The 54755-nt window shown below is 72.3% G+C and carries 60 protein-coding genes (2 of these 60 only partly in view); 28 read left to right on the forward strand and 32 right to left on the reverse strand.

Annotated elements, in window-relative coordinates; translation table 11 throughout:
- The 7 genes from B079_RS0124285 to B079_RS0124315 all read right to left on the reverse strand — a co-directional run.
- Positions 1-462: the 5' portion of an HAD domain-containing protein gene (locus B079_RS0124285; RefSeq protein WP_018548447.1), read on the reverse strand. It extends 30 nt beyond the left edge of the window; only the first 462 of its 492 coding nucleotides appear in the window; the start codon lies at positions 460-462; its stop codon lies beyond the left edge, outside the window.
- Between the two features lie 12 nt (positions 463-474).
- A complete protein-coding gene (locus B079_RS0124290; protein ID WP_018548448.1) occupies positions 475-1485 on the reverse strand; it encodes a phosphotransferase family protein in 1011 nt (336 codons plus the stop codon).
- Positions 1486-1697: 212 nt separating this feature from the next.
- Entirely contained in the window at positions 1698-2423 is a 726-nt protein-coding gene (locus tag B079_RS0124295) for an HAD-IA family hydrolase (RefSeq protein ID WP_018548449.1), read from the reverse strand.
- 29 nt (positions 2424-2452) lie between these two features.
- Complete coding sequence (locus tag B079_RS0124300; RefSeq protein ID WP_026249035.1) at positions 2453-3412, reverse strand: FadR/GntR family transcriptional regulator; 960 nt, start codon at positions 3410-3412, stop codon at positions 2453-2455.
- Between the two features lie 111 nt (positions 3413-3523).
- A complete protein-coding gene (locus B079_RS0124305) occupies positions 3524-4249 on the reverse strand; it encodes a hypothetical protein (protein WP_026249036.1) in 726 nt (241 codons plus the stop codon).
- A gap of 337 nt (positions 4250-4586) precedes the next feature.
- A complete protein-coding gene (locus tag B079_RS0124310; protein WP_018548452.1) occupies positions 4587-5828 on the reverse strand; it encodes a GNAT family N-acetyltransferase in 1242 nt (413 codons plus the stop codon).
- 71 nt (positions 5829-5899) lie between these two features.
- The gene (locus B079_RS0124315; protein WP_018548453.1) at positions 5900-6493 is read right to left on the reverse strand and encodes a hypothetical protein; all 594 of its coding nucleotides are present in this window, start codon (positions 6491-6493) and stop codon (positions 5900-5902) included.
- A gap of 158 nt (positions 6494-6651) precedes the next feature.
- Here B079_RS0124315 and dtd point away from each other — a divergent pair, with 158 nt between their 5' ends.
- Complete coding sequence (gene dtd / locus B079_RS0124320) at positions 6652-7077, forward strand: D-aminoacyl-tRNA deacylase (RefSeq protein WP_026249037.1); 426 nt, start codon at positions 6652-6654, stop codon at positions 7075-7077.
- Between the two features lie 272 nt (positions 7078-7349).
- On the opposite strand, the gene B079_RS0124325 is transcribed toward dtd, so the two are convergent.
- From B079_RS0124325 to B079_RS0124355, 6 genes are all read right to left on the reverse strand, one after another.
- Positions 7350-8315, reverse strand: a complete 966-nt coding sequence (locus B079_RS0124325; RefSeq protein WP_018548455.1) for a YgfZ/GcvT domain-containing protein — start codon at positions 8313-8315, stop codon at positions 7350-7352.
- 10 nt (positions 8316-8325) lie between these two features.
- On the reverse strand, positions 8326-8763 hold the full coding sequence (locus B079_RS0124330; protein WP_018548456.1) for a Fur family transcriptional regulator: 438 nt from the start codon (positions 8761-8763) through the stop codon (positions 8326-8328).
- 90 nt (positions 8764-8853) lie between these two features.
- Positions 8854-9429 carry an FABP family protein gene (locus tag B079_RS0124335; protein WP_018548457.1) on the reverse strand — a complete coding sequence of 192 codons (576 nt, stop codon included), beginning with the start codon at positions 9427-9429 and terminating at the stop codon, positions 8854-8856.
- A gap of 223 nt (positions 9430-9652) precedes the next feature.
- On the reverse strand, positions 9653-10486 hold the full coding sequence (locus B079_RS0124345) for a hypothetical protein (protein WP_018548459.1): 834 nt from the start codon (positions 10484-10486) through the stop codon (positions 9653-9655).
- Positions 10483-11304 (reverse strand): hypothetical protein, encoded by an 822-nt coding sequence (locus tag B079_RS0124350; RefSeq protein WP_018548460.1) that lies wholly within the window; start codon positions 11302-11304, stop codon positions 10483-10485. The genes B079_RS0124345 and B079_RS0124350 overlap by 4 nt, the downstream gene beginning before the upstream one ends.
- On the reverse strand, positions 11301-12008 hold the full coding sequence (locus B079_RS0124355; protein ID WP_106432378.1) for a hypothetical protein: 708 nt from the start codon (positions 12006-12008) through the stop codon (positions 11301-11303). Before B079_RS0124355 ends, B079_RS0124350 begins: the two co-directional genes overlap by 4 nt.
- A 162-nt stretch (positions 12009-12170) precedes the next feature.
- Between B079_RS0124355 and B079_RS0124360 the strand changes: the two genes are divergently transcribed.
- Complete coding sequence (locus B079_RS0124360) at positions 12171-12533, forward strand: DsrE family protein (RefSeq protein ID WP_018548462.1); 363 nt, start codon at positions 12171-12173, stop codon at positions 12531-12533.
- A 24-nt stretch (positions 12534-12557) separates the two neighbouring features.
- Positions 12558-12938: a VOC family protein gene (locus B079_RS0124365; protein ID WP_018548463.1), complete on the forward strand. Its 381-nt coding sequence runs from the start codon at positions 12558-12560 to the stop codon at positions 12936-12938.
- A 70-nt stretch (positions 12939-13008) separates the two neighbouring features.
- Here the strand turns inward: B079_RS0124365 and B079_RS0124370 are convergent, their stop codons facing one another.
- From B079_RS0124370 to B079_RS0124390, 6 genes are all read right to left on the reverse strand, one after another.
- Positions 13009-13974: an alpha/beta hydrolase gene (locus B079_RS0124370; RefSeq protein ID WP_018548464.1), complete on the reverse strand. Its 966-nt coding sequence runs from the start codon at positions 13972-13974 to the stop codon at positions 13009-13011.
- Positions 13975-14011: 37 nt separating this feature from the next.
- A complete protein-coding gene (locus B079_RS0124375; RefSeq protein WP_018548465.1) occupies positions 14012-14278 on the reverse strand; it encodes a DUF3099 domain-containing protein in 267 nt (88 codons plus the stop codon).
- Positions 14279-14388: 110 nt separating this feature from the next.
- Positions 14389-14676 carry a DUF1416 domain-containing protein gene (locus tag B079_RS0124380; RefSeq protein WP_018548466.1) on the reverse strand — a complete coding sequence of 96 codons (288 nt, stop codon included), beginning with the start codon at positions 14674-14676 and terminating at the stop codon, positions 14389-14391.
- Positions 14677-14742: 66 nt separating this feature from the next.
- Positions 14743-15588 (reverse strand): sulfurtransferase, encoded by an 846-nt coding sequence (locus tag B079_RS0124385; protein WP_018548467.1) that lies wholly within the window; start codon positions 15586-15588, stop codon positions 14743-14745.
- 129 nt (positions 15589-15717) lie between these two features.
- A complete protein-coding gene (locus tag B079_RS36630; RefSeq protein ID WP_350751515.1) occupies positions 15718-15798 on the reverse strand; it encodes an Ms5788A family Cys-rich leader peptide in 81 nt (26 codons plus the stop codon).
- A gap of 252 nt (positions 15799-16050) precedes the next feature.
- Positions 16051-16788, reverse strand: a complete 738-nt coding sequence (locus B079_RS0124390; protein WP_026249040.1) for a DUF2993 domain-containing protein — start codon at positions 16786-16788, stop codon at positions 16051-16053.
- 369 nt (positions 16789-17157) lie between these two features.
- Here B079_RS0124390 and B079_RS0124395 point away from each other — a divergent pair, with 369 nt between their 5' ends.
- Positions 17158-18069: a hypothetical protein gene (locus tag B079_RS0124395; RefSeq protein ID WP_018548469.1), complete on the forward strand. Its 912-nt coding sequence runs from the start codon at positions 17158-17160 to the stop codon at positions 18067-18069.
- A 53-nt stretch (positions 18070-18122) separates the two neighbouring features.
- Here B079_RS0124395 and B079_RS0124400 read toward each other — a convergent pair whose 3' ends face one another.
- The 3 genes from B079_RS0124400 to B079_RS0124410 are packed head-to-tail and all read right to left on the reverse strand — an operon-like array spanning position 18123 to position 20457.
- Positions 18123-19274: a hypothetical protein gene (locus tag B079_RS0124400; protein ID WP_018548470.1), complete on the reverse strand. Its 1152-nt coding sequence runs from the start codon at positions 19272-19274 to the stop codon at positions 18123-18125.
- Positions 19275-19278: 4 nt separating this feature from the next.
- Positions 19279-19533, reverse strand: coding sequence for a MoaD/ThiS family protein (locus B079_RS0124405; RefSeq protein WP_018548471.1), 255 nt, complete (start codon positions 19531-19533; stop codon positions 19279-19281).
- Positions 19534-19587: 54 nt separating this feature from the next.
- Positions 19588-20457: an alpha/beta hydrolase gene (locus B079_RS0124410; RefSeq protein ID WP_026249041.1), complete on the reverse strand. Its 870-nt coding sequence runs from the start codon at positions 20455-20457 to the stop codon at positions 19588-19590.
- Positions 20458-20628: 171 nt separating this feature from the next.
- On the opposite strand from B079_RS0124410, the gene B079_RS0124415 reads away from it, so the two are divergent.
- The 14 genes from B079_RS0124415 to B079_RS0124480 all read left to right on the forward strand — a co-directional run bounded on the left by B079_RS0124415 (position 20629) and on the right by B079_RS0124480 (position 35774).
- A complete protein-coding gene (locus B079_RS0124415; protein WP_018548473.1) occupies positions 20629-21411 on the forward strand; it encodes a response regulator transcription factor in 783 nt (260 codons plus the stop codon).
- 456 nt (positions 21412-21867) lie between these two features.
- Positions 21868-21993, forward strand: a complete 126-nt coding sequence (locus B079_RS36365; RefSeq protein WP_267880477.1) for a hypothetical protein — start codon at positions 21868-21870, stop codon at positions 21991-21993.
- Positions 21994-22746: 753 nt separating this feature from the next.
- Positions 22747-23781 carry a LacI family DNA-binding transcriptional regulator gene (locus B079_RS0124425; protein ID WP_078496075.1) on the forward strand — a complete coding sequence of 345 codons (1035 nt, stop codon included), beginning with the start codon at positions 22747-22749 and terminating at the stop codon, positions 23779-23781.
- A gap of 163 nt (positions 23782-23944) precedes the next feature.
- The gene (locus tag B079_RS0124430) at positions 23945-25015 is read left to right on the forward strand and encodes a S1C family serine protease (RefSeq protein ID WP_018548476.1); all 1071 of its coding nucleotides are present in this window, start codon (positions 23945-23947) and stop codon (positions 25013-25015) included.
- A 64-nt stretch (positions 25016-25079) separates the two neighbouring features.
- Entirely contained in the window at positions 25080-25313 is a 234-nt protein-coding gene (locus B079_RS32675) for a hypothetical protein (protein ID WP_018548477.1), read from the forward strand.
- An 85-nt stretch (positions 25314-25398) separates the two neighbouring features.
- Positions 25399-26133 (forward strand): response regulator transcription factor, encoded by a 735-nt coding sequence (locus B079_RS0124440; RefSeq protein WP_018548478.1) that lies wholly within the window; start codon positions 25399-25401, stop codon positions 26131-26133.
- A 50-nt stretch (positions 26134-26183) separates the two neighbouring features.
- Positions 26184-27578 (forward strand): sensor histidine kinase, encoded by a 1395-nt coding sequence (locus tag B079_RS0124445; RefSeq protein ID WP_420705789.1) that lies wholly within the window; start codon positions 26184-26186, stop codon positions 27576-27578.
- 927 nt (positions 27579-28505) lie between these two features.
- The gene (gene mshD, locus B079_RS0124450) at positions 28506-29432 is read left to right on the forward strand and encodes a mycothiol synthase (RefSeq protein WP_018548480.1); all 927 of its coding nucleotides are present in this window, start codon (positions 28506-28508) and stop codon (positions 29430-29432) included.
- A gap of 104 nt (positions 29433-29536) precedes the next feature.
- Positions 29537-29923, forward strand: coding sequence for a GntR family transcriptional regulator (locus B079_RS0124455; protein WP_018548481.1), 387 nt, complete (start codon positions 29537-29539; stop codon positions 29921-29923).
- The gene (locus B079_RS0124460; RefSeq protein ID WP_018548482.1) at positions 29920-30807 is read left to right on the forward strand and encodes an ABC transporter ATP-binding protein; all 888 of its coding nucleotides are present in this window, start codon (positions 29920-29922) and stop codon (positions 30805-30807) included. Before B079_RS0124455 ends, B079_RS0124460 begins: the two co-directional genes overlap by 4 nt.
- On the forward strand, positions 30804-31781 hold the full coding sequence (locus B079_RS35310) for a hypothetical protein (protein ID WP_018548483.1): 978 nt from the start codon (positions 30804-30806) through the stop codon (positions 31779-31781). The genes B079_RS0124460 and B079_RS35310 overlap by 4 nt, the downstream gene beginning before the upstream one ends.
- 231 nt (positions 31782-32012) lie before the next feature.
- On the forward strand, positions 32013-34304 hold the full coding sequence (locus tag B079_RS0124470) for an RNA degradosome polyphosphate kinase (protein ID WP_234016858.1): 2292 nt from the start codon (positions 32013-32015) through the stop codon (positions 34302-34304).
- Positions 34285-35328, forward strand: a complete 1044-nt coding sequence (locus tag B079_RS0124475; RefSeq protein WP_018548485.1) for a CHAD domain-containing protein — start codon at positions 34285-34287, stop codon at positions 35326-35328. The genes B079_RS0124470 and B079_RS0124475 overlap by 20 nt, the downstream gene beginning before the upstream one ends.
- A 17-nt stretch (positions 35329-35345) precedes the next feature.
- Positions 35346-35774, forward strand: a complete 429-nt coding sequence (locus B079_RS0124480) for an NUDIX hydrolase (protein ID WP_018548486.1) — start codon at positions 35346-35348, stop codon at positions 35772-35774.
- A 64-nt stretch (positions 35775-35838) separates the two neighbouring features.
- On the opposite strand, the gene B079_RS0124485 is transcribed toward B079_RS0124480, so the two are convergent.
- On the reverse strand, positions 35839-36012 hold the full coding sequence (locus B079_RS0124485; RefSeq protein WP_199779965.1) for a hypothetical protein: 174 nt from the start codon (positions 36010-36012) through the stop codon (positions 35839-35841).
- A gap of 180 nt (positions 36013-36192) precedes the next feature.
- Between B079_RS0124485 and B079_RS0124490 the strand changes: the two genes are divergently transcribed.
- Together B079_RS0124490 and B079_RS35590 are read left to right on the forward strand one after the other, a co-directional pair.
- Positions 36193-37062, forward strand: a complete 870-nt coding sequence (locus tag B079_RS0124490) for a hypothetical protein (RefSeq protein ID WP_026249044.1) — start codon at positions 36193-36195, stop codon at positions 37060-37062.
- Between the two features lie 135 nt (positions 37063-37197).
- The gene (locus B079_RS35590) at positions 37198-37365 is read left to right on the forward strand and encodes a hypothetical protein (protein ID WP_199586844.1); all 168 of its coding nucleotides are present in this window, start codon (positions 37198-37200) and stop codon (positions 37363-37365) included.
- A gap of 15 nt (positions 37366-37380) precedes the next feature.
- On the opposite strand, the gene B079_RS0124500 is transcribed toward B079_RS35590, so the two are convergent.
- Positions 37381-37686, reverse strand: a complete 306-nt coding sequence (locus tag B079_RS0124500) for a metal-sensitive transcriptional regulator (protein WP_018548490.1) — start codon at positions 37684-37686, stop codon at positions 37381-37383.
- 243 nt (positions 37687-37929) lie between these two features.
- Between B079_RS0124500 and B079_RS0124505 the strand changes: the two genes are divergently transcribed.
- On the forward strand, positions 37930-38550 hold the full coding sequence (locus tag B079_RS0124505; protein WP_026249045.1) for a DUF47 domain-containing protein: 621 nt from the start codon (positions 37930-37932) through the stop codon (positions 38548-38550).
- A 7-nt stretch (positions 38551-38557) separates the two neighbouring features.
- Positions 38558-39556: an inorganic phosphate transporter gene (locus tag B079_RS0124510; RefSeq protein ID WP_018548492.1), complete on the forward strand. Its 999-nt coding sequence runs from the start codon at positions 38558-38560 to the stop codon at positions 39554-39556.
- 115 nt (positions 39557-39671) lie between these two features.
- Here the strand turns inward: B079_RS0124510 and pstB are convergent, their stop codons facing one another.
- The 4 genes from pstB to pstS all read right to left on the reverse strand — a co-directional run bounded on the left by pstB (position 39672) and on the right by pstS (position 43787).
- Positions 39672-40448 carry a phosphate ABC transporter ATP-binding protein PstB gene (gene pstB / locus B079_RS0124515; protein ID WP_018548493.1) on the reverse strand — a complete coding sequence of 259 codons (777 nt, stop codon included), beginning with the start codon at positions 40446-40448 and terminating at the stop codon, positions 39672-39674.
- A 33-nt stretch (positions 40449-40481) separates the two neighbouring features.
- Positions 40482-41534, reverse strand: a complete 1053-nt coding sequence (gene pstA / locus B079_RS0124520) for a phosphate ABC transporter permease PstA (RefSeq protein ID WP_018548494.1) — start codon at positions 41532-41534, stop codon at positions 40482-40484.
- Positions 41531-42529, reverse strand: coding sequence for a phosphate ABC transporter permease subunit PstC (pstC, locus tag B079_RS0124525; RefSeq protein WP_018548495.1), 999 nt, complete (start codon positions 42527-42529; stop codon positions 41531-41533). Before pstC ends, pstA begins: the two co-directional genes overlap by 4 nt.
- Positions 42530-42662: 133 nt before the next feature.
- Positions 42663-43787 (reverse strand): phosphate ABC transporter substrate-binding protein PstS, encoded by a 1125-nt coding sequence (gene pstS / locus B079_RS0124530; protein WP_018548496.1) that lies wholly within the window; start codon positions 43785-43787, stop codon positions 42663-42665.
- A gap of 340 nt (positions 43788-44127) precedes the next feature.
- Here pstS and B079_RS0124535 point away from each other — a divergent pair, with 340 nt between their 5' ends.
- A complete protein-coding gene (locus B079_RS0124535; RefSeq protein ID WP_018548497.1) occupies positions 44128-45702 on the forward strand; it encodes an FAD-binding oxidoreductase in 1575 nt (524 codons plus the stop codon).
- Positions 45703-46559: 857 nt separating this feature from the next.
- Here B079_RS0124535 and B079_RS0124540 read toward each other — a convergent pair.
- The 4 genes from B079_RS0124540 to B079_RS0124555 all read right to left on the reverse strand — a co-directional run bounded on the left by B079_RS0124540 (position 46560) and on the right by B079_RS0124555 (position 50491).
- Positions 46560-47288 carry a phosphatase PAP2 family protein gene (locus B079_RS0124540; RefSeq protein WP_018548498.1) on the reverse strand — a complete coding sequence of 243 codons (729 nt, stop codon included), beginning with the start codon at positions 47286-47288 and terminating at the stop codon, positions 46560-46562.
- Positions 47289-47515: 227 nt separating this feature from the next.
- Positions 47516-48535: an NlpC/P60 family protein gene (locus tag B079_RS0124545; protein WP_037801842.1), complete on the reverse strand. Its 1020-nt coding sequence runs from the start codon at positions 48533-48535 to the stop codon at positions 47516-47518.
- A gap of 131 nt (positions 48536-48666) precedes the next feature.
- Positions 48667-49422, reverse strand: a complete 756-nt coding sequence (locus tag B079_RS0124550; RefSeq protein WP_018548500.1) for a trypsin-like serine peptidase — start codon at positions 49420-49422, stop codon at positions 48667-48669.
- A 121-nt stretch (positions 49423-49543) separates the two neighbouring features.
- The gene (locus B079_RS0124555; RefSeq protein ID WP_018548501.1) at positions 49544-50491 is read right to left on the reverse strand and encodes an oxidoreductase; all 948 of its coding nucleotides are present in this window, start codon (positions 50489-50491) and stop codon (positions 49544-49546) included.
- Positions 50492-50607: 116 nt separating this feature from the next.
- On the opposite strand from B079_RS0124555, the gene B079_RS0124560 reads away from it, so the two are divergent.
- The 5 genes from B079_RS0124560 to B079_RS0124580 form a co-directional block, all read left to right on the forward strand.
- On the forward strand, positions 50608-51216 hold the full coding sequence (locus B079_RS0124560) for a TetR/AcrR family transcriptional regulator (RefSeq protein ID WP_018548502.1): 609 nt from the start codon (positions 50608-50610) through the stop codon (positions 51214-51216).
- A gap of 296 nt (positions 51217-51512) precedes the next feature.
- Positions 51513-51821, forward strand: coding sequence for a hypothetical protein (locus B079_RS0124565; RefSeq protein WP_018548503.1), 309 nt, complete (start codon positions 51513-51515; stop codon positions 51819-51821).
- Positions 51822-51966: 145 nt separating this feature from the next.
- Positions 51967-52788, forward strand: coding sequence for a hypothetical protein (locus B079_RS0124570; protein ID WP_018548504.1), 822 nt, complete (start codon positions 51967-51969; stop codon positions 52786-52788).
- Positions 52778-54100, forward strand: a complete 1323-nt coding sequence (locus B079_RS0124575) for a hypothetical protein (protein WP_018548505.1) — start codon at positions 52778-52780, stop codon at positions 54098-54100. The genes B079_RS0124570 and B079_RS0124575 overlap by 11 nt, the downstream gene beginning before the upstream one ends.
- Positions 54097-54755, forward strand: partial view of an SCO6880 family protein gene (locus B079_RS0124580; RefSeq protein WP_018548506.1) — the start only. It continues 898 nt past the right edge of the window; 659 of the gene's 1557 nt are visible here — the first part of the coding sequence; it begins with the start codon at positions 54097-54099; its stop codon lies beyond the right edge, outside the window. The genes B079_RS0124575 and B079_RS0124580 overlap by 4 nt, the downstream gene beginning before the upstream one ends.

Below are 54755 nucleotides of genomic sequence, written 5' to 3' on the forward strand. Positions count from 1 at the left end.
CCCCCGCACCGCCCCGAAGTCCGCCTCCGTCAGCCCGTCCACATGGTTCACCCGGTGCAGCAGCGCAGGCCCCCGGTGATGCCCGGCGACCCACGCGCGGTCGGCCTCCGTCAGCTCGTCGTCGATCCAGACGAACGGCCGCCCCGCCGCCCAGGCCACCAGTGGCCGGGTCTTCCAGTGGAGCGGCCCCGGCGGCTCGTCCTCGTCCGGCCACTCGACGACCGGCAGCGGGGGCAGCCCGAGCCAGGGGGCGATGATCGCGTTGGCCTCGTCCATCCAGGTGGAGGCCCACACCAGTTCGCAGCCCAGCGCGGCCAGGCGGGCGCCCAGACCGGGGTCGACCCGCCGGAGCAGCGGGTGCCCGTCGGACGGCCCGGACGCGCCCCGCTCGTACACCGGATAGGCGTCGTCCGGCGCCCCGTAGGGGAGGAGGGTGCCGTCGACGTCGAGGAAGAGCAGCATGTCCCGCTCCTCCTACCCCCGCCACCGCCGCAACGCCTCCGCGACCGTACGGGCGTCCGGCGGGGTGAGGCCCAGCGGGCCCGCGGCCTCGGTCAGGACGGCGACGAGCTTGCGGGCCGCCCCGGTCACAGGGGCCGGGGCGGGCGGCAGGGAGAGGGCCGTACGGATCACGTCGGTGAAGACGGACTGCGCGCGCTTGTAGGCGAGCAGCCGCTCCAGATCGTGCCGCCAGCCGCGCGTGGCCCCGGGCCGCTCCGCCTCGACCACCGCGCTCCACCGCTCGGCCATGTCCCGCGCCTGCGGGGCCGGGTAGCGCATGAGGTGGAGGTGGGTCGCGAGGTCGTAGAGGGGGTCGCCGACCATCGCCAGCTCCCAGTCGATGACCCAGAGGACGCCGTGCGGGTCGACGATCAGGTTCTCCCGGTGCAGATCCGCGTGGAGCAGCCGGAAGGGGCGGCGGGCCAGGCCCGAGACCTGCTTGCGCAGGTACGTGAACGCCTCCTCCTCCAGGCCCAGCTCCCCGAACAGCTCCCCGAACCCGTCGAGATTGGCCCGGTACACCTGGTGCTCGGTGAAGTGCACGAGCCGTTCCAGGAAGCCGTCGGTGTCGCCGTCGGCCGGGCGGTCCTCCTCCTGGCAGCGCCGCTCGACCGTGAGCCCCCAGGGGTCGACCCGGGCCAGCCGCCCGAACAGCCCGGCGATCTGGTGGCCGAGCAGCTCCGGGACCTGGGTGCCGGAGGGGTGGAGCGAGCCGAGCGTACGGCCCTCCACGAACCGCATCAGCCGCAGGTCACCGACCGCGACGATCTCCGGGACGCCCGGGATCTCGCCGCCGAGGGCCGCCAGCAGCCGCTCCTCCGAGGCGAAGCAGCGCCGGTCGAACCAGAGCAGCCCCTCCCTCGGCTCGCGGCACTTCCACCGCCCCGGCCGGTCCTGGCCCGCCTCGCCCGGCAGCGGGAACACATAGGTCTCGTGGTGGTAGCCGTGGAGCGGACCTTCGATCACGCTCGCGTCGCCGCTCATCTCGGCAGCGCGCTGCCGAGCGGGGGAAGTCGTTCCGTGGGACATTGCGCCCGCATCTCTCGCCGTGCGCGCCCTGCCCGGCGGGCGCGAAGTGGCAGCAAGGTACCGGTTTTCCGGCCGGGTGGCGGCCGTTACGGCCGCGCCGCTCCGTACCCGGTCGCCCTGAGCGGCGAGCGGACGTACACACGTACCAGCGGCGCGGCCGACAGGCCCTAGCTGCGCAGCGCCACCAGGAGGGGTTCCAGGGAGGGCAGGACCAGGCCCGCGCCCGAGTCGCCCAGGAGTTTGGCGCGGCGCTCGTCGCGGGCGTAGCCGACGAAGCGGACGCCCGCGTGGCGGGCGGCGACGACGTCGGCCGGGGAGTCGCCGATCATCAGGGCGGCGGAGGGCTGCGCGCCCAGGGCGTCCAGGGCGCGGTTGAGGCAGTCCGGGTCGGGCTTGAGGCGGTGCAGATCGGGGGTGCGGCCGTAGACGTGCGGGCCGAAACAGCCGGTCAGGCCCCGGCCTGCCAGATAGGCGTGGACCACGAGCGGGGAGTTGTTGGTGGTGATGGCGAGGCGGGAGCCCACGGCCGTCCAGGTGCGGATCAGCGGGTCGGCGTAGGCGGTGGGCATCGCGGAGGCGGCGGCCCGCAGCTCCTCCTCGGTGAGCAGGCGCTCCAGCTCCGCCACCAGCTCGCTGCCGGGATGGGCGCGGTCCACCGCGCGCAGCACCACCTGCGGGTCCAGGGTGCCGCGCTCGGCGGGGGTGAGCAGGCCGGTCAGCCCGCGCTCCGCGAGCCAGTCCACCAGCCCGACGGCCACGCTCTCCGCCGTGTGCCCGGCGAACAGCCGGCAGATCGGCCCGTCGAAGTCCCAGAGCACGATCCGGGTGCCGATCAGTTCCCGTAGCTTCTCGATCTCGTACGCGGTCGGTTTCTCAGCCGATTCGGTCGCCACCGGTTCAGTCTGCGTCGTCGTCTCAGAAGTCACCAGGAGAGTGTCAGGTCCGATGCGATGGTTTCCCAGAGGGCGTCGAACCAGTTCTGCGACTGTTCCACGAAGGCGGCGTCCCTGCGCCCGGCCCGCTGGTCGAAGGAGAACAGCAGGGATTCGGAGCCGAGGGTGTCGTACATCTCCAGGGTGCCGCTGTCGGTGGGCTCCTCGCGGCGCGTGACCATGTAGTACGCGTACAGCGCCTCGGTGCCGTTGAGCAGGTAGAGCTTGGCGGGCGGGGTGAAGGGCAGGGCGCGGAAGCTGACGTTCACCTCGATGCCGTGGGTGGAGCGCAGGGCCTCCAGGTTGTACTGGAGGACCTGGCCCTGGGCGTTGCGCATGGCCAGCCAGCGCCGGTGCACGGGGTCGTCGTCGCGGTGGGGGGCGGGGGCGTCGTCCTGTTCGCGCGGGGCGGTCCGGTCGCGCGGGGCGGTCCGGTCGCGCGGAGCGGTCTGGTCGCGCGGGGCGGCCGAGACCGGGAAGGCGAGGTCGATGTCCCGGGAGGGCAGCAGCACGCGGGCGTCGATCCGCTCGGGGCGGACCTTGCCCTCGTGGATCAGGCGCAGCGGCTCGCCGAGGGCCGGGGTCAGGCTCTGGGCGGTCAGGCACACCGCGTCGACGCGGACGTGGGGCGCGGTGAACGCCTCGGCCAGGCGGGGGGCGAGGCCCACCATCGTGGGCTGCGGCTCGTCCAGGGCGGGGGCGGGCTCCGCGATCCTCGGCGGGCTGCCCTTGCTGACCCCGCTGAGCAGCCCGGCCCCGTGCAGCACCCGCAGCGCCTGCCGTACGGCACCGCGCTCCACGCCGAACTCCTCGGCCAACTCGGCCTGAGTGGGCAGGCGTTGGCCCACTCTGAGGTCGCCGCTGCGAATGCGTTCCCGGAGGGTGTCGGCGATCTCCTGCGCGGTACGCCGCCCGCCGTTCACGGCCACGTTCTCCTGGGTCACGACCAAACGGTACAACTTACCGTCATCTTCCGGGAGTTGTTCCGAGAAGGAACCAAGTGGGAGCCATGGCCAGAGGAGTTGGCTGCCAACTCGGGCCGTTCGCGCATCGACCCGGGCCTACGACGTCAGCACCAGCTCCGAGCTGATCGTCCCCCACAGCGCCTCGAACCACTTCCTGGACTGGTCCACGAACGCGGTGTCGCGCGGCCCGGCCCCCCGCTCGAAGGCGAACAGCATCGCCCGGGTGCCCTCCGCGTCGTACACCACCAGATGCTCGTCACCGACCTCGCGCTCCAGCCGGGTGAGCGTGTAGTACGCGAACAGCGCCTCGGAGCGGCCCAGCAGATAGAGCTGGACGGGCGGGGTGAACGGCAGGGCGCGGAACCGGACATGGACGTCCACACCGTGTGTGGTGCGCAGGGCCAGCAGGTTCTCGCGCAGCACCTGGGCCTGGGCGTTGCGCAGCGCCAGCCAGCGGCGGCGCAGCACCGGGGCGTCGTGACCGGCGGCGCGGTCGTCGGCCGGGGCCGGGAAGGCGAGGTCGATGTCGCGGGAGGGCAGCAGCACCCGTACGTCGATCTTGGCCGGTTCGAGCCGCCCCGCGTGGATCTGCCGCAGGGGCTCGCCGACGGCCAGGGTGAGGGAGACGGAGGTGAGACAGAGCGCGTCGATCTCGACGTGCGGTGCGGCGAAGGCCGCCGCGACGCGCGGCACGAGGGCCGCCATGGCGGGCTGCGGGGGCGCGGGGGTGGCAGGGCCGGTGGCCACATCGGGGTGTGACCGCCGTGACCTCTTCCGGCCAGTGGTCGAGGCGTGTTCCGGGTCCACGATAAAACGGTACAACTTCCCGCCATCTTGCGGCAGTTCACCGAAAGGTGGTTATGGGCCGCGTCCAGACGGCTATAAGAAGAGGGAGTTGGTAGCCAACTCGGCCAACATGGCCCATGTTTCGAGTGGTTGGCCGCCGGGCTCCCTTCCGGAGGGGAGCCGGGAGTCCGGACAGGGGACGGCCACCGGAGCGCACAGCCACAACTGAATCGGCACAGCCACAACAGAACACGACAGCGCACAGCCACAACCGAAGAGCGCGTGGCGGGTCGGGATCAGGTCCCGGCCGCGCCCACGCGCACCGTTCGTTCGCTACGGATCTCCAGTCAACGTCATTGCGAGAAGGGACCGTTCAGAAGACGTCCGGGCACCACGGCCGCCCGGACGTACGGAACAGGGCGTCGGCCTCCCGGGCGGCGCCCGTTCGCTCTTCCCGGACCCGGCCGAGCCCGGCGAGCCGCGCCAGCGAGCCGTCGCCGAGCCACACGGTCGCCAACTCCGAGGCAGGCAGCGTGAGATCGGCGCTCGCGCCCGGCGCCAAAGTGCAGGACGCCCCCTCGGGGGACACGTCGAGCCGGTAACGGCCCCCGGCCGGACCGCCCTCGTCCAGCACGTCCAGGACCAGCGTGCCGGTCCGCTCGTACGTCCGCGCCTCCAGGGCCGCTGCGACGTCCAGGAACCGCACCCACAGCCAGTCGGAGTGCTGCTCGATCGACGCCGCGCGCGGGTCGGGCAGCAGGTGGGGCAGCACGTCGTCCGGGGAGCGGCGGCCGGACCTCACCCGGGTCACCCAGTCGATCGAGCACAGGAACCGCCACAGGTCCGCCTCGGCCGCCGGGGTGGCACCGAGCAGCCCGTCCACGACCACGGCGTACCGGGACAGCTCGCCGTCGCGCCCGTCGGCCTCGCAGCGGTACGTCGCCAGGCCCTCGACCTCGCCGGAGGCCGAGCGCAGCACCGCGTGGTACGGCTCGGTCCAGTCGCGGGTGAAGCGGGCGGCGCCGGTGCGGGCCTCCCACCACAGCTCGCTCCGGTTCAGCGAGCCGGACAGGGCGGGGCGCAGCCGCTCGTAGAAGGCGGGGCCCAGCTTGCGCACCTCGGCGCCGTCCACCAGGTCGATCCGGGCGCCCTCGGGCAGGACGGGCGGGCGCGCGCGGAGCCCGGAGCGGGTGACGTCCACGCTCCAGGCGGTGGCGCAGGTCGCGGGGCCGAAGCCGTAGCGGCCGTAGATCGGGTACTCGGCGGCGATCAGCGTCGCGACGGCGTCACCGCGTTCCTCGGCCGCCGCGAGGTCGCGGCGCATCATCTCGGTGAGCAGGCCGCGGCGGCGGTGGGTGGGGCTGACACTGACGTTGGTGACGGCGTTCGACCGGACCGGTGCCCCGCCGACCGCCGTGACCTCCTGGAAGAACGAACGGAAGGTGCCCACGCAACGGCCGCCTTCGAAGGCGCCGAGCGTGCGGCTGCCCGTGAACTGCCTTCTGTTCGCCTCCCGTTGGTCAGGAGTGGGGACCGGCTCCATCAGGAAGCCGGTGTACAGGGCGCGCAGCCATTCCTCGAACTCGTCCTCTTCGACAGGCCGGATCTCGATCATGGGGTCACGGTAGGCGCGGGAGCGGGGGCATGTCGCCCGCATTTCCGCCGCCGGGGTCCGGCCGGTCCGGCTCAGGTCAGCAGGTCGTCCACCTGCGCCTCGCCCACCCGGTAGCGGCGGGCGATCTCGGCGCTGCAGCCGTCGGCGGTGCGCTGGAGGTGCTGGCGGCGGCGCGAGATCTCCTGCTCGTACCCCGTCAACCGGGCCATCGCCGCGGTGAGTTCGGCGTCCGTGCGGGCGGTGAGGTCGGACAGTTCGACCTCGCCCAGCATCTCGGCGGCCAGCTTCCCGTACTCCTCGTTGTGCGGGGTGCCGAGCGTGACGTGGCGGGCGGAGGAGCGGTGCCGGGCCGGGGCGTCGGTCAGGATCTCCGGCAGCCGCGCGACCACGGAGGCGTCCGGCGGCGCGGGCACGGACGAGCCGCCGCGCCGGGCCGACTCCGCGCGCAGGATGTCGATACGGCCCTGCAGCAGGCGCCGTACATAGCTGAGGTCCGCCTCGTCGCGCTGGGCGTCGCGCCACAGGGCGCGCAGCTCCGGCAGGCTGAGCCGGGCCAGGTCGTGCTCCGGCGGCTCCACGGGCAGCGACGGGCCGGGCGGGCTGTCCGCGCGCTGCGCGGGCGGGCGGCGCGTCTCCAGCCTGCCGCTGGTGCTCGGTGTGCTCATGTGGTGGTGACCGTCCCCTCGACCGGCGTGTGGGAAGCATCGTGCCACCCCGCGTGGCCGCTATGTGACCGACTGCCCCCGAACGGCCCTGGATGGGCGGTAATGACGGGTGCTGGGCACCCGGGCGGCGCATTTTTCCACCGGGCATGATGGGTGTCATGCGAGCTGTGGTGCAGCGGGTGGACGGGGCGAGTGTCGTCGTGGACGGCGAGACGGTGGGGGCTCTCGACGGGGAGGGGTTGTGTGTCCTCGTGGGGGTCACCCATGAGGACACCAAGGAGAAGGCGGCTCAGCTGGCCCGGAAGCTGTGGTCTCTTCGGATGCTGTCGGACGAGAAGTCGTGCAGTGATGTGGGCGCGCCGTTGCTGGTGATCAGTCAGTTCACGTTGTACGGGGATGCGCGGAAGGGGCGGCGGCCTACGTGGAATGCGGCGGCGCCGGGTTCTGTGGCGGAGCCGTTGGTGGATGAGGTGGTTGCTCAGTTGCGGGGGTTGGGGGCGACGGTGGCTACGGGGCGGTTCGGTGCCCAGATGCGGGTGTCTCTGACCAACGACGGGCCGTTCACGGTGCTGCTCGAAATCTAGGTGCACCTCGGCTGCGGCTGAGCAAGGGGGTTCGCTCGCCGCGCTTGCGGGGTGCCGCTGCGCCCACCCGTGCCGCCCCAAGCGGCACGACTGCCCGCAGCTGGGTGGGGTGGGGCGGAACACGGGGGCGCGGCTGGGCCGCAGCTGGGTGGGGTGGGGGGATACGGGGCGCGGCTGCTCGCAGCTAGCGCGGGAGGGTGGGTGGCGGCGCGGCTGCTCGCAGCTAGCGCGGGCGGGTGGCCGCACCGTGCTCGTCGTCCAGTTGCGCTGGCTTACGGTTCGACGATTGGTTCCTGGGAGGCTGCTGTGTCTCCGGCCAGGAGGGGGGCGTCGACCGGGGTGTTGCGCTTGACCAGGGCCAGGGCCACGGGGCCCAGTTCGTGGTGGCGGACGGAGGTGGTCACCGTGCCGAGTTTGCGGCCCTCGGGGCCGTCGGCGGCCAGGCGGATCTCCGTACCGGGCGGCGGCAGGTGGACGTCGCTGCCGTCGAGGTGGAGGAAGACGAGGCGGCGCGGGGGCTTGCCGAGGTTCTGGACCCGGGCGACGGTTTCCTGGCCCCGGTAGCACCCCTTCTGGAGGTGGACCGCGGTGCCGATCCAGCCCAGTTCGTGCGGGATGGTGCGGTGGTCGGTCTCGAAGCCGAGGCGGGGGCGGTGCTGTTCGACGCGGAGCGCCTCGTGGGCGAGGAGACCGGCGGCGGGTCCTGAGCGGGCGGCGAAGTCCTCCAGCGCGGCACGCGGGAGGAAGAGGTCACGGCCGTAGGGGGTCTCGCGGACCACCGCGTCCCCCGGGACCTCGGTGATGGAACCGGCGGGGAGGTGGACCACCGCGTAGTCGGCGGTGCGGTCGGCGACCTCGACGCGGTAGAAGAACTTCATCGACTCCAGGTAGGCGATCAGCGCCTCCTCGGTGCCCGGCTCGACGTGCGCCCAGACGGTCGTCCCGTCGTCCACCAGGTACAGCGCGTGCTCGATGTGCCCGTTGGCGGAGAGGATCAGCGCCTCGGTGGCCTCACCGGCGGGGAGGTCGCTGACGTGCTGGGTGAGCAGCAGATGCAGCCAGCTCAGCCGGTCCTCGCCGGTGACGGTGACGACGCCCCGGTGGGAGAGGTCGACGAAACCGGTGCCGTCGGCGAGGGCACGCTGCTCGCGGAACAGGTCGCCGTAGTGGGCGGCGACGCCTTCGTCCACGCCCTCGGCGGGAACGGCGCCGGGCAGGGACAGCAGGGGGCTCTTCATACGGGCCAGCCTACGACGGGGTGGTGGAACTCTTCAGGGCACAGTCCCGGCAGCGGCCGAAGATCGCGAAGTGCTTCATGTCGGTGTCGAACCCGAACTGCTGCCGCAGCTTGGCCGTGAAGTCGGCGGCCACGTCCACGTCCGCCTCGATCACGTTCTCGCAGTCCCGGCACACCAGATGGAGATGGTGATGACGGTCGGCGAGGTGGTACGTGGGCGCCCCGTGCCCGAGATGGGCATGGCTGACCAGGCCCAGCTCCTCCAGCAGCTCCAGGGTGCGGTACACGGTGGAGATGTTGACCCCGGAGGCGGTCTTGCGGACCTCGACGAGGATGTCGTCCGGGGTCGCGTGCTCCAGGGTGTCCACGGCTTCGAGCACGAGTTGCCGTTGCGGCGTCAGCCGGTAGCCGCGCTGCCTGAGGTCGCTCTTCCAGTCGGTGCTCACCACAACGGGAAGTCTAGAGCCTGCGGGCCGGGGCGCCCCGGTATAAACAGGGGCGCCCTGCGGCCGTGCGGGCCCGCGTGACAGCGGTCGGGCCTACTTGAAGAACGCGATCCCGTCGTCCGGCATGTCGTCCGGCAGGGCCTTCGCCCAGCGCTCGACCTCTTCCGGGGTGACGGCCTTCTTGAGCTGGGCGGACATGTAGGGGCGCAGCTCGACCTCGGGGGTCTGCTTCTCGCCGACCCACATGAGGTCGCTCTTGACGTAGCCGTACAGCCGCTTGCCGCCGGAGTACGGCGGGGCCTCGGGGGTGCGGGCCACGGCGTCGGTGGCCAGCTCGATCTGGGGCTTCTTGTCGGCCATCTCGCCGTACCAGATCTCGACCACGCCGTCGTCACGGGTCATCGTGACGGTGACCTTGCGCTCGGCGTCGATGCGCCAGAAACCGGCCTCGGACTCCAGCGGGCGGACCTTGTTGCCCTCCTTGTCGAGGACCCAGGTGCGGGACTGGTACTCCAGGAAGTCCCGGCCGTCGTGGGTGAAGCTCACCTCCTGGCCGAAGTTGCACTTCTCCGAACCGGGGAAGTCGTGGACACCGGCGCCCACCCAGTTGCCCAGCAGAAAGGCGAGGGGGACGAGGTCCTTGTGCAGGTCAGACGGGATCTCGATCATGAGGGCCGTTCCTGGTCGATTCCTTGCGGTGGGTCAGCGCTGGCCCTGGTACAGCTTCTTCACGGTCAGCCCGGCGAAGGCGAGAACGCCGACGCAGACCAGGACCAGCAGCAGTTCGAAGAAGATCTCCACGGAATGTGCTCCTTGAAGCGGAAGTGGGCGTACGACAGAGCCGGGGCCAGCTTACGCGGCCGGGCCCCGGCTCTCCTGGCGAGGTGGCCTCTCAGCCCAGCAGCTCGCTCTGGAGCGTCAGGGTCTGCCAGAACGGCACGGTCCCGACGCCCCCCGCACGGGTCTGCGTGATCATCGCGACGGTGTCCCCGGCGCCGAGGTACGCCATCCGCAGCTGCTCCTTGCCGTACGGCCTGGCCTCGTTGAAGTCGACGACCGAGACGCCCTTCACCCGGGCCGCCGGGTAGGGCTCCTCCAGCTGGTAGGTACCGGCGGCGGCGACCGGGTACCGGGGCTCCGCGTACCCGGTGAACTGCTTGCCCAGCACGTCCTCGGCCACGGCGGCCGTGTCGAACTGGAGCAGGTAGATCCGGGTGCGGGTGCCGTCGGGGGTGGTCCAGCCGCGGGCCGCGATGTGCCGCAGGCCGTTGTCGACGAGCATCTGGCGGACGTCCGGGCGGCCGGACGCGGCGTACGGCGCCAGGAAGTCCTTCATCGTCACCCAGCCGTCGTCGCCCTTGAGCGCCGGGTCGAGGGTGGCGCCGTGCGGCGCGGGCAGCACCAGGGCGCGCAGGTCGGCGTAGTGCGCGCCCGCCTTGTTCGCGGCGGCGAGCGGGCCGGGGCTGCCCGCGGGCAGCGGGGGCCGCACCAGCTCCGGGTAGTCCCAGCGGCCGTCGGAGCGGGTGGCGAGGCCGGGTACGTCGGTGCGGTCCATCAGGGTGATCCCGTACGCCGTGCCGGTTCCGGCCACCGCGAACACGGCGACGGCGGCGGCCCAGCGCAGGGCCGCGCGCAGCCGGGGGCGACGGGTGGCCGCCCCGACGGGGAGAAGCGGCTGCCGCTCGGCCTGCTCCTCGGGGGTCGGCAGGGTCTGCTGGTCGGTCATACGGCCTCACCCGGGTCCTTGATGCGGTCGAACTGGGCGCGGATCATCTCCGCCGCCGCCTTGCGGTCCAGCGGGGCCGCGCCACGGGCCCAGGCGCTGACGTCGACGTCACCGACGTGGCCGGTGCACAGCATCGAGTCGATGGCGCCGCGCAGCCCGGCCGGGGGCAGGAAGCACGCGGCCTCGCGCTCGTGGCCCTTGATCGCCGGGCCCTTCCGGAAGATCTTCAGGGCGTCGGCCGGGGCGGTGGCCGAGCGGGACGGGTGCGCCCGCTGGGTGAGCACGACCTGCACGGTGAAGACGGCGTCGCCGCCGTCCGGGTCCGCGCCGCTCACATAGGTGCGCATCGCCATGCCCTTGAGCGGGTCCTTCGCGTACCGCTCCTCGATCAGCCGCCGCTCCGAGCGGGGCAGGTCCTGGTACGACCGCTTCCGCAGCTCCTCGGCCTGCCGCCCGGACAGCGCCACGTCCGAGCCGAACTCGTCCATGTCCGGCCCCCTGCCGTACGTCCTCCCGTACGGCAGCAGCATCCCCTGCAGCCCGTCCGGCTGCGCCAGAGCCTGTTCCTCGACGGCCTCGGGCAGCCGCCACACGGGCTTCCCGGCCTCGCGGTCCGCTCCGGCGACGACGACGGCGGTGACGGCCACGCCCGCGACGGTGACCAGGGCGAGGGCGGTGCCGCCGAGGACGCGGCCGAGGCGGCGACGGGACGGGGTCCGCCCCGCGCCCTCCGGGACGGCCACCGGCTCCGCGCTCTGCGCGTCGTTCCGTGCCTCGTTCCGCGCCTCGTGCTGCGTCTCGTTCTGCTCCTCGTTCACAGCCGCTCCATCTGCCGCTCGGCCAGGTCCCGGATCGCGCTCGCGGGGATCGGCTTCGTGTCGTAGATCCAGATCTCCATGGCGATGTCGCCGCGCCAGGCGTGCGCCTCGGCCTCGTAGAGCGAGACGCCGTACTTGGCCGTGGGGCGGTCGTGGACGTAGGAGACGCCGTCGCCCGTGCCGGGGACGGGCCAGCTGCGGGTGCGGGCCTGCCGCTCGGCCCAGTAGTGGCCCTCTTCGGCCGAGGCGGCGGCGCTCTTGTCCTCCTCCTGGCGGTACTGGACCAGGCGGATCACCGACGAGCGCTGTCCCTGGAGCCAGCCGGTGGTGGCGGCGCGGCGGAACTGGCCCTGGACCAGCAGGCCGAAGGCCACCTTCGGCCTGGTGAAGTCCTGCGCGTAGGCGGGCAGGCTCAGCCAGCCGTCGGTGCCCTCGTCCTCCGTGCTGTCGCGGGCGCCCGCCGGTTTGCGCAGCAGCAGGCGGCGCAGATCGCCGTTCACCTTGACCTGCCGGTCCCGCGCGGCGGACAGCGGCTCGGGCGCCTTCCCCCGCGCCTGCGCGAGCCTCGGCTGCGACAGCGACGGCAGCTTTCCGGGCTCCCGGGCGGCCTGCACCAGATAGCCCGCACAGGTCCCGGCGATCACCCCGAGCACGACAGCCGAGGTCAGCAGCCGTGCGGTACGCCGCCGAGGCCGGGGCTCCACGGTCTCCGCGGCCCCCTCACCCTCACCCTCACCGACCGGTCTTTCGGATACGTCCAACGTGTCCCCTCCCAGAACAGGAAGCACGGGTTCCGTCCCCCGCGCCGCACAGGAGACTCATGACATGTCCATGGAGTTGTGGGCAACCGGATTACGATGCGATACATGGCGAAGAAGCTCGTGATCAAGGTGACCGCGGGGGTCGATGCTCCCGAACGCTGCTCCCAGGCCTTCACCGTGGCGGCCGTGGCCGTGGCCAGCGGGGTCGAGGTGTCGGTGTGGCTCACCGGGGAGTCGGCGTGGTTCGCGCTGCCGGGGCGGGCCGCCGAGTTCGAACTGCCGCACGCCGCGCCGCTGCCGGACCTGCTGGACGGGATCCTCGCGGGCGGGCGCGTCACGCTGTGCACCCAGTGCGCCGCCCGCCGGGACATCACGGAGCAGGACGTGCTGGAGGGCGTGCGCATCGCGGGCGCGCAGGTCTTCGTGCAGGAGATCATGGCGGAGGACACGCAGGCCCTCGTCTACTGATCACGTTCCTGCCAGAATCGGCGGATGCTGAGACTGGGGACGATCGTGATGGGGGCCGCCGACGTACGGCGGGCCGCGGAGTTCTGGGCGCGGGCCCTGGGATACGTCCCGCGCGACGGTGAGGTGTCCGACGACTGGACGGTCCTGGTCCCGGCGGACGGCGCCCCCGGACCGGGCATCGCGCTCGACCTGAGCACCACCCCCGTGCAGGACCACCCGAGGGTCCACCTCGACCTCTACGCCGCCGACGCCGCCGAACAGCGCTCGGAGATCACCCGCCTGCTCGCCCTCGGCGCCGAGCGCGTCGACTGGGACCTCTACCCCGAGGACGCCGACTTCGTCGTCCTCGCCGACCCGGAGGGCAACCGCTTCTGCGTCATCGACGCGGCTCACGACTCACCGTGACCGGCCCGCCGGTGAGGCGTCGCAGCAGCGCGGCGGCGCTGTGGCGAGAGCCGGTCCGGCGGGGTTCGCCTCACGATCCGAGGGTGCGGGTCACCCAGGCGTTCCGGGTGTCCGTCATGGCGTGCGCGAGGGCGGTGTGGGGTGCGGTCAGGTCGAAGCCGTGGAATCCGCCGGGCCAGACGTGGAGTTCGGCCTGTACGCCCGCGTGCCACAGGGCGGTCGCGTAGGCGACGTCCTCGTCCCGGAAGACCTCGGCCGAGCCGCAGTCGATGAAGGCGGGCGGCAGCCCCGTGAGGTCGCTCGCGCGGGCGGGCGCCGCGTAGACGGACACGTCGTCGGTTCCCCGGCGCTCTCCGAGGAGCGCGGTCCAGCCCATGACGTTGCTGCCGCGGTCCCACACACCGGCCCCGTCGAACTGGGCCGAGGAGACCGTACGGTCCCGGTCGTCGAGCATCGGATAGCTCAGCACCTGCCCGGTCAGGGCCGGTCCCCGCCGGTCGCGGGCCAGCAGCGCCACGCCCGCGGCGAGACCGCCCCCGGCGCTCTGCCCGGCGATGATCAGCCGGTCGGGGTCCATCCCGAGGTCCCGGGCGTGCGCGGCCGTCCAGAGCAGCCCGGCGTAGCAGTCCTCGACCGGGTAGGGGTCGGGGTGCTCGGGGGCGAGCCGGTACTCGACGGTGACCAGCACGGCATCGTGCTCGACGACCCACGGGAGGGCCTGGCTCAGGCCGGAGAACCGGTCACCGGCGACCATGCCGCCGCCGTGCGTGTGGTAGATCCCCGGCCCGCGCCCCTGATGGTCCCGGCGGGCGATCACCGAGACGGTGATCTCGTCGCCCAGGTACCCCGGGACCGTGACGTCGCGCCGGGTCAGCCCGGAGGCGTCCAGCGTCTCGTCGGTGACGTCCTTCGGCATCGCCCGGCGCAGCTCGGGGATCATCTCCGAGGTCAGCGTCGGCGGTATCTCGTCCGCGAGGACCGCGAGGACGGCCTCCAGCTCCGGGTCGAACGGGGGCCGCGGGATGTCGACGGACATGGGGACTCCTTCGTCACGAGGAACCACCTCATCGGCCCTAGGGCCGCGGCCCCTTCTTCTTACCGTCCAGTTCGTCCCACCACTCGTCGGACTGGGGGTCGCCGGAGGGGGAGTCCCACCAGCGGTCCTCGGGGCCCCGGCGGTTGGCGACCATCGCGGCGACCGGGGGGATCACCATGGCGAACAGGCACATGCCGACGGCCGCCGGGACGGACCAGATGCGGACGACCGCCCAGGCCAGGACGAAGATGACGACACACACGCCCATGAGGACGAAGTACCAGCGCCGCCGCCGTGCGTACATGAGTCCAGGGTAGGGCCGGAACGCCCGAAGGGCCGCGCCCCGGGTGTCCCACCCGTGGGGCGCGGCCCGCAGAGCCGTCGAGGAGCCGTCAGGTAGCCCTCAGGTCCCGCTCAGACCGCGATCGCGACCTCCGCGAGGCCGCCCGGCCGCGCGACGACCGTGCGGTCGGCGGTGCCGCCGGGGACCAGGGCGCGGACGGTCCAGGTGCCCTCGGCCGCGTAGAAGCGGAACTGCCCCGTGGCGGAGGTGGGGACCTCCGCGGTGAACTCGCCCGTCGAGTCCAGCAGGCGGACATAGCCCGTCACCGGCTCGCCGTCCCGCGTCACCTGCCCCTGGATCGTGGTCTCACCGGGCTTGATCGTCGAGGCGTCCGGGCCGCCGGCCTTCGCTCCGCACATGTCTTTCTCCGTAAGGGGTCTGACCGGAAGGCCGGTCGGGATCAACTCTGAGTTCCCCGAAGGGGCTTACTTGGCCGCGCCCAGCTCGATCGGGACGCCGACCAGCGAGCCGTACTCGGTCCAGGAGCCGTCGTAGTTCTTGACGTTCTCCACGCCAAGGAGCTCGTGCAGCACGAACCAGGTCAGGGCCGAGCGCTCACCGATGCGGCAGTAGGCGATGGTGTCCTTGGCGAGGTCCACGTCCTCGGCCGCGTACAGCTCCTTCAGTTCCTCGTCGGACTTGAAGGTGCCGTCGTCGTTGGCGTTCTTGGACCACGGGATGTTGCGGGCGCTGGGCACGTGGCCCGGGCGCTGCGACTGCTCCTGCGGCAGGTGGGCCGGGGCGAGCAGCTTGCCGGAGAACTCGTCGGGCGAGCGCACGTCGACCAGGTTCTGCGCGCCGATGGCCGCCACCACGTCGTCGCGGAAGGCGCGCAGCGCGAGGTTCTGCGGCTTGGCCGTGTACTCCGTCTTGGCGCGCTCGGGCACCTCGTCACCGGCGACCAGCTCGCGGGCGTCCAGCTCCCACTTCTTGCGGCCACCGTCGAGCAGCTTGACGTTCTCGTGGCCGTAGAGCTTGAAGTACCAGTACGCGTACGAGGCGAACCAGTTGTTGTTGCCGCCGTAGAGGATCACCGTGGTGTCGTTGGCGATGCCCTTGTCCGACAGCAGCCTCTCGAAGCCCTCCTGGTCGATGAAGTCGCGGCGGACCGGGTCCTGGAGGTCCTTGGTCCAGTCGATGCGGATCGCGTTCTTGATGTGGTTCTTGTCGTACGCGGACGTGTCCTCGTCCACCTCGACGATGGCGATGGCGGGGTCGTCCAGGTGCTCCTGCACCCAGTCGGCGTCGACCAGTACGTCGCTGCGGCTCATGCTCTTTCTCCTCCGGGGCAGTCACGGTGGGCGTGCGGTGGGAAGGGTGCGCGCGCACGGGGGTGCGACGGCGCACGGGTGCCCTACCAGCAGGGCGGCCGAGAGATGCGGAAGCGCGCGGACTTCCGCTCAGAAGGGGCGACAGAGCATGGCGGCAACGCGGCACAGGTCAACTGCCCGCCGCTTGGTGAGATCCGCCTGTCGCTTCATGCAGTCGATCGTAAGGAGGTCCGGGCGGGCATGTCACCGCCGTGTCGGATGATGAGACACGATCGTCCGCATGCCGGAAGCGTGGAGGCCCTGTGAAACGCCTGGCGTCCGCTGTGGCCCGGTTCTGGGTACGCGGACGCGCGACGACGTTCGTCATATCTACGGTACGGACGGCGGCGTCTCGCCTGTCGGACAGCGCACCGGTCCCGCCGGGGGCTTCCTACCCAGGCCCCCGTTTCCCTATCCGGCCCTTTATCCGGCCAGCTTGAGGTCGGTGCCCTTCACGGTGATCCGGAGGCCGTCCGGGGTGGCCCGCACCTGGTCCAGCTCGATCCCGCCGGGCAGCTGGTCCAGGGCCTGCTGGAAGTCGGTGATCTGCCGCAGCGTGCCGTCGGCCAGGTTGGCGCCCGCTATGGCCGGGAGCGAGTCCGCGTGCAGCGAGACCTTGCCGCTCTTGACGTCGACCGAGCTGAGCACCGAGAGGGTCGGGTGGACGCCGAGCGCCGGGACGCCGACCTTCACCTTCACCTTGACCTTGCCGTCACCGCCGTCACCGAGGCCGGTGATCTGGGCGGTGACCCCGGGCGCCACCTCGGTCGGCTCGGTCTTGGCGGCCTTCATGAGCTGGTCGTAGGCGATGGTCGCGGAGCCGGTGCCGGTCGCGGCGGTGGCCGAGGAGTAGTCGCCGGAGAACGTGACGTCCTTCAGGTGCGCCTTGAGGTCGTCGATACGGATCGTGCCGCCCTGGCCGCCGGTGGACACCGGGTAGGAGGCGATGCCCAGCTCCACGTCGTCCAGCGAGCCCCCGGCCAGCTGGGTCAGGAAGGGGAAGCCGTTGATGTCCACGTCCGGGGTGGACGCCAGGTTCTCGCGCGCCTTCACCCGGTCCGCGACCTCACCCTCGGCGAAGTGCACCGCCACTCGGTCCGCGATCACGAACAGCCCGCCCAGAATCACGACGAGAACGACGATTATTCGCAGGGCACGCATCATTTCCCCAGGGGTCGGCGAACGGCTTCCGGCGCCGACACCGTAGCTCGCGCGGCCCCGCCCCAGGCGCATTGTGGATCACCTGTGACAGGGCCGCGCGAGAGTGCGGCTTTTCGCGTAGTTCCCGCCCTCCTTTTTCGGAAACCCGGTCTGGAAATCGCCGTAGGACATACGGCGAGAGGAGCCTGATCGCCTTCCGGGTCCGCCGCCGAGGAACGCCACCCACCGCCCTGACCTGGTCACACCCGGTGTACGGCAAAGGCGCCACCGTCCGTTCTCGGCCGCCGAAGGGCTGGAAAACGTCGCGTCGTCCGGCGGTCGCATGGGGAGATTGCAGCAGTTGTCGGTATGCGGTGATCAAGGAGCGACGTGCGGTGGAGACGGGCATTCGGCGAGGCACTGAGCGAACTGGAGGAGACGCGTAAAAAGCTCGAAAGCATCGAGGACCCGCGCATCGGGTTGTCGGCGCTGCGCGGTGAGATCGCGCGGAGCCGGGTGGAGATACAGCAGTGCGTCCGGGACGGCGTCACCGGGATACGCGAGGAGACCGGCGAGCTGCGCCGGGGCCAGGACCGCGGGGCCGGTGAACTCGGCGACGCCCTGAGCGAGATACGGGACGTGCTCACCCGCCTGGAGACCCTGCGGGCCACCGCGCCGCCCGAGGAGAACGGCCCGGAGGCGGGGGCGGAGCCGGACGAGCCCGGCACCGGCGAACCCGGTACCGACGCGCCCCGTGCCGACCAACCCCCTGCCGACGAGCCCGGCGCCGACCCGCAGGAAGAGCACCAGGAAGAGCACATGGAGAACACGGAGCCCGGTCCGCGCCCCGGAGCCGACCTCAAGAGCGCCATCGAGGCGGCCTACCGGGGCGAGGAGAGCCCCGCGCGGGACGCCTCCGCCGCACCGCCCGAGGACCCGCAGGTCGCCCACGGGGTCCTGCTGCTGAAGGCCGCCGGAGTGGCCTCGGCCGAGCTGATCGCGCACCGGGACACCTGGGAGTGGCTGATCACCCTCGCGGTCCGGCACGGGCACTTCCGTGTCCCGCCCGCCGTCGAGGCCATCCACGGCGGCCAGGTGCGCACCGTCCTGTCGGGACGCTCGCTCATCGCCCTGCTGATCGAGCTGTGGAACGTCCGCACCACCGAGCCGGTGGGCGCCGAGTGGGCGCTGGCCACGACCGCGTATCACCGCGTCGCGGCCGACCTCGGGCGGTCCGTCGTCAGGGGCGGCACGATCCGCATCGTCCTGGACGACGGCCTCCCGCCGGATGCGGACGGCTGACCCTCACCGGGTCAGGGAGGGTCCTGGGCGGCACCGGCCGCCCAGGACGCCGGTCAGCCCAGCGCGCGCCCGAGCACCCAGACCACCGGTCCGGCCGCCGCGAGCGGCAGGGAGACGCCCGCCGTGAAGTGGACGAAGCGGGAGGGGTAGTCGTAGCTGGCCGCGCGGTGGCCGATCAGGCCGCAGACGGCGGCAGCGGCGCCGAGGAGGGCGCCGTCGGTGCCGAGGCCGTTCATGCCGCCGACGGCGAATCCCGCGCCCGCGGCGGCGAGCAGGGAGAGCACCACGGAGAGCGGGGTGGGCAGCGGCAGCGCGCGCACCACGGCGGCGACCGCGACGGCCGCCGCGCCGACCGAGACCGCGTCGGCGGTGGCGCCCAGATAGCCGGTGGCGAGGATGGCGAGGGCCGAGGAGGCCACGGTCGCCATCAGGCCGTACATCCGCTCGTCCGGCGAGGCGTGCGAGCGCAGCTGGAGGACCAGCGAGAGCACGACCCAGACGGCGAGCGGGCCGAGGATCGCGGCGGGGGCGTGGTCACGCCCGGCCGCCAGCACCGCCACGTCCGCGACGAGGCCGCCGAGGAAGGCCAGCGCGATGCCCTGCCGGGCGGGCCACATGCCGTTGAGCCGGAACCAGCCCGCCGCCGTCACCGCCTGGAGCACCACGAGCGGCACGACCAGGGCGTACGACCCGAGCGGCGCCGCGACCGCGAGCAGCGCCCCGAGCACGGCGGTGAGCAGCGCGGGCTGCATCCCGGGCTCGATGATCGGGGAGCGGCCCTCCAGGCGGGCCCGCTGGGCGTCGGTGATGCGGGCGTTCCCGGCGAGGGTCGCGGGGCCGTAACCGGGGCCTGCGGCGGCCTCGGGGGCGGCGGCCTGAGGGGCCTGCGGGGCCGGTGCGGCCTGCTGCGGCTCGGGCACCGGCTGGGGGCGCACCCCGGTCGCCATCGGCTGGTACGGCTGCTGGGGCGCCTGCGGGTACGGCTGCTGGGGATACGCCTGCTGCGGCGCGGGCTCGTACGCCTGGTACGGCTGCTGCGGGTGGGGCTGCTGGTGCGGCTGCTGCGGATACCCCGCCCCGGCCGCCCCGCCCGTCCCCGTCCCCGGGAGCTGCGCGTGGTTCTGGGTGTCCCAGGTGTGCCCCTCCCACTGCTGGGTCCGCTCGGGGTCGTACCCGGTGTAGGGCTCGTACTGATCGCTGCTCAACGCCTCATCCTCCTGCGAACGGCGGGAGCACTTCGACCGTGCCGCCCTCGGCCAGCCGTACCGTCTCATGCGCGCGTGTCCCGACGGGAGCGCCGTCGACGAGGAAGGCGCACCGGCGCAGTACGGTCGCCAGCTCGCCGGGGTGGCGCGCGCGCACGGCGGTCAGCGCCTCGGCGAGGGTGGCCGCGTCGTACGGCTCGTCGGCGACGCCTGCCGCGGCCTTGGCCGCCGCCCAGTAGCGCACCGTGACCTTGGGCATCTCGTTCCTCGATCGACGGTCAGGAAAGAAAAAATCAAGACGGTGATGCTCAGGCTAGTGCGTCCGGGCGCGGACCCACTCCCCGATCCGGGCCAGCAGGGCGTCGTCCGCCGCGTGTTCGGCGTGGCCCATGCCCGGCTCCAGCCAGAGTTCGCCGTGGTCACCGGCCGCCTCGGCGAGCATCCGGGGGTGGTCGAGCGGGAAGTAGGCGTCGCTGTCGCCGTGCACGACCAGCAGCGGGACGGGGGCGATCCGGCCGGCGGCCTCGACCGGGGAGAGCGGGACGGGGCTCCAGTCGCGGTGGTGGATACGGGTGTGGAAGCCGTAGCGGCCGACCAGGCGGCCGGTGGGCCGGGTGACCAGCCAGTGCAGGCGGCGCATGGGGGCGGTGCCCCGGTAGTACCAGCGGGCGGGCGCGCTGACCGAGACCACCGCGTCCACCGTGCCGGGGTGCAGGGCGGCGTGCCGCAGGACCACGGAGCCGCCCATGGAGAAGCCGACGCTCACCACGCGCGCGTGCCCGAAGCCGCGCGCCCACGCCACGGCCGCCGCGAGGTCCAGGACCTCCTTGTCGCCGACGGTGGAGCGGCCCCCGGAGGCGCCGTGTCCCCGGAAGGAGAAGGTGACGACCGCGCCGTACGCGGCGAGCGCCCGCGCGATCCGGCGCACGTGGGGGCGCTCCGCGTCGCCGGTGAAGCCGTGGGCGACGACGAAGACGGTGTCCGTGGCGTCGCGCCCGGCGGATTCCGTCGCCGATCCGCCGTCCGAAGGCATTTCGTATACAGCCGCACCCAGTTCGTATACGGAATCGATCGGAATTCCGTCGTCCGTGCGCAGAAACGTCCGGATAGGGGCGCGTCCGCCCGTCTCGGAATTCGGACGAACGGTGGAACGTGCCGCATGACCTGCCGGACGGTTGCTCATGTGGGCTATTCTGCTGGGCAGAGGACTCGGGCAGCGCAGCCCCCGGGTCCTTTTGTGCTTTCGGTAGCGTTGTATACGAAGCGGGAGACCGCCGGGTGTACGGGGCCCCGGGATCGCAGAGCAGTGCCGCACCGCACACGTCCTCGCAGGGACCGAGGAGGAACCAGACGTATGAGTTCTCTGCTGCTCCTGACCAACGCCCTCCAGCCGTCGACGGAGGTGCTTCCCGCCCTCGGCCTGCTGCTGCACAACGTGCGCGTGGCCCCGGCGGAGGGACCGGCCCTGGTCGACACGCCGGGCGCCGACGTCATCCTCGTCGACGGGCGCCGCGATCTGCCCCAGGTGCGCAGCCTCTGTCAGCTGCTGCGCTCCACCGGGCCCGGCTGTCCGCTCGTCCTGGTCGTCACCGAGGGCGGCCTCGCGGCCGTCACCGCCGACTGGGGCATCGACGACGTGCTGCTCGACACGGCGGGGCCCGCCGAGGTCGAGGCCCGCATCCGGCTCGCCATGGGCCGCCAGCAGCTCGTCCACGACGACTCCCCCATGGAGATCCGCAACGGCGACCTCTCCGTGGACGAGGCCACCTACTCCGCCAAGCTCAAGGGCCGGGTCCTGGACCTGACCTTCAAGGAGTTCGAACTCCTCAAGTACCTCGCACAGCACCCGGGCCGCGTCTTCACCCGCGCCCAGCTGCTCCAGGAGGTCTGGGGCTACGACTACTTCGGCGGCACCCGCACCGTGGACGTACACGTACGCCGCCTGCGGGCCAAGCTCGGCGTCGAACACGAGTCCCTGATCGGCACCGTACGCAACGTCGGCTACCGCTTCGTCACCCCAGAAAAGGGCGACCGCACCCCCGAAGAAGCCAAGACCAAACGAGAACACCCCAAGACAGCCGCCCCGGACACCACCGCCCCCACACACGAGGGCACGGAAATCACAGCCGAGGCGTAAGACCTCCGGCCGAGGCGGGAGACCGCGCACCGATGGGGTGAGCCCGCACGCCGAGGGGCGATCCCACCCGCCGGGGGGATCCGTCCGCCGCCGAGGGATGAAGGCCGCGCGCCGAGGGCGAGCCTGCCGCCGAGGAGTGAGCCCACCCGCCGACAGGCGAAGCCGCCCGCCGAAGCCTGTGCCCGCCCGCCGGGGCCGGGGACAGCCCGCACGCCGACGGGTGGACCAGTGCGGGATGCCGCGCGCCGGTCCCGATGTCGGGCCGCGCGCCGAGGCAGAGGCCACGCGCCAAGGCAGGAAGCCACACACCGACAAGGTGAGCCCGCCTGCCGAAGCCTGAGGCCGCACGCTGGGCGCCGGGATCAGCCCGCACGCCAACGGGTAGACCGACGCGTGATGCGGGCGCCAGTCCCGGTGTCGGGCCGCGCACCGACGCAGGGGCCGCACGCCGACAGGGTGAGCCCGCCGCCGAGGGGCGAGCGGGGCACCGAGGAGGCCAAGGCCAAGCGGGAGCGCGCCAAGACGGCCGCTGCGGACACCGCCGCCGCACGCAAGGAAGCGGAGATCACGGCCGAGGCGTAAGGCCTCCGGCCGAGGCGGGAGACCGCGCACCGATAGGGTGAGCCCGCACGCCGAGGGGCGATCCCACCCGCCGGGGGGGGATCCGTCCGCCGCTGAGGGATGAAGGCCGCGCGCCGAGGGCGAGCCTGCCGCCGAGGAGTGAGCCCACCCGCCGACAGGCGAAGCCGCCCGCCGGAGCCTGAGGCCGCCCGCCGGGCGCTGGGATCAGCCCGCACGCCGACGGGTAGACCGGCGCGTGATGCGGGCGCCGGTCTCGATGTCGGGCCGCGCGCCGAGGCAGGGGCCGCGTGCCAAGGCAGGAAGCCGCACGCCGACAAGGTGAGCCACGCCGCCGGGGCCGGGGCAGCCCGTGCGTCGGCGGGTGGGCCGGTGCGGGATGCCGGGCGCCGGTCCCGGTGTCGGACCGCGCGCCGAGGTGGGAGGCCGCACGCCGCCGGGGGGGGTGAGCCCGCCGCCAAGGCCGGGGTTCGGCCCGCCGAGGCCGGGGGCAGCCCGTCAGGGCCCGGGGGCAGCCCGTCAGGGCCCGGGGGGCAGCCCGTGCGTCGGGGGGCCCGTGCGTCAAGGGGTGGGGCGGTGTGGGATGTCGGGTGTTGGTTTCGGGCGGGGCGTGGTCCTTTGCGGGCTCGCGTATGCCGATGCATGAACCGGGGGTGCCCTGGGCAGAACCCCGGTGCGTTCGTCGTACCGTCCGGCACCGCTATCCAGCGCGTTCTCGCCCTGCCCAGGGCGGGTTGATCCGCGTAGACTCCGCGCGTGGCGAAGGTGACTCGGGATGATGTGGCGCGGCTGGCGGGGACCTCGACAGCCGTCGTCAGTTATGTCATCAACAACGGACCCCGGCCGGTCGCCCCGGCCACGCGCGAGCGTGTCCTCGCGGCGATCAAGGAGCTGGGGTACCGCCCGGACCGGGTCGCCCAGGCGATGGCCTCGCGCCGTACCGACCTCATAGGGCTGATCATCCCGGACGCCCGCCAGCCCTTCTTCGGGGAGATGGCACACGCGGTCGAACAGGCCGCCTCCGAACGCGGAAAGATGGTCCTGGTCGGCAACACCGACTACATCGCCGAGCGCGAGGTCCACTATCTGCGGGCCTTCCTCGGCATGCGGGTCTCCGGCCTGATCCTCGTCTCCCACGCGCTCAACGACCAGGCGGCGGCCGAGATCGACGCCTGGGACGCCCGCGTGGTCCTGCTGCACGAGCGCCCCGAGGCCATCGACGACGTGGCCGTGGTGACCGACGACCTCGGTGGTGCCCAGCTCGCCGTGCGCCACCTCCTGGAGCACGGCTACGAGTACGTGGCCTGCATGGGCGGCACCGCCGACACCCCGGCCGTCGGCGACCCGGTCTCCGACCACGTCGAGGGCTGGAAGCGCGCCATGGACGAGGCGGGCCTGTCCACCGAGGGCCGCCTGTTCGAGGCGCCGTACAACCGCTACGACGCCTACCGCGTGGCCCTCGGCATCCTCGCCGGACCCGACCGGCCGCCCGCGATCTTCTGCTCCACCGACGACCAGGCCATCGGCGTCCTGCGCGCCGCACGCGAGCTGCGGCTCGACGTGCCCGGCGAGCTGGCGGTGGCCGGGTTCGACGACATCAAGGAGGCGGCGCTCGCCGACCCGCCCCTGACCACCGTCGCCTCCGACCGGCCCGCGATGGCCCGCATGGCCGTCGACCTGGTCCTGGATGACGCGCTGCGGCTGGCCGGCTCGCGCCGTGAACGCCTGAAGACCTTCCCCTCGCGCCTCCAGATCCGCCAGAGCTGCGGCTGCGCCCGCCAGGACGGCTGACCGCCCCCGCTGATCTCCCCCGCTGTCCGCCCGCCCCCACCAGCACTCTTATCCGGCTCTCATCCGCGCCTGAGCGGGCCTCTCATGAAGCAGGCCCCAGCTTCTGGCGGGGTTCTCAGGGAGGGCTCAGGAAGCTCTCATGGTCACGGGACATGCTCTTCGTATGACCGACGAGAGCACGCGCCGCAGCGGCGCCGACGGGTACGGAAGCCCCGAGGGGTACGACAGCCCCTACGGGTACGGCAACCCCTACGGGTCCGACGCTCCCCCGCCCGCCCACGCCGCTCCCGCCGCCTCCCCCGCATGGCCGTCCCCGCCGCCGTACGCGCCGGGTCCGGCTCCGGAGGGGAAGCGGGCGCGAGGGCCCATGGCACTCCTCGCGGCGGTCGCCCTGGTCGCGGCTGCGGTCGGCGGCGGCACCGCCTACGCCTTCCAGGAACTGGCGGCCCACTCCGACTCGGCCTCGGCCCAGGCGGGCACCCCCGTGGTGACCGCGGGCAAGAAGGGCACGGTGGCCGCCGTCGCGGCGGCCGTCAGCCCCAGCGTGGTCCAGGTGGACGCCACCCTCCAGGACGGCTCCTCCACCGGCTCCGGCGTCGTCGTCACCGACGGCGGCGAGATCATCACCAACAACCACGTGGTCTCCGGCGCCTCCTCGGTCACGGTCCGCACCAGCGACGGCAAGAGCTACACCGCCGACGTGGTCGGCACCGACAGCTCCAAGGACCTGGCGCTGCTGAAGGTCTCCGGCGCCTCCGGCCTCAAGGCGGCCACGCTCGGCGACTCCTCCGACGTCCGCGTCGGCGACACGGTCGTCGCCATCGGCTCCCCCGAGGGGCTGAGCGGCACCGTGACCAGCGGCATCGTCTCGGCCCTCAACCGCGACGTGACCGTCTCGACCGACGAGGACCAGAGCCAGGGACAGGGCGGGCAGCAGGACGGAGACGGCGACTGGCCGTTCCAGTTCGGCGGCCGTGAGTTCAACGGCGACACCGGCTCGTCCACCACCACCTACAAGGCAATCCAGACGGACGCCTCACTCAACCCCGGCAACTCCGGCGGCGCCCTCTTCGACGCCTCCGGACGGGTCATCGGCATCAACTCCGCGATGTACTCCTCGGGTTCGCGGTCTTCCTCGTCCTCGGACGCGGGCAGCATCGGCCTCGGCTTCGCGATCCCGGTGAACACCGTCAAGTCCGACCTCGCCAAGCTGCGGGCGGGCTCGACGGACTAGGACCCCCGGAAGATCTCCGGTACGGCCCTGGGCAAGCGCACCACCGAACAGCAGGGAGCACGTCATGATCACGTACACCACGCATCACACCCGTGTCACCGGCCCCGCCGACGTCGCCCTGGCCCTGGAGGTGGCGCACGAGATGCACGCCCCCACCCCGGCTCCCCGCCTCCCCGAGCTGCCCAGCCCCGCCCCCCAGCTGATGGGCCTGCGCACCTCCGCCGCCCGCCCGCACCGCCGCAAGGTGCCGCTGAACCGGCTGACCGCCCTCAACCGGCTGACCCCGGCCGGCGTCTGACCCCGGCAACCACGCCGGAAGCCCGAAACGTGCGAGGCTGAGAGACGCCCCCGCCCGACAACACCATCCCGAGGAACCGCGAGCGATGAGCCCCGCCGAAGGCGACCGTGACCCCCAGCGCATCCTGATCGTCGACGACGAACCGGCCGTACGCGAGGCCCTGCAGCGCAGCCTCGCCTTCGAGGGGTACGACACGGAGGTCGCGGTGGACGGCGCGGACGCGCTGGAGAAGGCCGCCGCCTGCCGCCCGGACCTGCTGGTACTGGACATCCAGATGCCCCGCATGGACGGTCTGACGGCGGCCCGGCGCATCCGGGGCACCGGGGACACCACCCCGATACTGATGCTCACCGCCCGCGACACGGTCGGCGACCGGGTGACCGGACTCGACGCCGGGGCCGACGACTACCTGGTCAAGCCGTTCGAACTGGACGAGCTGTTCGCCCGCATCAGGGCCCTGCTGCGGCGCAGCACCTACGCGGCGACCGTGTCCGCCGAGGCCCAGGAGAACGAGGCGCTGACCTTCGGGGACCTGCGGATGGACCTCGCCACCCGGGAGGTCACCCGGGGCGGGCGGCCGGTGGAACTGACCCGTACGGAGTTCACGCTCCTGGAGATGTTCATGGCCCACCCGCGCCAGGTCCTCACCCGGGAGCAGATCCTGAAGGCGGTCTGGGGCTTCGACTTCGAGCCCTCCTCCAACTCCCTCGACGTGTACGTCATGTACCTGCGCCGCAAGACCGAGGCGGGCGGCGAGCCCCGGCTCGTGCACACCGTCCGGGGCGTGGGGTACGTACTGCGGCAGGGCGGCGGCGAGTGAGGAGGCTGGTGCGCCGCTATCAGGCGCTGCCGATCCGGGCGCGGCTCGCGATGCTGGTCGCGGCGGCGGTGGCGTTCGCGGTGGCGGCGGTCTCTGTGACCTGCTGGTTCATCGTCCAGCGCAAGCTGGAGGACGAGCTGAACCACCGGCTCACGAGCCTCGGCCGTCCGCTCAGCGCCGATCAGGTCACCACCTTGCTGCTGACCTGCCCCCAGTCCCCCAACGACGACGGCAACGGACCGCCCAGCTACCTCTACCTCCAGATCGTCACCTCCGACGGCAAGGTCTGCGTCCCGCCCTACTCCGAGGGCACGATGAAGCTGACCGCCTCGGACATCGCCGTCGCCCGCAACCCCACCAACCGCACCCGCTGGGTGCGTGACGGCAGCGACTCCAAGGGCGGTGACGTGCGGGTGATGACCGGCGCCGTGCTGGTGGGCGGCGGGCCCGACGTGCAGCCGTATCCCGGCGTGGCCGTCATGGTGGGCATCTCCCTGAAGGACACCGAGCGGACCCTGGACGACCTCGCGCTGATCCTGCTGCTGGTCTCCGGCATCGGGGTGGTCGGGGCGGGCGCGGCGGGGCTCGCGGTGGCCCGGGCGGGGCTGCGGCCTGTCGACAAGCTGACCGAGGCGGTCGAGCACGTGGCCCGCACCGAGGACCTGGCGGTCCGTATCCCGGTGGTCGACGAGAGCGACGACGAGGTGGCCCGGCTCTCCCGCTCGTTCAACTCCATGACCACCGCGCTGGCCAGCTCCCGCGACCTCCAGCAGCAGCTGATCGCTGACGCCGGGCACGAACTGCGCACCCCGCTCACCTCGCTGCGCACCAACATCGAACTGCTCAGCCGCAGCGAGGAGACCGGACGCCCGCTGCCCGCCGAGGACCGCAAGGCGCTGCTCGCCTCCGTGAAGGCCCAGATGACCGAACTCGGCGCGCTGATCGGGGACTTGCAGGAGCTGTCCCGCTCGGAGGGGCAGCACGGCGAGCGGGTCCAGGTGGTCTCCCTCCAGGAGACGGCCGAGGCCGCGCTGCGCCGGGCCCGGCTGCGCGGTCCCGAGCTGACGATCACGGCGGACCTGGAGCCCTGGTACGTCCGCGCGGAGCCGTCCGCGCTGGAGCGGGCGCTGGTCAACATCCTGGACAACGCGGTGAAGTTCAGCCCCGAGGGCGACACGGTGGAAGTCCGGCTGACCGACGGCACCCTCACCGTGCGCGACCACGGCCCCGGCATCCCGGCCGACGAACTCCCCCACGTCTTCGACCGCTTCTGGCGCTCCCCCAGCGCCCGCGCCCTCCCCGGCTCCGGCCTCGGCCTCTCCATCGTCGCCCGCACCATCCGCCAGGCAGGCGGCGAGGTCACCCTCTCCCGCGCCCCGGGCGGCGGCACCCTGGTGACGGTACGCCTGCCGGGGGCCCCGGTACCGCCACCGGAGACCCCATGACGTGACGTGACGCTGCCGCTGTGGCTCGGGGGTTCGGGGTTCGGTACAGCGGGAGTCTGCTGCTTCAGTCACCGCGACGCTACGACCCCGACCGGACGCGACGACACGCGCCCCGGGCCGCCGTGGCCCAGTACAACGGGAGGCCACTGCTTCAGGCACCGCGACGCTACGACACCGCCCGGACGTGACGACACGCGACCCGGGCCGTCGTGGCGCGGTACAGCGGGAGGCCGTTGCTTCAGGGCACCGCGACGCTGTGCCGCCGACCGGCCATGACGACGCGCCGACCGCGACGACGCGCGGCCCGGGGCACCATGGAGCCGGGCCGGGGCGCCGGGCCAGCGGGGCGCCGGGCCGCCGTAACACCACACGGCCCAACCGCCGTCGCGCCAAGCCACCGGGCCAGGGCGCCGGGCCGCCGCACGGCCACGCCGCCATCGTCCTGTCGCACCGGGCCACCAGGCCAGGGCACCGGACCCCCCCGTAACACGGCACGGCCAGGCCGTCGTGGCAACGGGCGCGCCGGGCCACCAAGTCGCCGTACACCGCACGGCCGGGCCGCCATCGCCCTGTCGCGCCGGGCCTCCGTGGCTCCGGGGCACTGGGGCACTGGGGCACTGGGGCACTGGGTCGCCATCGAGCCGGGGCACCGGGCCGCCGTGGAGCCGAGCCGCCGAGCCGCCGGTTCCGGGCCTCGGGCCTCGGGCCTCGGGCCTCGGGCCTCGGGCCTCGGGCCTCGGGCCTCGGGCCTCGGGCCTCGGGCCTCCGTAGCATCGCACGGCCGGGCCGCCGTCGCGCCGAGCCACCGGGCCACGCCGCCGTAACACCACGCAGCCCGGACCCCGTCGTGCCGTCGCGCCAGGTGCCGTCGCCCCGCTCAGCCGTACCCCGCCATACCCAGCGGAGCGCCCCCGTACCCTCATACGCATGAGCAGCGACGACTCCGGGCGGGCCGTGTCCGCCCGCTCTCTCGAGAACCAGGCCGAACTCACGCCGGAGCAGACCCGGGCCGTGCTCGATCTGCTCGCGGCGGCTGCCGCCGTGGACGGGCAGCAGCCGGTGTCCGAGCAGGGGCGGCTCCAGTTGCGCGGTGGGGCGCGGGAGGGTGTGTCCCATCTGCTGCTGCACTTCGGCGGCGAACTCGTGGGCTACGCGCAGCTGGAGGACACCGACCCGGTCGAGGCACCGGCCGCGGAACTGGTCGTCCACCCGGCCCACCGGGGTCATGGGCACGGCCGCGCGCTGGGCACCGCGCTGCTCGCCGCCTCCGGCAAGCGGCTGCGGGTCTGGGCGCACGGCGGTCACCCCGCCGCCCGCCATCTCGCCCAGGTGCTCGGTCTGACCCTCTTCCGCGAACTGCGCCAGATGCGCCGCCCGTTGACCGGACTCGAACTGCCCGACCCGGTGCTGCCCGAGGGCGTGACGGTGCGTGCCTTCGTCCCCGGGCAGGACGAGACGGCCTGGCTCGCGGTGAACGCCGCCGCCTTCGCCCACCACCCCGAGCAGGGCTCGCTGACCGAGCGCGACCTGGCCGACCGCGAGGCCGAGCCCTGGTTCGACCCGGCCGGTTTCTTCCTCGCCGAGCGCGGCGGCGAGCTGATCGGCTTCCACTGGACCAAGACCCACCCCGAGGAGGGCCTGGGCGAGGTCTACGTCCTCGGGGTCCGCCCAGGCCACCAGGGCGGCGGCCTCGGCAAGTCCCTGACCACGATCGGCCTGCGCCACCTGGCCGCCCAGGGCCTGCCCACCGCGATGCTCTACGTCGACGCGGACAACAAGGCGGCGGTCTCGGTCTACGAACGCCTCGGCTTCACGACCCACGAGACGGACCTGATGTACCGCACGGAGACGTGAACGAGGCCGCACCAGAGGTGAGTTGAGGGGCGTCCACGCTTGACGGGCGCCCCTCTTCCACACCATCATTCCACTACTCAATTAGTGAAAGGGTGGTTCAGCGCGTGGTCGAATACCGCATCGACCGGCACAGCGGGGTCGCCACCTACGTCCAGATCGTCCAGCAGACCAAGCAGGCCCTGCGCCTGGGCCAACTCCGCCCCGGCGACAAGCTGCCGACCGCCCGCGAGGTGGTCGAGGCCACCGCCATCAACCCCAACACCGTCCTGAAGGCGTACCGCGAGCTGGAGCGGGAGGGACTGGTGGAGGCCCGGCGCGGCCTCGGCACCTTCGTCCGCCGCACACTCGGCGCCGCCCCGGCCGACTCCCCGCTGCGGGCCGAGCTGGAGCGGTGGGCGGCGCGGGCGGTCCGCGAGGGCTGGGACCGGGACGACATGGCGGCGCTCTTCACCTCCGTACTCGACAAGAGCTTCCAGGGAGAGGGTTCATGAGCGACACCGCGATCGAGGCGGACGGCCTCGGCAAACGCTTCGCACGGCGGGGCGGCTGGGCGCTGCGCGACTGCGCGTTCCGGCTGCCCACCGGCCGGGTGTGTGCCGTCGTCGGCCCCAACGGCGCCGGGAAGAGCACCCTGCTCGCCCTGACGGCGGGTCTGCTCCGGCCGACCGAGGGCGAGATACGCGTCCTGGGCGTACGGCCCGCCGAGGCCCGCGTCCGCGTCGGGTACGTGGCGCAGGACAAGCCGCTGTACCCGCAGCTCACCGTCGCCGAGACGCTGCGCATGGGCGCGGATCTGAACCCGGGTCACTGGGACGCGGCGCTCGCCGACCGGATCGTCGCGGGCGGCGATCTCGACCCCGGCGCCCGCGTACGCGCCCTGTCCGGCGGTCAGCGCACCCGCGTCGCGCTCGCCCTCGCGCTCGGCAAAGTTCCCCAACTGCTGCTCCTGGACGAGCCGATGGCCGACCTCGACCCCCTCGCCCGGCACGAGCTGATGGGCGCCTTGATGGGCGTGGCCGCCGAGCACGGCACCACGATCGCGATGTCCTCCCACGTGGTCGCGGAACTGGAGGAGTCCTGCGACCACCTGCTCCTGCTCGGCTCCGGCCGCGTCCGCCTCTCCGGCGACATCGACGACCTGCGCGCCGCCCACCTCCGGATCACCGGCCCCGCCGACGCGGCCCTGACCCCGCACACCGTGGTCGAGTCTCGCGCCACGGGCCGCAGCGTCACCGCCCTGCTCCGCCCCGAGGGCCCGCTCCCGGACTCCTGGCAGACGGAGACGCCCCGCCTGGAGGACCTGGTCCTCGCCCATCTGCGCAACCCCGAGGCACCCGCCCTGACCGCGACGACCTTCGAGGAGCGCGCCGCATGAGCACCCTCACCGTCCCTCTGGCCCGGCCGCGTCCGGCCCGCTGGGTGTTCCGGCTGCACCGGTGGGCGCTGTACGTCTGGGCGGCCCTGGTGCTGCTCTGCTCCACCCTGCTGGTGTGGGCCGCGGGCCCGCTCGCGGACCGGGCGACCCGTGGCTGGCACCAGGTGCTGGAGTGCCCGCGCAGGGGCCCGTGCACCGTCGACGTGGGCTTCTACTACACCGTGTTCGACCTGGTGTCCTACGCGATGATCGTCCTGCCGTTCCTCGTGGCCGCCTGGGCCGCCGTCACCCTGACCGCGCCCGGCACGGAGTCCGGCAGCGCGCCCTCGGCCTGGCTGCAGGGCATCACCCCGGCCCGCTGGCTGGCGGCCCGGCTGGCGTTCCCGGCCGCGGTGATCACCGCGGGCGCGGGCCTGCTGGTGGTCCTGCACCGGTACGCCTGGGCAGCACCCGAGGACCGGCAAGGCCCCCGCCCCGAGTGGTGGATGCCCCGCGCCTTCTACACCAACGGTCCGACCCTCGTCGCCGCCTGCCTGGCCGCGCTCGCGGCGGGCGCGCTGACCGGGCTGCTGGTCCGCCGCACGCTGCCCTCCCTGGGCATCACCCTCGCCGCCACCGCCCTGCTGTACGGCGGCGTCCACCGGCTCATGCCGCACCTGTGGCCGCTGGTGACCAAGGTGAACGACTTCCAGCACGGTTACGCGGTCCGGCCCGGCGCCCTGGAGGTCGTACACGGCATAGCGACCCGGGGCGGGGGGCGCGTCCCCGCGCCCGCGTGCACGGTGGACTCGGCGGAGGCGCTGGCGGCGTGCGAGCGGCTGTACGCGCGGCACGGCGGCACCGGGTACTTCACCCAGTACCACCCCGCCTCCCACTACTGGCCCCTCCAGCTCACCACCACCGCCCTGCTGCTGCTCCTGACCGCGCTGCTCACCGCCGCCGCCTTCGCCGTACTGCGCCGCCGCACCGGCTGACCCGGCCGACCGGCGGCGGAGGGCGGTTCCCCTGGGAGCCGCCCTCCGCTGTCCCCCACGTCATGTCCCCGTAACCAGCCATTCAGCGGGGCTTGCGAGGCTCGGGGAATGGAGCACGTCGGCAGTGGGGCTTCGCCGGAGTCCGAGGGGGACGCGGGACGGAAGGTCATCAGACTTCCCTCCGCGAAATTCGACGCTGCCGTGACGCCCCTGACACGGAAGAATGGGTTCATGAGTCAGCGAGAAGCCCAGGCACCGGCCCAGTCCTCCTCCACCGCGGCCCCCGCCGATACCGCGGGCCTCGGACCCGAGGCCCCCGGCCGGACGCAGCCCCCCGTGGGCTCGATCGCCGCGCACCGCCCGCACACCGTCGCGGCGGCCGTCTCCGACCTGGAACCCGATCTCGACGCCGATCTCGACGCCTACGAGGAGAGCCAGGCCGACGACGGCGCCCCGCTGCCGCAGGGCCGCTTCCTGGACCGGGAACGCAGCTGGCTCGCGTTCAACGAGCGCGTCCTGGAGCTGGCCGAGGACCCGAACACCCCGCTCCTTGAGCGGGCCAACTTCCTCGCGATCTTCGCCAGCAACCTGGACGAGTTCTTCATGGTCCGGGTGGCGGGCCTCAAGCGCCGTATCGCCACCGGCGTCGCCACCCGCTCCGCCTCCGGGCTCCAGCCCCGCGAGGTCCTGGAGATGATCTGGGCCCGCTCGCGCGAGCTGATGGCCCGGCACGCCGCCTGCTACCACGAGGACGTCGCCCCCGCGCTCGCGGAGGAGGGCATCCACCTGGTCCGCTGGAGCGAGCTGACCGACAAGGAGCAGGCCCGCCTGTTCACGCTGTTCCGGCACCAGATCTTCCCGGTGCTGACCCCGCTCGCCGTGGACCCCGCGCACCCCTTCCCGTACATCTCAGGGCTCTCGCTGAACCTGGCCGTCGTCGTACGCAACCCGGTCAGCGGCCACAAGCACTTCGCCCGCGTCAAGGTGCCCCCGCTGCTCTCCCGCTTCCTGGAGAGCAGCCCCGGCCGGTACGTCCCCATCGAGGACGTGATCGGCGCGCACCTGGAGGAGCTGTTCCCGGGCATGGAGGTGCTGGAGCACCACGCCTTCCGCCTCACCCGCAACGAGGACCTGGAGGTCGAGGAGGACGACGCGGAGAACCTGCTCCAGGCCCTGGAGAAGGAACTCATGCGGCGCCGCTTCGGGCCGCCGGTGCGCCTGGAGGTCGAGGAGGACATCGACCGCGAGGTGCTGGACCTGCTGGTGCGCGAGCTGAAGATCTCCGAGGCCGAGGTCTACCCGCTGCCCGGCCCGCTCGACCTCACCGGTCTCTTCCGCATCCACAGCCTGGACCGCCCGGAGCTGAAGTACCGCAAGTTCGTCGCGGGCACCCACCGCGACCTCTCCGAGGTGGAGACCGCCTCCGCGCCGGACATCTTCGCCGCGCTGCGCCAGCGGGACGTGCTGCTGCACCACCCGTACGACTCCTTCTCCACCTCGGTGCAGGCGTTCCTGGAGCAGGCCGCACAGGACCCGGACGTGCTGGCGATCAAGCAGACGCTGTACCGCACCTCCGGCGACTCCCCGATAGTGGACGCCCTGATCGACGCCGCCGAGTCCGGCAAGCAGGTCCTCGTCCTGGTCGAGATCAAGGCCCGCTTCGACGAGCACGCCAACATCAAGTGGGCGCGCAAGCTGGAGGAGGCGGGCTGCCACGTGGTCTACGGCCTGGTCGGTCTGAAGACCCACTGCAAGCTGTCGCTGGTGGTCCGCCAGGAGGGCGAGACGCTGCGCCGCTACAGCCACGTCGGCACCGGCAACTACCACCCGAAGACGGCCCGGCTGTACGAGGACCTGGGGCTGCTCACCGCCGATCCCCAGGTCGGCGCCGACCTCTCGGACCTCTTCAACCGGCTCTCCGGCTACTCCCGCCGCGAGACCTACCGCCGCCTGCTGGTCGCCCCCAAGTCCCTGCGGGACGGCCTGATATCGCGGATCGACAAGGAGATCCAGCACCACCGCGCGGGCCGCCCGGCCTTCGTCAAGATCAAGGTCAACTCCATGGTCGACGAGGCGGTCATCGACGCCTGCTACCGGGCCTCCCAGGCGGGCGTGCCGGTGGACATCTGGGTGCGCGGCATCTGCGCGATCCGCCCCGGCGTCCCCGGCCTGTCCGAGAACGTCCGGGTCCGCTCGATCCTCGGCCGCTTCCTGGAGCACTCCCGGGTCTTCGCCTTCGGCAACGGCGGCGAGCCCGAGGTGTGGTTCGGCAGCGCCGACATGATGCACCGCAACCTCGACCGCCGGATCGAGGCGCTGGTCCGGGTCACCGACCCCGCCCACCGCGCGACCCTGAACCGGCTGCTCGACACCGGCATGTCCGACACCACCGCCTCCTGGCACCTCGGCCCCGACGGCGAATGGACCCGGCACGCGACCGACGCCGAGGGCCAGCCGCTGCGCAACATCCAGGAGATGCTCATAGACGCCCGGAGGCGCCGGCGTGGCACCGCGACACCCTGACCCGGCGGACTCCGAGCCCGGGGAGGCGACCGGAGAAGCCCTCGCGGCCCATCTGCGCGCCCGGTCCACGGAGTTCCTTCGCGCCCTGCGCCTGCACCGGGAGACCGGGAACGGCGCCTCGGGCGCGGACGGGTCGGCCGAGGCGGCGCGCGCGCTGCGCCGCTCGGCCCGCCGCGTCAGCGCGGGCCTGTACACCTTCCGCGGGCTCCTCGATCCCGACTGGGCGGACGAGACCCGGGCCGAACTGGCCTGGGTCTCGGGCACCCTGGGCCTGGAACACGCCTGCGCGGCCCGCCTGGACCGGCTGCTGCTCGCCCTGCACCGGCTCTCGGGTGCCACGACGGCACCCGGCCCGGCGGCCACCACCGTCCCCGCGCCCACGAAGGCGCCCCCCGCCGTCCCCCTCACCGTCGGCGCCGCCCGCGCCGCCGCCCTGCTCGACCGCAGGCTCACCCTGGCCCGCGCCCGCGCCCACTCGACCGCCCTGGAGGCGCTCGGCTCCGCCCGCTTCCACGCGCTGGCCGACCGCATCGCCGTCCTCGCCAGCGACGTCCCCCTCGCGCCCGGCGCGGCCGGGGCGGACCTCGGCCCGTACGCCGCGGCGGCCGAGGACCGCCTGAACAGCGCGGTCGCCGCGCTGCCCCTGGTCACCGCCGGGCACCCGTACAACGCGCAGGCCCTGGCCGACGGCCTGTCCCCCGACCCGGCCCCGCACCCCCAGGACGGCCCCTGGCACCAGGTCCGGCTGCTCCTTCGCCTGCACCGCTACGCCCGCGAGGTCCCCCACGGCGCCACCGCCCCCGCCGAGGACCCCCGGCTGCGCGCGGCCGGGCACGCCCTGAACCGGCACCGGGACGCGGCGGAGGCGGCGGTCGCGGCGGCGCAGGCGGCGCGTACGGCCCGGATCGCGCCCGCGACGGCCTACGCGCTCGGCGTCCTGCACGCCGACCAGCGGCACGAGGTGGAGGCGGCCCGCTTCGCCTTCCAGCAGGCCTGGCAGCGGCGGACGGTCCCGGCACGGTGACGGAGCGAGGAGACGCCATGAGCGACCGCACGCCGTCCTTCCCGCCGGTCCTCGCCGCGGGCTGTGTGCTCTGGCGCCGCCCGTCCTCCGGCGGCCTGGAGATCTGCCTGGTCCACCGCCCGAAGTACGACGACTGGTCCCACCCCAAGGGCAAGCTCAAGCGGGGCGAGGGCGCGCTCGCGGGCGCGCTGCGCGAGGTCGCGGAGGAGACCGGGTACGCGGCGGAGCCGGGCGCCGAGCTGCCGACCCTGCGCTATCCGGTGGCCGGCCGCCCCAAGGAGGTCCGCTACTGGGCCGCCGAGGCGCTGCACGGGCACTTCACCCCGGGCTCCGAGGTGGACGCGATCGTCTGGCTCGCCCCCGACGCCGCCCGGGAGCGGCTGACCCGGCCCCGCGACCGCGAGCTGCTGGACACCGCGCTGGTCCGCGCCTTCGAGCGGCACTGAAGCGGGCGCTGAAGCGGCGCTGCGAGGGCACTGAGGCGGCGCTGAGCGGCGCGCACGCCGGGCGTCACGGCGTGCTGCCGTGCGCCTCCGCGTCCGCGCGCGCCTGACTGCGCGCCCGTCGCGCCGGACCCCGCCAGCCGCAGCTGCACCGGGCCACGCAGAACCGGCCCTGCTCGCTCGTCGTCGTGCGGTGTTCCCGCTCCTGCCGCGCCCCCACCGGGCCGTCCTGCCACGCCACGCTCCCCACCGTACTCGCCCTGACCGACACGTTCGTTCGGGCATCTGAAGCGTTTGTACGGGCGTATGACCCGCTGACTTCTCACGTGCTTGACGCCACGCGTGACGGCACCCCCTACCCGTCGTTAACGGGAACGACAGGGGGCCCAACGGACGCAACCGGCTGGGGGTAAGGCAGGCCATGGATCGGCGGCAGCACACGCGCGCGGGCAGGACGGTCGTAGCGGCGGGCGTGATGGGACTCACCGTCGGGCTCGGAGCGGGCACCACCGGGTGTTCCTCCAGCGGGGCCGCCGCCGAGGGGGTGAGCGGCGCGAGCGGCGATCCGGTGGCCGTCCTGCGGCAGGCCGCCGACACCCTGCGCGGTGCGGGCAGCTCCCGGGCCTCGACCTCCATGGAGATGGCCACCGGCGGCACCCGGGTCACCATCCGGGGCAGCGGGGTGTACGACTTCGAACGCCGCCTCGGCAGCCTGACCGTCGTGCTCCCGGAGGACCCCACCGGCGCCCCCGAGCACCGGCCCATCACCGAACTCCTCGCCCCCGGCGCCCTGTTCATGAAGAACCGGGGCGCGGGCGTGCCCGCCGACAAATGGGTCCGGGTGGAGACGGCGAGCATGTCCGACGGCAACCTGGTCACCGGCGGCGCGACCGATCCGTACGCCGCGGCCGAGGTGCTGCGCGGGACGCGCGCGGCGACGTTCGTGGGCCGCACGAAGGTCGGCGGCACGGCGGTGCGGCACTACCGGGGCACCGCCGACCTGGGCGCGGCGGCCCGCGCGGCCTCGGCGGACAACCGGGCGGCGCTCGGCGCGGCGGCGAAAGGGTTCGCCACGGCCGTCGTCCCGTTCGACGCCTATCTGGACGACCGGGGCCGCATCCGCAAGCTCCGCCAGCGCTTCAGCTTCGTCAACACCAGGCAGGCGGCGGCCGTCGCGGTCGCCTCGACCACCCTGCTCTACGACTTCGGCACCCGCGCCGAGGTCCTGCTGCCGCGCCCGGAGGACATCTACGCGGGCAAGATCGCGGACGACGAGGGCGCGGCCGGATAGCCGGTGGGACGGCGGGCGGGATAGTCCGCCCCGCCGGGGTCGAACTAGCCCGTCCGTGCCATGCGCGGCATGTGAAGCGCTGCCTACTCTAGGAAGCCGGGTCCGGCATCGGTACGGCAGGAAGAGGTGACGCGCGTGGCTCCGGTCGGCGGTACGGCGGTGCAGGACCACGTGGCCCTCGCCGAGATAGAGCTGTGCGGCGAGCTGATCATCGCCGCCTCGGCGGCGGAGGACCGGCTGAGCCTGGCCAGCATCGACGAGGTGCTGCGGGTCACCGAGGAGCGCGGCGCCGCCCTGGCCTGACTCCGCGGGAAGCGCTCAGGTGCGCAGCAGACGCCCGATGGCCTTCGTGGCCTCCTCCACCTTGGCGTCGATCTCGTCGCCGCCCTTGACTGCCGCGTCCGCGACGCAGTGCCGCAGATGTTCCTCCAGGAGCTGCAGCGCGAAGGACTGCAGGGCCTTGGTGGAGGCGGAGACCTGGGTGAGGACGTCGATGCAGTACGTGTCCTCGTCGACCATGCGCTGCAGGCCCCGGATCTGGCCCTCGATGCGGCGCAGCCGCTTGAGGTGCTCTTCCTTCTGGTGGTGGTAGCCGTGCGTGGCGCCGGCCTCGGTCGTCGTCATCGCTGGCCTCCGGATCGGACGGGCTTGAGGGGGGACGGACACCGGACTGGCCGGAAACAATCCGAACAGATACCCCTGGTGGGTATATGGTAACCAACTTCACGGGGTATCGGGCCCTTGGCGCAACGCCCCCGTGCCGAGCATGCTTCCTGATGGGCGACACTGGGGAATGGCCCGATAGCCGTGGCCGGATGATGCGCCTAGCATCAGCCTGACCCAACCGAAGCACCCCGAGGACCCCACGTGCGCTTTCGTCTGACCCCCAGGGAGACGAGCTTCTACGACATGTTCGCCGCGTCAGCGGACAACATCGTCACGGGCTCCAAGCTCCTGATGGAACTGCTCGGGGCGGACTCCTCCGCCCGAGCCGAGATCGCAGAGCGTATGCGGGCCGCGGAACACGCCGGTGACGACGCCACGCACGCGATCTTCCACCAGCTGAACTCCTCCTTCATCACGCCGTTCGACCGCGAGGACATCTACAACCTCGCCTCGTCGCTCGACGACATCATGGACTTCATGGAGGAGGCCGTCGACCTGGTCGTCCTCTACAACATCGAGGAGCTGCCGAAGGGCGTCGAGCAGCAGATCGAGGTCCTGGCGCGGGCGGCCGAACTCACGGCCGAGGCGATGCCCCACCTGCGCACGATGGACAACCTCACCGAGTACTGGATCGAGGTCAACCGGCTGGAGAACCAGGCGGACCAGATCCACCGCAAGCTGCTCGCCCACCTCTTCAACGGCAAGTACGACGCCATCGAGGTGCTCAAGCTCAAGCAGGTCGTGGACGTCCTCGAAGAGGCGGCGGACGCGTTCGAGCACGTGGCGAACACGGTGGAGACCATCGCCGTCAAGGAGTCCTGAGGCGTCGATGGACACCTTCGCCCTGATCGTGACCGTCGCGGTCGCGCTCTTCTTCACGTACACGAACGGCTTCCACGACTCCGCCAACGCGATCGCGACCTCGGTCTCGACCCGTGCGCTGACCCCCCGGGCGGCGCTCGCGATGGCGGCCGTGATGAACCTCGCCGGTGCCTTCCTCGGCTCCGGGGTCGCCAAGACCGTCTCCGAGGGCCTGATCGAGACACCGCACGGCGGCAAGGGGATGGGCATCCTCTTCGCCGCGCTGGTCGGCGCCATCGTCTGGAACCTGGTCACCTGGTACTTCGGCCTGCCCTCCTCGTCCTCCCACGCGCTGTTCGGCGGCATGGTGGGCGCGGCGCTCGCGGGCGGCATCGACGTGCTGTGGAGCGGCGTCATCGAGAAGATCGTCATCCCGATGTTCCTCTCCCCGATCGTCGGCCTGGTGGTCGGCTATCTGGTGATGACGGCCATCCTGTGGCTCTTCCGCAACGCCAACCCGCACAAGGCCAAGCGCGGCTTCCGCATAGCCCAGACCGTCTCCGCGGCGGGCATGGCGCTGGGCCACGGTCTCCAGGACGCCCAGAAGACCATGGGTGTCGTGGTGCTCGCGCTGGTGATCTCCGGCAACGAGACCTTCGGCGACCCGATCCCGGTCTGGGTCAAGATCGTCTGCGCCCTGATGCTCTCGCTGGGCACCTACGCGGGCGGCTGGCGCATCATGCGCACCCTGGGCCGCAAGATCATCGAGCTGGACCCGCCGCAGGGCTTCGCGGCCGAGGCGACCGGTGCGTCGATCATGTTCACCACGGCGTACCTGTTCAAGGCGCCGATCTCCACGACCCATGTGATCACCTCCGCGATCATGGGTGTGGGCGCCACCAAGCGGGTCAACGCGGTCCGCTGGGGCGTCGCCAAGAACATCGTGCTCGGCTGGTTCATCACCATGCCGGCCGCCGCCCTGGTCGCGGCCGGAGCCTTCGAGCTGGTCAACCTGACCGTGCTGTAGCTCCCCCGCATACGGCGATGGGCCCGCCCCCGGGATCTCTCCGGGGGCGGGCCCTTTTCGCATCCCCGCGGTGGCACCGCCATGCAGCACCGCGGGGAGTCCTCGGCTCCCCGGCTCAGCCGAAGCGGCCCGAGATGTAGTCCTCCGTCGCCTGGACCGAGGGGTTGGAGAAGATCCGCTCGGTGTCGTCGATCTCGATCAGCCGCCCGGGCTGGCCGACCCCGGCCAGGTTGAAGAAGGCCGTACGGTCCGAGACGCGCGCCGCCTGCTGCATGTTGTGGGTCACGATGACGATCGTGAACCGTTCCTTCAGCTCGCCGATCAGGTCCTCGATCGCGAGCGTGGAGATCGGGTCCAGGGCGGAGCAGGGCTCGTCCATCAGCAGCACCCGGGGCTCGACCGCGATGGCGCGGGCGATGCACAGCCGCTGCTGCTGGCCGCCGGAGAGACCGGCGCCGGGCCGGTTCAGACGGTCCTTGACCTCGTTCCACAGGTTCGCGCCGCGCAGCGAGCGCTCCACGATGTCGTTCAGCTCGCTCTTGCGGAAGCCGCCGTTCAGGCGCAGCCCCGCCGCCACGTTCTCGAAGATCGACATGGTGGGGAACGGGTTGGGGCGCTGGAACACCATGCCCACCTCGCGCCGCACCGACACCGGGTCCACGCCGGTGCCGTAGAGGTCCTCGTCGTCCAGGAGCACCTTGCCGTCGACCCGGCCGCCCGGGGTGACCTCGTGCATCCGGTTGAGAGTGCGCAGGAACGTCGACTTGCCGCAGCCGGAGGGGCCGATGAACGCCGTCACCGAGCGCGGCTCGACGGTCATCGAGATGTCCTCGATCGCCTTGTGGGAGCCGTAGTAGGCGGTGAGTCCGCTCACATCGATTCGCTTGGCCATTACCGCTTCACTTCCAGTCGCTGAGTGGTCGCGTCAGCGACCGGTCTGGGGGGCCTTCCAGCGGGCTACGCCGCGGGCCACCAGGTTGAGGATCATCACGAACGCGATCAGGGTCAGCGAGGCCGCCCACGCGCGGTCGTAGGCCGCGTCGGCACCGGCCGCGTACTGCTGGTAGATGTACAGCGGCAGCGACGCCTGCGCGCCCTCGAAGGGGTTCGCGTTGATGAAGGAGTTGCCGAACACCAGCAGCAGGACCGGCGCGGTCTCGCCCGCGATACGGGCGACGGCCAGCATGACGCCGGTCGCGATGCCGCCGAGCGAGGTCGGCAGGACCACCTTGAGGATCGTGCGCCACTTGGGCACGCCGAGCGCCAGGGACGCCTCGCGCAGCTCGTTCGGCACGAGCTTGAGCATCTCCTCGGTCGAGCGCACGACCACCGGCATCATCAGGATGGCCAGGGCGAGCGACCCGGCGAAGCCGAAGGGCTGCAGCTGGAAGATGAGCATCAGGCTGAGGATGAACAGGCCCGCGACGATGGACGGGATGCCCGTCATCACGTCGACGAAGAAGGTCACCGCCTGGGCGAGCCGCCCGCGGCCGTACTCCACCAGGTAGATCGCGGTCAGCACGCCGATCGGGGCGCCGATCAGGGTGGCGAGGCCGACCTGCTCCAGGCTGCCGAGGATGGCGTGGTAGATGCCGCCGCCCGGCTCGGAGTCGGCGACGACGCCCATCGAGTGGCTCAGGAAGTACGGGCTGAGGACCTTCACGCCGCGCGAGACGGTCACCCACACCAGGGAGACCAGCGGGACCACGGCGAGCAGGAAGGCCACCCAGACCAGCGAGGTGGCGATCCGGTCCTTGGCCTGACGGCGGCCCTCCACCCGGGCGGCGACGCCGTAGGTCCCGAGGATGAAGAGGAGCGCGGCGATCAGGCCCCACTGGACCTTGGAGTGGAGTCCGGTGCCCAGCCCGATCGCGACGGCGATCGCCAGCGACGCGGCGGCGACGGCCCACGGGGTCCACTTGGGCAGGCTCGCGGCGTGCAGGTTGCTCACGCCGGTGCCGTTGGCTGCGGTGCTCATGCGTTGGCCCCCGAGTACTCCTTGCGGCGGGCGATGATCGCGCGGGCCGCGCCGTTGACCAGCAGGGTGATGACGAACAGGACGAGACCGGAGGCGATCAGCGCGTCGCGGCCCTGCTCGGTGGCCTCACCGAACTTGGAGGCGATGTTCTGGGCGAAGGTGCCGCCGCCCGGGTCGAGCAGGCTGGCCTGGATCTCGTAGCTCGGGGAGAGCACGGTGGCCACGGCCATGGTCTCGCCGAGGGCGCGGCCGAGGCCGAGCATGGAGGCGGAGATCACGCCGGAGCGGCCGAAGGGCAGCACCGCCATGCGGATGACCTCCCAGCGCGTGGCGCCGAGGGCGAGCGCGGCCTCCTCGTGCATCCGGGGGGCCTGGCGGAAGACCTCACGGCTCACGTTGGTGATGATCGGCAGGATCATGATCGCCAGCAGGATGCCGACGGTGAGCATCGCGCGCGGGGCGCCACCGTTCCAGGCGAGGATGCCGGTCCAGCCGAAGAACTCGTCCAGCCAGCCGTACAGGCCCTGCATGTGCGGGACCAGGATCAGGGCGCCCCACAGGCCGTAGACGATGGAGGGCACGGCGGCGAGCAGGTCGATCACATAGGCGATCGGGCCGCTCAGCCGGCGCGGGGCGTAGTGGGTGAGGAACAGCGCGATCGCGACCGCCACCGGGACCGCGAGGGCCATGGCGACGATCGAGGAGACGACCGTGCCGAAGGCCAGCACCGCGATGCCGAAGACCGGCGGGGTGGCGTTGGTGTTCCACTCGAAGGTGGTCAGGAAGTTGCCGTGGTCGGCGCTGATCGCGAGGGAGGCGCGGTAGGTGAGGAAGACCGCGATGGCGGCCATGATCACCAGGAGCAGGATGCCCGAGCCCCGGGAGAGGGCGAGGAACACCCGGTCACCGGTGCGGGAGGTGCCCCGGGCGGTGTCCGCGCGGCGGGCGGCGGCCCGGCCGGTGGGGGGAGGTACGTCGGTCGTCGATATGTCCATCGGGTTTCTCCGGTCTGCTGAGCCGCGTGGGTGAGCGGCTCACGGGAGCCGGGGATGGCCCGGCTCCGGGCGGCGGTGCACCGGACGGTGCGGCCGGACCCCGTCGGGGCCCGGGCCGCACACTCGGATCAGGTCAGCTCAGGCCGTCGATGGTGCTGCGGACCTTGGTGATGATCTCGTCGGGGATCGGGGCGTAGTCGTTCTCGCCGAGGACCTTCTGGCCGTCCTCGCTCGCGATGTAGCGCAGGAACGCCTTGGTGGCGGGCAGGGTGTCCGCCTTGTTGCCCTTGTCGCAGACGATCTCGTACGTGACCAGGGTGAGCGGGTAGGCGCCCTCGGCCGTGGTCTTGTAGTCGAGCTGCAGGGCGAGGTCGTTGCCGGTGCCGACGACCTTGGCAGCCGCGATGTCGGCGGTGGCGGACTCGGTGGAGGGCTTCACCGGGGACTTGGCGCCGGTGTTGATGGCGACCGTGTCGATGTCCTTGGCGTAGGACAGCTCGAAGTAGCCGATCGCGCCCGCGTTCTGCTTGACGCCCTGGGCCACACCGGCCGAGCCGGCCGCGGCCTGGCCGCCCTTGGCCTGCCAGGCCTTGCCGCCCTCGTACTTCCAGTTGTCCGGGGTGGTGGCGATCAGGTACTTGGTGAAGTTGTCCGTGGTGCCGGAGTCCTCCGAGCGGTGGAACGCCTGGATCTTCAGGTCGGGCAGCTTCGCCGAGGGGTTCAGCTTCTTGATCGCGGCGTCGTTCCACTTGGCGATCTTGCTGTCGAAGATCTTCGCGAGGGTCGGCGCGTCCAGGACCAGGTCCTTCACACCCGGGACGTTGTAGCCGATCGCGATCGGGCCGCCGACCATCGGCAGGTCGATGCCCTGGCCGCCCTTGCAGATCTTCTTGGAGGCGGCGACCTCCTCCGGCTTCAGCGCGGAGTCCGAGCCGGCGAACGCGAGCTGGCCCTGGTTGAAGGAGGTGACACCGGCGCCGGAACCGGCACCCTTGTAGTTGATCTGCACGCCGCAGGCCTGCGAGAAGTTCTTCACCCAGGCGTCGATCGCGTTCTTCTGCGCGGAGGAGCCGTCCGCGAGGAGCTGGCCCTTCGCCCCGTCGCACTTGATCGACCCGGCGCTCGCCGCGGCGGAGGAACCACCGCCCGTCTGCTTGCCGGTGTCGTCGGAGCCGCACGCCGTCAGGGCCAGGGCGCCGGAGACGGCGAGAGCACCGAGAGACAGGGCGCGCAGCCGGTTCTTGCGCTGAAGCATCACTTTCGGGAGTTCCTTCCAGGAGCCGCCGCAGCGGGCGGCGTGCGAAGTCAGGGGGACACGCGAGTGCATCTATGGCCGCACTCCGCATCTGGTACGGCCGAAATTAGGCAGAACAGGTGAAGCCGCCGATGGCCCGAAGTGAACGAGGGGTGAACCCCTGCCGTCGGCCCGGTGAGGTCACGGAACGCTCACGAGGAGGCCACGTGGAGATCCCGGCCCCGCGCCGCCCACGCACTCTTCCCACACCTTGTCACCCTCCCGTGGAACCCCGCTCGGTGGGGCGCCGTCTCGTTCCACGGGGGACGGAACGGAACGGGTACGACGGCGGAGGGCGGGGGACATGGAACGGCGTACGTTCATCTCGGGAGGTGCCGCCGCGCTGGCCGCGACCGCGCTCGGCGCCTGCGACGCGGCCCCGCGCCCGGCCGGGGGCCCCGCACCGGCCACGCTGCCCTCCTCCACCACAGCCCTGGCCTCCCGGGGCACCCCCGGCGCCGTACGCCCCGCCGCCAAGAGCTGGAGCGGGCTCGGGCACGACCTCGACGGCACGCTGGTCCGCCCGGGCGACGCGAACTGGACCCCGGCCAGCCGTCTCTACAACACCCGCTTCGACGGGCTGCGCCCGGCCGCCGTCGCCTATCCGGCCCACACCGGCGACATCCGCACCGTCCTCGCCTACGCCCGCGCCCACCGGATCAAGGTCGCGATCCGCAACGGCGGCCACTCCTACGGCGGTTACTCCTCCGGCGACGGACGGCTGATCCTGGACGTCTCCGCGCTGAACAAGGTGAGCGCGAGCGGCGGCCAGGCGGTCGTCGGCGCGGGCGCCAAGCTGATCGACGTCTACCGGGGCCTTGCCGCCAAGGGGGTGACCATTCCCGCCGGTTCCTGCCCCACGGTCGGCGTCTCCGGCCTGGTCCTCGGCGGCGGTCATGGGGTCGCCTCCCGCGCCTACGGCCTGACCTGCGACAACCTCACCCAGGCCACCCTGATCACCGCGGACGGCACCGAGGTCACCGCGGACGCCAGACACCACGCCGACCTCTTCTGGGCGCTGCGCGGCGCGGGCAACGGCAACTTCGGCGTCGTCACCGAGCTGCGCTTCCGCACGCACCCGGTGCCGAAGGCCGTGACCGCGTACCTCGCCTGGCCCTGGGCGAAGGCGGCGGCCGTGGTGAAGGCGTGGCAGGAGTGGGGTCCTTCCCAGCCGGACGAGATCTGGTCCGCGCTGCACCTGGAGTGCTCACCGGGGCGCACCCCGACCGTCTCCGTCTCCTGCTTCTCCGTCGGCTCCTACGACGGCCTCCAGAACGCCGTGGACCGCCTCGCCCACAGCGCGGGCGCCAACGCCTCCTCGGTCAGCCTGCGCCGCCGGGGCTACGAGGAGGCCATGGAGATCTACGCGGGCTGCTCGGGGTTCGCCACGGACGCCCAGTGCCATCTGCCGGGCAGCACCCCCGGCCGCTCACCGCGCGGCGCGCTGCGCCGGGAGACCTACGCGGCCCACTCGGACTTCTTCGACCGCTCCCTGCCGTCGGCGGGCATCCAGACCCTGCTGCGGCAGATCGGCGCGGTGCGCGGCGGCGCGGGCAGCATCGCGCTGACCGCACTCGGCGGCGCCGTCAACCACGTCTCCCCCACCACGACCGCCTTCGTCCACCGCCGCTCCCGCATGCTGGCCCAGTACATAGCCTCCTGGCCCGAGGCCACCCCCGGCACCCCGGCCCGCACCTGGCTGGACACGGCACACACCGCGATGCGCCCCTACGCCTCAGGCGCGGCCTACCAGAACTACACCGACCCCACCCTCCCCAACTGGCGCACCGCCTACTACGGCCCCGCCACCCCCCGCCTGACCAAGGTGAAAAAGACCTACGACCCGAAACACTTCTTCAGCTACCCGCAGGGGCTCTGAGGGGGCGGCGTCTCTGAGGGGGACGGGGTCTCTGACGAGGCCGCAGGATCTCCGGCGACCCCGCCAGGGGCCCTGACGGGGTCGCCTGGGCCCGACGAGGCCACAGGGGGCACCGGGGTCACGTGGGCTTGACGGAAGCGCAGAGGCCCGCCGGTACCGCAGGAAGCATCGGAGCCGGAGGGGGCCGTGAGGATCGCGCGTGCTTGGCGGGCCGCAGGGGCTCCCCCGGCGCCGCATGGACCGCCGGAGCACGGGGATCTGACGAAGCCACAGGAACGCCGAGGGCGTAGGAGCTGACAGAGTTGCAGGGATCGACGAAGTCGCAGGACCCGACGAAGCCAGAGGACCCGACCAAGTCGCAGGGACCGCCGGAGCACGTGGGCTTCACGAAGCCACAGGGGCACCGCCGAAGTAGCAGCGCGCGCCGAGGGCACGGGAGCTGACGGAGCCGCAGGCATCCCCGGGACTCAGGAACCGCCAGAAGTACAGAGATCTCCGGGGGCACAGGGGCTCGACGGAGCCGCAGGGACTCTCACAGAATCGCCGGGTCACGCGGGCTTGGCGGAGCCGCAGGGGTTCGACGGAGCCGCACGAGGCGCTGGGGCGCGGGAGGCCCTGACGAAGCTGCAGAAATCGTCAGGGCCCGGAGGCTTCACGGAGCCGCACGGCCCGATGGAGCCGCAGGGATCGCCAAGGCCCAGGGCTTCACGGGGTCGCCGGGGCCCGACGAAGTCGCAGGGGGCACCGGGGTCGCGTGGGCTTGGTGGGGCCGCAGGGGCTCCACCGGCGGCGCGGGAGGGGCGCCGCCGGAGCAAAGGCTCGCCGGAGCTGCAGGGCCCGCTGAAGCCCCGCCGGGGTTACGCCGCCAGGTCCTTCTCGCCCGCGCCCGCGCCCGTGGCGCGGCGGTCGCCGGAGAGGACGGGGTTGTCGTGGTCGGTGGGGGCCGTGCGGGCGCGGACCAGGCGGCCCGCGCGGGGGGAGCGTTCGATCGCCTTGATCAGGGGGGTCAGCAGGGCCGTCGCGGGCGGGGACAGGAGCAGGGCGACCGCGGTGCCCAGCGCGAAGCCGCCGATCACGTCGGTCGGGTAGTGCACGCCCATGTAGACCCGGCAGAAGCCCTCGAGGAGGGCGATCGCGATGCCCGCCATGCCGAAGCGGCGGTTGGCGACGAACAGGCCGACCGCCATCGCCATGGTGATCGTCGCGTGGTCGCTGCAGAAGGAGAAGTCGCTCTTGCCCGCGATCAGGACGTCGAGCCCCTGATGGTCGACGAACGGCCGGGGCCGCTCGACGAAGTTACGGATCGGCGCGTTCACCACGACGGCCAGCGCCGCCGCGAGCGGCGCCCACACCAGCGCGGCCACCGCCGGAGCCGCCTCCCGGCCACCCCGGCGCCGCACGCTCAGCCAGCAGCCGAGGATGAGGAGCACCATGGCGACGGGCAGCCCGTATTCACCGACGAACTCCATGACCCGGTCGAACCAGTGCGGCGCGGCCTTCGCCAGCCCGTTGATGTCGTACAGCAACTCGACGTCGGGGTTCGATCCGGATTCGGCGAGTACAGCCGATGCGGCGAGTACAGCCATGGTGCTGCGGCCCCTTCGTCGTCTTCCCGGCACGCCTGGTGCGCGCCGTCCGGCCCCCGTGGTTCGTAGATCCGCTTCCGCCGCACTGGCGCACTGACGTCCGCTCGGCTACGCCAACAGGAACGCACAGCCCCTGTCGGTGCGTTCCACCCTCCACCGAATGATCACGCAGACGTTATCGAAGAGAGACTCATCGCCGCAGCTCAGGGGGTTGGTTCACGCTCTGCTCACACCTTCGTGGGGAGCGCTTTCGCGCCATCCTCGGTGACACGGGTGGCACCGAAGTACTCGGAGGTGTCGATGGGATCGAACCGGATCACGGCCCCGGTACGGGGGGCGTCGATCATATAGCCGCCACCGACGTAGATGCCCACGTGGTGGATGGCACGGGAATCGGCCAGGTCGTGCGAGAAGAACACCAGGTCCCCCGGGAGCAGTTGATCCCGCGACGGATGCGGCCCCGCGTTGTACTGGTCGTTGGCCACCCGAGGCAGGCTGATCCCCACGCTCGCGTACGCCGCCTTGGTCAGCCCCGAGCAGTCGAACCGCCCGCCCTCGGCCGCCGTGCCGTTGCCGCCCCACAGATACGGCGTACCGAGCTTGCTCTGCGCGAACCCGATCGCCCCGGCGGCCTGCCGGGAGGGGTCGATCCGGCTCTCGGGCGCGGCGAAGCTCTTCGAGAGCGCGCGGATCCGCTTGACGTAGTTCCGTGTCTCGGAGATCGCGGGCACACCGCCCTCCCTTATCACCCGGTACGCGCCCGCGTTGTAGGCGGCGAGCATGTTGTCGCTGGTGTTGCCCGGAACGTCCTTGACGTACTTGGCCAGTTCACAGTCGTAGGACGCGGCCGAGGGGATCGCGTCGTCCGGGTTCCAGATGTCCCGCTTGCCGTCGCCGTTGCCGTCGATGCCGTGCGCCGCCCAGGTGCTCGGGATGAACTGCGCGATGCCCCGGGCGTCGGCCGGGCTGACGACGGTCGGATTCCAGCCGCTCTCCTGGTAGAGCTGCGCGGCGAGCAGCGCCGGGGTGAGCGCGGGGCACAGATTGCCCCACCGCTGCACGAGGTTCTGGTACGCGGCCGGCACGGCACCCTTGGCGAGTCCCCGGCCCCCGGTGGCGACCCCGTTCGCGAGGTTCCCGCCGATGACGTACACCCCGACGACGAGCAGCATGACGAAGCCCATGCCGAGCCCCACGGCCGCCCCGCCGATCACCCATACCTTCCGCACGCCCCAACCCTGCCCCATGGGCGCGCGGTTCATCGCCATTTCTTGGCGAAGTGGCGTCATTTCACGCCGCGACACGGACAGATGACGCTTTTACAGCTGTTGCGGCCAGAGCCACTGCCGCTCCACGGCTGCCGCCCGGAAGGTCTCCCTCACCCCGCCGCCGCGCTCGCGTACAGCCGGGCCGCCCCGCGCCCCAGCACCACGCTGTAGGACACGTCCGGGGTGGAGCCCCCGCGCTCGTGCCCGCCGAGCACCCCGACGACCTGTCCGTCCCCGTTGATCCAGGGGCTCCCGCTGGTGCCCCCGGTGAAGTCCGGGCAGGCGATGCGCTGTTGGGTACGGCTGTGCGCGACGGGCTTGTTGGTGCAGCTGATCGGGACCTCGCGGGAGTCGGGATACCCGGTCACGGTGACCGCGGTGGCCCCGGTGGTGGCGCCGGTGACGAACCGGTTGCCCCCGACCACGTCCTCGACCCTCCGGCCGTCCCGCTCCCCGAGATGCGCGAAGGCCACGTCGCTGTCCTCGTCCCACCCCTCGGGCAGCACCCGCGCCCCGACCCGCCACACCCCGTACGGCGCCCGCCCGTCCCGGTACCCCGGCACGAACGCCAGCTCCCCCCGGACGCCGTCCAGGCAGTGCGCGGCGGTGACGATCAGATCCCGGTGCGCGCTGTGCACCACGGAGGCCGTGCAGTAGTGGCCGCCCTTCAGCCGACCGCCCGGCTCCGCCTTGAACAGCGCCCCCACCCGCGCCCCGTGCGCCGACACACCGGCCACGGCCGTGACCCCGAGGGGCCCCGGCCCGTCATCGGCGACGGCCACGGACGCCGAGGTCAGGGCGAGCATCACCACCGCCCCGAGCAACGCGGGCCGGGACGTGACCGAGATGCGAGAGGTGCGCTTCATCAGGGGTCACTGTTCCCCGTGGAAGTGAGAAACGCGCTGCGACTCTCTGAGATTTTCCTGTGAAGCGCTCCCGCCCCGGCTGTCCCGCCCGGCCGTCACACCGAGCTGTCACCCCCGGCCGTCACGCCTGACCGTCGCCCTTGGCCGAGGCCGGTGCCGTGAGCCCCCAGCCCACCCCCGTCAGCTCCTCCGACAGGGTCCACAGGCGGCGGGCCGCCACCGGGTCGCTGGCGGCGTGGCTGCGACCGGCCAGGGCGGGGGCGCCCCGCATGCCACCGAGGCTGCCGGGGCCGACGTAGGAGGCGGCGGGGAGGTCCTGGGTGGCGGCGTAGAGGGTTGGCAGGGCGCCGCCCCGGTCGTCCTGGGCGACGACCTTGTTGCCGACGGCCATGAAGGCGCGCATCAGCGGGTTGGCGGCGTGGCTCTGGAGGTTGGTGGCCGCGTAGCCGGGGTGGGCCGCGTGGGCGCGCACCGGGGAGCCCGCCTCGCTCAGGCGGCGCTGGAGTTCCAGGGTGAACAGCAGGTTGGCCAGCTTGGACTGGGCGTAGGCGCGGGTCGGGGTGTAACGGCCCCGCAGGTTCGGGTTCTCGAAGTCGATCACGCCGTCGCCGCCCCGGTGCAGCTCGGAGGAGACGGTCACGACGCGGTCGGTGACGTACGGGAGCAGCAGGTTGGTGAGGGCGAAGTGCCCGAGGTGGTTGGTGCCGAACTGGGTCTCGAAGCCCTGCGCGGTCCGGCCCTCCGGGAGCATCATCACGCCCGCGTTGTTGATCAGCAGGTCCAGCGGGCCCGACCAGGCGTCGGCGAAGGCCCGTACCGAGTCCAGGTCGGCCAGGTCCAGGCGGCGCACCTCGGTGCTGCCGGGCATCCGTGCCGCCGCCGCCTCGCCGCGTGCGGTGTCGCGCACCGCGAGGACCACATGCGCCCCGGCCCGGGCCAGCGCGTCGGCGGCGGCGAAGCCGATGCCGCTGTTGGCGCCGGTCACCACGGCCGTACGGCCGCTCTGGTCGGGCAGCTGGGACGCGTTCCATGAGCGCGCCGTGCGCGCCTTCTCGCTCGTATCGGCCATGCCCTCAATGTAGGCAGCGACAACAATGATGTCAACGACAACAATGCTGGCGTCGTCAACAAACTGGACACCGCCAACAAAGCTGACGCCGTCAACATCGGGATACCATGACGCCCATGCCGCGCATCCCCACAACCCGCCCGTACCACCACGGCGACCTGCGCGCCGCCCTGCTCGAAAGCGCCGAACGCACCCTGCGCGAGAAGGGCGCGGGCGCCCTCTCCCTGCGCGAGCTGGCCCGCGCCGCCGGCGTCAGCCACGCGGCCCCCGGCCGCCACTTCAAGGACAAGCAGGCCCTCCTCGACGCCCTCGCCCTCGATGGCTACGAGCGCCTGGACCGCACCCTGACCGCGGCCACCGCCACCACCCCCGGCGCGGCCCTCGAACAGCGCATGACCGCCCTCGCCCGTGCCTACCTCGGCTTCGCGATCGAGAACCCGGAACTCCTCGAGCTGATGTTCGCGCGCAAGCACGAGCCCGCCGGCTCCGACCGCATCGCCGCCGCCGTCGACCAGACCCTCGGCTCCCTGACCCGGCTGTTCGCCGACGCCCAGGAGCGCGGCGAGATCGTCCAGGGCGACCCCGAGCGCATCACCCTGGTCGCCGCCGCGAGCCTGCACGGCCTGGCCGCCCTCGTCGCGAGCTGCGCCCTGGAGGCCGACGAGGCGATGACCGGTCTCGACGAGCACGTCCATCTGCTGCTGCACGGCCTCACGCCCCGCTGAACCGCCGCCCCCTCGTGAGAACATCGGCTCGACGTCTCACCCGACCAGCCGTCAGAAACCTTTTCAGGCCATAGAAAAGCCCAACGACGAAACCACGTCCCAGGTTTCGCACCTGCGTCGTTGCCCGGCGTGACCTGCCGTGATACACAGAGTCACCGTACGAGGTATTCGTACGAAACCCGCCAGTCAATGACGTCAAGTCGACATACGACAGCGACGTTGTCGGCGAGAATGAGGCGTGACCTCTGCACACCGCGGGGTCCTCTCGGAACTACCCATCAGGGGCGGTGACTTACATGCTCTTCGCGGCCGACAAGGGAGACATCAACACCATCATCGGCGGGATCGCTCCGGACTGGGGCCCCTTCGGCACCCTGGGCAACGAAGCGAAGGTGATGATCGAGGTGGTGATGGCCGTCGCCATCCTGCTCTGCCTCGGCATCGCGGTCTGGGGCGCGGCCAAGCAGCGCATCGGCGCGACCGCGCTGCGCGACACCTTCAGCGCGGAACAGGGCAAGGGACTCATCATCGCGGGCCTGACCGGGGTGTTCATCATCGGTTCCCTCGGCACGCTGTTCACGATCGTGTACGGCATGGCGGTCTGACACCCCGTCCGCTCCCGTCCCATCCGCCCGTCGTGCCCACCGGCTGAGGTTGCGTTTCCCTGATGTCGAGTCACCACACCGCGCCCGCGCGGGAACCAGCACGGCTACCGTCGTATGCCTACGAGGCGGAGAGGGCGTACGCGGCATGAGTCCCGGAGACGAACACGACTACCCGGACACGGGCCAGACCCGCCTCCGCCTGCCCGAGGACCCCTACGGCACCCCCCGCCGCACCCCCCGCGCCTCCTCCCGCAGCCTGGTCACCGTCGTCGGCGTGGTCGTCCTCCTGATCGCGGCAATCGCCTTCGCGAACCGCGGCGACTCCTCCCGGAACACCACGACGGACAAAAACACCACCTCCGGCACCCACCCCAACACCACCGCCACGTCCCCGACCGGCACGGCCCCGGTGGACACGAAGACGGGGGAGATCCCTACGGGGTACGCGCATACCCAGCAGGGCGCGGAGAGCGCGGCGGCGAACTACGCGGTCGCCCTGGGCTCGGCGGGCATGTTCGAGAAGGCCCAACGCGACCGCATCCTCCAGACCGTCATGGTCCCCTCCAGAGCCGCCCGTTCGCAGTCGGACCTGGACAAGGCGTACACCCCCGCTTTCAACCAGAGCCTCGGTCTCGACAAGAACGGCGTGGCCCCGGCCGGCTCCACGTTCGTCTCGCGCACCACCCCGATCGGCACCAAGACCACCAAGGCCGGGCGCGACAGCGTCACGGTCGCGGTCTGGTGCGGCGGTCTGCTCGGCATCGCGGGCGGCGCGTCCACCAACCCCGTCACCAACGACTGGTTCACGATCACCATGAACCTCCGCTGGGTCTCCGGGGACTGGAAGATCGACACCAATTCCCAGGAAGAGGGACCGGCCCCGGTCCCCGGGGACGACAAGGCGTCCGGCGCCGACGAGATGTCGAAGGCCGTCGAGGAGTACGGAGGGTTCACCTATGCCCGTTGACCGCCGCGTCTTCCGGCTGGGCGCCGTTCTCACCGCCGTCCAGACCGCCGCCGTTCTCACAGCCACCCGTGCCTTCGCCGCGCCCACCCCCACACCGACCGGGAGCAACAGCGCCTGCGACCTGATCCACGGGTCGGCCCGCGACCTGTGCGAGAAGGACAAGGGCGGCAGCAGTGGCGGAGGCAAGAGCCTCACCCCCGACAACCCCCTGACCTCCACCCTCGACCCCCTCTCCGCCCTCGCCAAAGGCTGTGCCGACGCCGCCTCCTGGACGATCCAGAAGCTCAGTCACGCGGTGAAGGAGACGGCGAACGTCGACTTCACGAATCAGAAGTTCCTGCAGCAGTACGCGGTCGTGTTCGCGGCGTCGACCATCCTGACCCTGGTGCTGTGGCTGCTGGCCGTCGCCAAGCGGGCCGTGCGCGGCGTCCCCCTGACCACCGCCATCTCGGAGGCCGTCGGCTTCCTGTGGCTCACGGTGCTCGCCTCCGCCTTCACCCCCCTGATCCTCTACACCGTCGTCTCCGCCACCGACGGCGTCACCGACGTCCTCGCCAAGGCCACCGGCGACCAGGCCGACACCTTCTTCGGCACCTTCTCCGGCGCCCTGGACAAGGGCGACAACATCGGCGGCGGCCCGATCATGCTGATCGTCGTCTCCCTGGTCAGCATCCTCGCCGCAGGCGTCCTCTGGCTGGAGCTGGTCATCCGCGCCGCCCTGCTCTACGTCGGCGCCCTCCTCGGCACCGTCGTCTACGCCGGACTCGTCGACAAGAACCTCTGGGGCCACGTCCGCCGCTGGGCCGGGATCATGATCGCCGTCATCCTGGTCAAACCGGTCATCGTCATCGTCCTCGGCCTCGCCGGAGCCCTCTCCGGCGACAACGGCCCGGACGCCTTCGGCGCCGTCGTCTCCGGCCTCTCCATCATCCTGCTCGCCATCTTCGCCAGCGCGATGATCTACCGCTTCGTCCCCGGCTTCGGCGACGAGATCGCCGGCTCCCGCAACAACCGCATCATGCAGGGCGCCGAGAGCAAGGCCGCCGCCGTCCTCAGCTCCCCCGCCACCCTCGTCGCCCAAGGCATCAAGACCCACAGCACCCGCGCCGACAGCAACGCGGGCGGCGCAGGCGCCAACACCCCCCGCCCCGCCAACCCCGCCAGCGGCGGCGTGGCCGCCCACAGCAGCCGCGGCCCGCAGGGCGGCGGCGCGGCCACCCCCGCGCCCCGCGCCCCCAGCCCGGCCGCCACCCCGCACGCCGCAGACACCCGCAAGAGCAGCACCAACCGCACTGGAGGTGAAGGGCGTTGACGACCGAGTCCCATCTGTCCCATCCGGTCACGCCCCGCCGTACGTATCTCATCGGCCGGGCCCGGCCGAACGCGATCATCGGCCGCAACCGCGAGTCCGGCGAGATCGCGCTCATCGTCGCGGGCGCCTTCCTCGGCATGATGTGCGGCCTCCTCGTCCCCGCGCTCCCGCTGCGCATCGTGCTGCTGACCGGCTTCCCGCTGCTCGCGCTCGCCGCCGTCTACGTACCGTACAAGCGCCGCACCTTCTACAAGTGGTTCGAGATCAACCGCAGTTACAAGCGCACCGTCAAGCGCGGCGCCGTCTACCGCTCCGCCGTCATGGAGGCGGGCACCCGGCTGGACGGCCACGAGGTGGAGATCGGCCCGCCGCCCGGCATCGGCCGCATCAACTGGCTCGCCGCCCCCTTCGGCCCCGACGAGATCGCCGTACTGCTGCACGCGGACCGCAAGACCGTCACCGCCGCCATCGAGATCGAGGGCCCCGGCGTCGGACTGCGCGACTCCGAGGACCAGGAAGCCCTCGTCGACCGCTTCGGCACCCTCCTCAAGCACGTGGCCAACGGCGACGGCTTCGTCACCCGCATCCAGATGCTCGCCCGCACCCTGCCCGCCGACCCCGACGCCCACGCCAAGGACGTCGCGCTGCGCGGTGA

Origin of the sequence: Streptomyces sp. LaPpAH-108, from assembly GCF_000373625.1 — a bacterium.
Lineage (GTDB): Bacteria > Actinomycetota > Actinomycetes > Streptomycetales > Streptomycetaceae > Streptomyces.

What these genes read in the sequence shown, in the direction of transcription:
- B079_RS0124490 (WP_026249044.1), top strand. Translation starts at nt 36,193, where the DNA reads ATGGATCGGCGGCAGCACACGCGCGCGGGCAGGACGGTCGTAGCGGCG.
- B079_RS0124470 (WP_234016858.1), top strand. Translation starts at nt 32,013, where the DNA reads ATGAGTCAGCGAGAAGCCCAGGCACCGGCCCAGTCCTCCTCCACCGCG.
- B079_RS35310 (WP_018548483.1), top strand. Translation starts at nt 30,804, where the DNA reads ATGAGCACCCTCACCGTCCCTCTGGCCCGGCCGCGTCCGGCCCGCTGG.
- B079_RS0124565 (WP_018548503.1), top strand. Translation starts at nt 51,513, where the DNA reads ATGCTCTTCGCGGCCGACAAGGGAGACATCAACACCATCATCGGCGGG.
- B079_RS0124445 (WP_420705789.1), top strand. Translation starts at nt 26,184, where the DNA reads ATGCTGGTCGCGGCGGCGGTGGCGTTCGCGGTGGCGGCGGTCTCTGTG.
- B079_RS0124410 (WP_026249041.1), bottom strand. Translation starts at nt 20,457, where the DNA reads ATGAGCAACCGTCCGGCAGGTCATGCGGCACGTTCCACCGTTCGTCCG.
- B079_RS0124550 (WP_018548500.1), bottom strand. Translation starts at nt 49,422, where the DNA reads ATGAAGCGCACCTCTCGCATCTCGGTCACGTCCCGGCCCGCGTTGCTC.
- B079_RS36630 (WP_350751515.1), bottom strand. Translation starts at nt 15,798, where the DNA reads ATGAAGCGACAGGCGGATCTCACCAAGCGGCGGGCAGTTGACCTGTGC.
- B079_RS0124540 (WP_018548498.1), bottom strand. Translation starts at nt 47,288, where the DNA reads ATGGCTGTACTCGCCGCATCGGCTGTACTCGCCGAATCCGGATCGAAC.
- B079_RS32675 (WP_018548477.1), top strand. Translation starts at nt 25,080, where the DNA reads ATGATCACGTACACCACGCATCACACCCGTGTCACCGGCCCCGCCGAC.
- B079_RS0124480 (WP_018548486.1), top strand. Translation starts at nt 35,346, where the DNA reads ATGAGCGACCGCACGCCGTCCTTCCCGCCGGTCCTCGCCGCGGGCTGT.
- B079_RS0124430 (WP_018548476.1), top strand. Translation starts at nt 23,945, where the DNA reads ATGACCGACGAGAGCACGCGCCGCAGCGGCGCCGACGGGTACGGAAGC.
- pstC (WP_018548495.1), bottom strand. Translation starts at nt 42,529, where the DNA reads ATGGACATATCGACGACCGACGTACCTCCCCCCACCGGCCGGGCCGCC.
- pstA (WP_018548494.1), bottom strand. Translation starts at nt 41,534, where the DNA reads ATGAGCACCGCAGCCAACGGCACCGGCGTGAGCAACCTGCACGCCGCG.
- B079_RS0124325 (WP_018548455.1), bottom strand. Translation starts at nt 8,315, where the DNA reads ATGAAGAGCCCCCTGCTGTCCCTGCCCGGCGCCGTTCCCGCCGAGGGC.
- mshD (WP_018548480.1), top strand. Translation starts at nt 28,506, where the DNA reads ATGAGCAGCGACGACTCCGGGCGGGCCGTGTCCGCCCGCTCTCTCGAG.
- B079_RS0124375 (WP_018548465.1), bottom strand. Translation starts at nt 14,278, where the DNA reads ATGTACGCACGGCGGCGGCGCTGGTACTTCGTCCTCATGGGCGTGTGT.
- B079_RS0124370 (WP_018548464.1), bottom strand. Translation starts at nt 13,974, where the DNA reads ATGTCCGTCGACATCCCGCGGCCCCCGTTCGACCCGGAGCTGGAGGCC.
- B079_RS0124345 (WP_018548459.1), bottom strand. Translation starts at nt 10,486, where the DNA reads ATGACCGACCAGCAGACCCTGCCGACCCCCGAGGAGCAGGCCGAGCGG.
- B079_RS0124500 (WP_018548490.1), bottom strand. Translation starts at nt 37,686, where the DNA reads ATGACGACGACCGAGGCCGGCGCCACGCACGGCTACCACCACCAGAAG.
- B079_RS0124560 (WP_018548502.1), top strand. Translation starts at nt 50,608, where the DNA reads ATGCCGCGCATCCCCACAACCCGCCCGTACCACCACGGCGACCTGCGC.
- B079_RS0124310 (WP_018548452.1), bottom strand. Translation starts at nt 5,828, where the DNA reads ATGATCGAGATCCGGCCTGTCGAAGAGGACGAGTTCGAGGAATGGCTG.
- B079_RS0124380 (WP_018548466.1), bottom strand. Translation starts at nt 14,676, where the DNA reads ATGTGCGGAGCGAAGGCCGGCGGCCCGGACGCCTCGACGATCAAGCCC.
- B079_RS0124555 (WP_018548501.1), bottom strand. Translation starts at nt 50,491, where the DNA reads ATGGCCGATACGAGCGAGAAGGCGCGCACGGCGCGCTCATGGAACGCG.
- B079_RS0124575 (WP_018548505.1), top strand. Translation starts at nt 52,778, where the DNA reads ATGCCCGTTGACCGCCGCGTCTTCCGGCTGGGCGCCGTTCTCACCGCC.
- B079_RS0124385 (WP_018548467.1), bottom strand. Translation starts at nt 15,588, where the DNA reads ATGAGCCGCAGCGACGTACTGGTCGACGCCGACTGGGTGCAGGAGCAC.
- B079_RS0124440 (WP_018548478.1), top strand. Translation starts at nt 25,399, where the DNA reads ATGAGCCCCGCCGAAGGCGACCGTGACCCCCAGCGCATCCTGATCGTC.
- dtd (WP_026249037.1), top strand. Translation starts at nt 6,652, where the DNA reads ATGCGAGCTGTGGTGCAGCGGGTGGACGGGGCGAGTGTCGTCGTGGAC.
- B079_RS0124335 (WP_018548457.1), bottom strand. Translation starts at nt 9,429, where the DNA reads ATGATCGAGATCCCGTCTGACCTGCACAAGGACCTCGTCCCCCTCGCC.
- B079_RS0124545 (WP_037801842.1), bottom strand. Translation starts at nt 48,535, where the DNA reads ATGGGGCAGGGTTGGGGCGTGCGGAAGGTATGGGTGATCGGCGGGGCG.
- B079_RS0124365 (WP_018548463.1), top strand. Translation starts at nt 12,558, where the DNA reads ATGCTGAGACTGGGGACGATCGTGATGGGGGCCGCCGACGTACGGCGG.
- B079_RS0124405 (WP_018548471.1), bottom strand. Translation starts at nt 19,533, where the DNA reads ATGCCCAAGGTCACGGTGCGCTACTGGGCGGCGGCCAAGGCCGCGGCA.
- B079_RS0124360 (WP_018548462.1), top strand. Translation starts at nt 12,171, where the DNA reads ATGGCGAAGAAGCTCGTGATCAAGGTGACCGCGGGGGTCGATGCTCCC.
- pstB (WP_018548493.1), bottom strand. Translation starts at nt 40,448, where the DNA reads ATGGCCAAGCGAATCGATGTGAGCGGACTCACCGCCTACTACGGCTCC.
- B079_RS0124390 (WP_026249040.1), bottom strand. Translation starts at nt 16,788, where the DNA reads ATGCGTGCCCTGCGAATAATCGTCGTTCTCGTCGTGATTCTGGGCGGG.
- B079_RS0124315 (WP_018548453.1), bottom strand. Translation starts at nt 6,493, where the DNA reads ATGAGCACACCGAGCACCAGCGGCAGGCTGGAGACGCGCCGCCCGCCC.
- B079_RS0124535 (WP_018548497.1), top strand. Translation starts at nt 44,128, where the DNA reads ATGGAACGGCGTACGTTCATCTCGGGAGGTGCCGCCGCGCTGGCCGCG.
- B079_RS0124510 (WP_018548492.1), top strand. Translation starts at nt 38,558, where the DNA reads ATGGACACCTTCGCCCTGATCGTGACCGTCGCGGTCGCGCTCTTCTTC.
- B079_RS0124415 (WP_018548473.1), top strand. Translation starts at nt 20,629, where the DNA reads ATGAGTTCTCTGCTGCTCCTGACCAACGCCCTCCAGCCGTCGACGGAG.
- B079_RS0124570 (WP_018548504.1), top strand. Translation starts at nt 51,967, where the DNA reads ATGAGTCCCGGAGACGAACACGACTACCCGGACACGGGCCAGACCCGC.
- B079_RS0124460 (WP_018548482.1), top strand. Translation starts at nt 29,920, where the DNA reads ATGAGCGACACCGCGATCGAGGCGGACGGCCTCGGCAAACGCTTCGCA.
- B079_RS0124290 (WP_018548448.1), bottom strand. Translation starts at nt 1,485, where the DNA reads ATGAGCGGCGACGCGAGCGTGATCGAAGGTCCGCTCCACGGCTACCAC.